The sequence below is a fragment of the Puia sp. P3 genome (assembly GCF_050632245.1).
Taxonomy (GTDB): domain Bacteria; phylum Bacteroidota; class Bacteroidia; order Chitinophagales; family Chitinophagaceae; genus Puia.
Genome location: NZ_CP192583.1, coordinates 7,670,956 through 7,727,933 on the forward strand (window position 1 = coordinate 7,670,956; position 56,978 = coordinate 7,727,933).

The 56,978-nt window shown below is 56.0% G+C and carries 56 protein-coding genes, 1 tRNA gene and 7 pseudogenes (2 of these 64 only partly in view); 42 read left to right on the plus strand and 22 right to left on the minus strand.

The features are described 5' to 3' along the window. From ACQ86N_RS48315 to ACQ86N_RS48330, 4 genes are all read right to left on the minus strand, one after another. On the minus strand, positions 1 to 25 hold the start of the coding sequence (locus ACQ86N_RS48315) for an FAD-binding oxidoreductase (RefSeq protein WP_431213316.1). It extends 263 nt beyond the left edge of the window; 25 of the gene's 288 nt are visible here — the first part of the coding sequence; it begins with the start codon at positions 23 to 25; its stop codon lies beyond the left edge, outside the window. A 95-nt stretch (positions 26 to 120) separates the two neighbouring features. Next, on the minus strand, positions 121 to 2,157 hold the full coding sequence (locus ACQ86N_RS48320) for a GEVED domain-containing protein (protein WP_431213317.1): 2,037 nt from the start codon (positions 2,155 to 2,157) through the stop codon (positions 121 to 123). Between the two features lie 68 nt (positions 2,158 to 2,225). Beyond that, a complete protein-coding gene (locus tag ACQ86N_RS48325) occupies positions 2,226 to 3,500 on the minus strand; it encodes a S8 family serine peptidase (protein WP_431213318.1) in 1,275 nt (424 codons plus the stop codon). Then, complete coding sequence (locus tag ACQ86N_RS48330) at positions 3,469 to 3,909, minus strand: hypothetical protein (RefSeq protein WP_431213319.1); 441 nt, start codon at positions 3,907 to 3,909, stop codon at positions 3,469 to 3,471. Before ACQ86N_RS48330 ends, ACQ86N_RS48325 begins: the two co-directional genes overlap by 32 nt. Positions 3,910 to 4,028: 119 nt before the next feature. Here ACQ86N_RS48330 and ACQ86N_RS48335 point away from each other — a divergent pair, with 119 nt between their 5' ends. Next, positions 4,029 to 4,532 carry a hypothetical protein gene (locus ACQ86N_RS48335; protein WP_431213320.1) on the plus strand — a complete coding sequence of 168 codons (504 nt, stop codon included), beginning with the start codon at positions 4,029 to 4,031 and terminating at the stop codon, positions 4,530 to 4,532. Positions 4,533 to 4,804: 272 nt separating this feature from the next. Here the strand turns inward: ACQ86N_RS48335 and ACQ86N_RS48340 are convergent, their stop codons facing one another. Further along, positions 4,805 to 5,059 carry a hypothetical protein gene (locus ACQ86N_RS48340; protein WP_431213321.1) on the minus strand — a complete coding sequence of 85 codons (255 nt, stop codon included), beginning with the start codon at positions 5,057 to 5,059 and terminating at the stop codon, positions 4,805 to 4,807. Here ACQ86N_RS48340 and ACQ86N_RS48345 point away from each other — a divergent pair. From ACQ86N_RS48345 to ACQ86N_RS48365, 5 genes are all read left to right on the plus strand, one after another. After that, a complete protein-coding gene (locus tag ACQ86N_RS48345; protein WP_431213322.1) occupies positions 5,058 to 5,744 on the plus strand; it encodes a hypothetical protein in 687 nt (228 codons plus the stop codon). The genes ACQ86N_RS48340 and ACQ86N_RS48345 overlap by 2 nt on opposite strands. A gap of 105 nt (positions 5,745 to 5,849) precedes the next feature. Next, positions 5,850 to 6,752 (plus strand): CarD family transcriptional regulator, encoded by a 903-nt coding sequence (locus ACQ86N_RS48350; protein ID WP_431213323.1) that lies wholly within the window; start codon positions 5,850 to 5,852, stop codon positions 6,750 to 6,752. Continuing rightward, positions 6,718 to 7,476 (plus strand): helicase-related protein, encoded by a 759-nt coding sequence (locus ACQ86N_RS48355; RefSeq protein WP_431213324.1) that lies wholly within the window; start codon positions 6,718 to 6,720, stop codon positions 7,474 to 7,476. Before ACQ86N_RS48350 ends, ACQ86N_RS48355 begins: the two co-directional genes overlap by 35 nt. Positions 7,477 to 7,651: 175 nt before the next feature. Beyond that, entirely contained in the window at positions 7,652 to 8,227 is a 576-nt protein-coding gene (locus tag ACQ86N_RS48360; protein ID WP_431217907.1) for a TRCF domain-containing protein, read from the plus strand. Between the two features lie 37 nt (positions 8,228 to 8,264). After that, entirely contained in the window at positions 8,265 to 8,612 is a 348-nt protein-coding gene (locus tag ACQ86N_RS48365) for a DUF4870 domain-containing protein (protein WP_431213325.1), read from the plus strand. A gap of 44 nt (positions 8,613 to 8,656) precedes the next feature. Here ACQ86N_RS48365 and ACQ86N_RS48370 read toward each other — a convergent pair whose 3' ends face one another. Continuing rightward, positions 8,657 to 9,085 carry a GNAT family N-acetyltransferase gene (locus tag ACQ86N_RS48370; protein WP_431213326.1) on the minus strand — a complete coding sequence of 143 codons (429 nt, stop codon included), beginning with the start codon at positions 9,083 to 9,085 and terminating at the stop codon, positions 8,657 to 8,659. A gap of 233 nt (positions 9,086 to 9,318) precedes the next feature. Here ACQ86N_RS48370 and ACQ86N_RS48375 point away from each other — a divergent pair, with 233 nt between their 5' ends. From ACQ86N_RS48375 to ACQ86N_RS48405, 7 genes and pseudogenes are all read left to right on the plus strand, one after another. After that, positions 9,319 to 9,555, plus strand: coding sequence for an acyl carrier protein (locus ACQ86N_RS48375; RefSeq protein WP_038103191.1), 237 nt, complete (start codon positions 9,319 to 9,321; stop codon positions 9,553 to 9,555). Between the two features lie 167 nt (positions 9,556 to 9,722). Next, positions 9,723 to 10,980, plus strand: a pseudogene (gene fabF / locus ACQ86N_RS48380) (beta-ketoacyl-ACP synthase II). 116 nt (positions 10,981 to 11,096) lie between these two features. After that, the gene (gene rnc / locus ACQ86N_RS48385) at positions 11,097 to 11,837 is read left to right on the plus strand and encodes a ribonuclease III (protein WP_431213327.1); all 741 of its coding nucleotides are present in this window, start codon (positions 11,097 to 11,099) and stop codon (positions 11,835 to 11,837) included. Positions 11,838 to 12,231: 394 nt separating this feature from the next. After that, a complete protein-coding gene (locus ACQ86N_RS48390; RefSeq protein WP_431213328.1) occupies positions 12,232 to 13,356 on the plus strand; it encodes a T9SS type A sorting domain-containing protein in 1,125 nt (374 codons plus the stop codon). Between the two features lie 258 nt (positions 13,357 to 13,614). Further along, positions 13,615 to 14,064 carry a hypothetical protein gene (locus tag ACQ86N_RS48395; RefSeq protein WP_431213329.1) on the plus strand — a complete coding sequence of 150 codons (450 nt, stop codon included), beginning with the start codon at positions 13,615 to 13,617 and terminating at the stop codon, positions 14,062 to 14,064. Positions 14,065 to 14,212: 148 nt separating this feature from the next. Beyond that, positions 14,213 to 14,842 (plus strand): T9SS type A sorting domain-containing protein, encoded by a 630-nt coding sequence (locus ACQ86N_RS48400; protein WP_431213330.1) that lies wholly within the window; start codon positions 14,213 to 14,215, stop codon positions 14,840 to 14,842. 221 nt (positions 14,843 to 15,063) lie between these two features. Then, a complete protein-coding gene (locus ACQ86N_RS48405; protein ID WP_431213331.1) occupies positions 15,064 to 16,245 on the plus strand; it encodes a T9SS type A sorting domain-containing protein in 1,182 nt (393 codons plus the stop codon). A gap of 1 nt (position 16,246) precedes the next feature. Here ACQ86N_RS48405 and mce read toward each other — a convergent pair. After that, positions 16,247 to 16,647, minus strand: a pseudogene (mce, locus tag ACQ86N_RS48410) (methylmalonyl-CoA epimerase). 22 nt (positions 16,648 to 16,669) lie between these two features. Between mce and ACQ86N_RS48415 the strand changes: the two are divergent. From ACQ86N_RS48415 to ACQ86N_RS48465, 11 genes and pseudogenes are all read left to right on the plus strand, one after another. Further along, the gene (locus tag ACQ86N_RS48415) at positions 16,670 to 16,840 is read left to right on the plus strand and encodes an aminotransferase class V-fold PLP-dependent enzyme (protein WP_431213332.1); all 171 of its coding nucleotides are present in this window, start codon (positions 16,670 to 16,672) and stop codon (positions 16,838 to 16,840) included. After that, positions 16,798 to 16,932, plus strand: a pseudogene (locus ACQ86N_RS48420) (aminotransferase class V-fold PLP-dependent enzyme); the annotation flags it as partial. The gene ACQ86N_RS48415 and the pseudogene ACQ86N_RS48420, both read left to right, overlap by 43 nt. A 103-nt stretch (positions 16,933 to 17,035) precedes the next feature. Beyond that, a complete protein-coding gene (locus ACQ86N_RS48425) occupies positions 17,036 to 17,803 on the plus strand; it encodes a cysteine desulfurase family protein (protein ID WP_431217908.1) in 768 nt (255 codons plus the stop codon). 641 nt (positions 17,804 to 18,444) lie between these two features. Then, complete coding sequence (gldF, locus tag ACQ86N_RS48430; protein ID WP_431213333.1) at positions 18,445 to 19,419, plus strand: gliding motility-associated ABC transporter permease subunit GldF; 975 nt, start codon at positions 18,445 to 18,447, stop codon at positions 19,417 to 19,419. Positions 19,420 to 19,537: 118 nt separating this feature from the next. Next, on the plus strand, positions 19,538 to 19,822 hold the full coding sequence (locus tag ACQ86N_RS48435; protein WP_431213334.1) for a hypothetical protein: 285 nt from the start codon (positions 19,538 to 19,540) through the stop codon (positions 19,820 to 19,822). A gap of 8 nt (positions 19,823 to 19,830) precedes the next feature. Further along, a complete protein-coding gene (locus ACQ86N_RS48440) occupies positions 19,831 to 20,877 on the plus strand; it encodes a Gldg family protein (RefSeq protein WP_431213335.1) in 1,047 nt (348 codons plus the stop codon). Between the two features lie 27 nt (positions 20,878 to 20,904). After that, positions 20,905 to 21,843 (plus strand): TerC/Alx family metal homeostasis membrane protein, encoded by a 939-nt coding sequence (locus ACQ86N_RS48445; protein ID WP_431213336.1) that lies wholly within the window; start codon positions 20,905 to 20,907, stop codon positions 21,841 to 21,843. Beyond that, positions 21,833 to 22,669, plus strand: a complete 837-nt coding sequence (locus ACQ86N_RS48450; protein ID WP_431213337.1) for a Mur ligase family protein — start codon at positions 21,833 to 21,835, stop codon at positions 22,667 to 22,669. Before ACQ86N_RS48445 ends, ACQ86N_RS48450 begins: the two co-directional genes overlap by 11 nt. A gap of 107 nt (positions 22,670 to 22,776) precedes the next feature. Beyond that, a pseudogene (locus tag ACQ86N_RS48455) lies at positions 22,777 to 23,094 on the plus strand (glutamate ligase domain-containing protein); the annotation flags it as partial. A gap of 199 nt (positions 23,095 to 23,293) precedes the next feature. Further along, on the plus strand, positions 23,294 to 24,298 hold the full coding sequence (gene alr / locus ACQ86N_RS48460; protein ID WP_431213338.1) for an alanine racemase: 1,005 nt from the start codon (positions 23,294 to 23,296) through the stop codon (positions 24,296 to 24,298). 263 nt (positions 24,299 to 24,561) lie between these two features. Next, positions 24,562 to 25,260: a lipoprotein signal peptidase gene (locus tag ACQ86N_RS48465; RefSeq protein WP_431213339.1), complete on the plus strand. Its 699-nt coding sequence runs from the start codon at positions 24,562 to 24,564 to the stop codon at positions 25,258 to 25,260. On the opposite strand, the gene ACQ86N_RS48470 is transcribed toward ACQ86N_RS48465, so the two are convergent. Then, on the minus strand, positions 25,172 to 27,622 hold the full coding sequence (locus ACQ86N_RS48470) for a hypothetical protein (protein ID WP_431213340.1): 2,451 nt from the start codon (positions 27,620 to 27,622) through the stop codon (positions 25,172 to 25,174). The genes ACQ86N_RS48465 and ACQ86N_RS48470 overlap by 89 nt on opposite strands. 372 nt (positions 27,623 to 27,994) lie before the next feature. Between ACQ86N_RS48470 and ACQ86N_RS48475 the strand changes: the two genes are divergently transcribed. The 4 genes and pseudogenes from ACQ86N_RS48475 (at position 27,995) to ACQ86N_RS48490 (ending at position 30,170) form a co-directional block, all read left to right on the plus strand. Next, entirely contained in the window at positions 27,995 to 28,213 is a 219-nt protein-coding gene (locus ACQ86N_RS48475) for a hypothetical protein (protein WP_431213341.1), read from the plus strand. Then, positions 28,176 to 28,499 (plus strand): annotated as a pseudogene (locus ACQ86N_RS48480) (hypothetical protein); the annotation flags it as partial. The gene ACQ86N_RS48475 and the pseudogene ACQ86N_RS48480, both read left to right, overlap by 38 nt. A gap of 91 nt (positions 28,500 to 28,590) precedes the next feature. Next, the gene (locus tag ACQ86N_RS48485) at positions 28,591 to 29,652 is read left to right on the plus strand and encodes a PQQ-dependent sugar dehydrogenase (RefSeq protein WP_431217909.1); all 1,062 of its coding nucleotides are present in this window, start codon (positions 28,591 to 28,593) and stop codon (positions 29,650 to 29,652) included. A 254-nt stretch (positions 29,653 to 29,906) separates the two neighbouring features. Then, positions 29,907 to 30,170: a hypothetical protein gene (locus tag ACQ86N_RS48490; RefSeq protein ID WP_431213342.1), complete on the plus strand. Its 264-nt coding sequence runs from the start codon at positions 29,907 to 29,909 to the stop codon at positions 30,168 to 30,170. Between the two features lie 184 nt (positions 30,171 to 30,354). Here ACQ86N_RS48490 and ACQ86N_RS48495 read toward each other — a convergent pair whose 3' ends face one another. The 6 genes from ACQ86N_RS48495 to ACQ86N_RS48520 form a co-directional block, all read right to left on the minus strand. Next, positions 30,355 to 31,788, minus strand: coding sequence for a SusD/RagB family nutrient-binding outer membrane lipoprotein (locus ACQ86N_RS48495; protein ID WP_431213343.1), 1,434 nt, complete (start codon positions 31,786 to 31,788; stop codon positions 30,355 to 30,357). A gap of 10 nt (positions 31,789 to 31,798) precedes the next feature. Continuing rightward, entirely contained in the window at positions 31,799 to 32,206 is a 408-nt protein-coding gene (locus ACQ86N_RS48500; protein ID WP_431213344.1) for a hypothetical protein, read from the minus strand. Continuing rightward, complete coding sequence (locus ACQ86N_RS48505; protein ID WP_431213345.1) at positions 32,146 to 34,335, minus strand: TonB-dependent receptor domain-containing protein; 2,190 nt, start codon at positions 34,333 to 34,335, stop codon at positions 32,146 to 32,148. Before ACQ86N_RS48505 ends, ACQ86N_RS48500 begins: the two co-directional genes overlap by 61 nt. After that, entirely contained in the window at positions 34,332 to 35,000 is a 669-nt protein-coding gene (locus ACQ86N_RS48510) for a carboxypeptidase-like regulatory domain-containing protein (protein ID WP_431213346.1), read from the minus strand. Before ACQ86N_RS48510 ends, ACQ86N_RS48505 begins: the two co-directional genes overlap by 4 nt. Before the next feature lie 540 nt (positions 35,001 to 35,540). Further along, positions 35,541 to 37,922: an ABC transporter permease gene (locus tag ACQ86N_RS48515; protein ID WP_431213347.1), complete on the minus strand. Its 2,382-nt coding sequence runs from the start codon at positions 37,920 to 37,922 to the stop codon at positions 35,541 to 35,543. Between the two features lie 11 nt (positions 37,923 to 37,933). Next, positions 37,934 to 40,396: an ABC transporter permease gene (locus tag ACQ86N_RS48520; RefSeq protein WP_431213348.1), complete on the minus strand. Its 2,463-nt coding sequence runs from the start codon at positions 40,394 to 40,396 to the stop codon at positions 37,934 to 37,936. A 168-nt stretch (positions 40,397 to 40,564) separates the two neighbouring features. Here ACQ86N_RS48520 and ACQ86N_RS48525 point away from each other — a divergent pair, with 168 nt between their 5' ends. Then, positions 40,565 to 41,827, plus strand: a complete 1,263-nt coding sequence (locus tag ACQ86N_RS48525) for a C10 family peptidase (protein WP_431213349.1) — start codon at positions 40,565 to 40,567, stop codon at positions 41,825 to 41,827. Positions 41,828 to 41,990: 163 nt separating this feature from the next. Then, on the plus strand, positions 41,991 to 42,371 hold the full coding sequence (locus ACQ86N_RS48530) for a SnoaL-like domain-containing protein (RefSeq protein ID WP_431213350.1): 381 nt from the start codon (positions 41,991 to 41,993) through the stop codon (positions 42,369 to 42,371). Positions 42,372 to 42,422: 51 nt separating this feature from the next. Here the strand turns inward: ACQ86N_RS48530 and fumC are convergent, their stop codons facing one another. Next, positions 42,423 to 43,625, minus strand: coding sequence for a class II fumarate hydratase (gene fumC / locus ACQ86N_RS48535; RefSeq protein ID WP_431213351.1), 1,203 nt, complete (start codon positions 43,623 to 43,625; stop codon positions 42,423 to 42,425). A gap of 20 nt (positions 43,626 to 43,645) precedes the next feature. Continuing rightward, positions 43,646 to 43,819, minus strand: a complete 174-nt coding sequence (locus ACQ86N_RS48540) for a hypothetical protein (protein WP_431213352.1) — start codon at positions 43,817 to 43,819, stop codon at positions 43,646 to 43,648. Between the two features lie 133 nt (positions 43,820 to 43,952). Between ACQ86N_RS48540 and ACQ86N_RS48545 the strand changes: the two genes are divergently transcribed. Together ACQ86N_RS48545 and ACQ86N_RS48550 are read left to right on the plus strand one after the other, a co-directional pair. Beyond that, positions 43,953 to 45,728: a M16 family metallopeptidase gene (locus ACQ86N_RS48545; RefSeq protein ID WP_431213353.1), complete on the plus strand. Its 1,776-nt coding sequence runs from the start codon at positions 43,953 to 43,955 to the stop codon at positions 45,726 to 45,728. Further along, entirely contained in the window at positions 45,712 to 46,863 is a 1,152-nt protein-coding gene (locus tag ACQ86N_RS48550) for a M16 family metallopeptidase (RefSeq protein WP_431217910.1), read from the plus strand. Before ACQ86N_RS48545 ends, ACQ86N_RS48550 begins: the two co-directional genes overlap by 17 nt. A gap of 323 nt (positions 46,864 to 47,186) precedes the next feature. Here the strand turns inward: ACQ86N_RS48550 and ACQ86N_RS48555 are convergent, their stop codons facing one another. After that, a complete protein-coding gene (locus ACQ86N_RS48555; RefSeq protein ID WP_431213354.1) occupies positions 47,187 to 47,390 on the minus strand; it encodes a hypothetical protein in 204 nt (67 codons plus the stop codon). A gap of 10 nt (positions 47,391 to 47,400) precedes the next feature. Between ACQ86N_RS48555 and ACQ86N_RS48560 the strand changes: the two genes are divergently transcribed. The 3 genes from ACQ86N_RS48560 (at position 47,401) to ACQ86N_RS48570 (ending at position 49,311) form a co-directional block, all read left to right on the plus strand. Next, positions 47,401 to 47,895 (plus strand): hypothetical protein, encoded by a 495-nt coding sequence (locus ACQ86N_RS48560; protein WP_431213355.1) that lies wholly within the window; start codon positions 47,401 to 47,403, stop codon positions 47,893 to 47,895. Between the two features lie 229 nt (positions 47,896 to 48,124). Next, a complete protein-coding gene (locus tag ACQ86N_RS48565; RefSeq protein ID WP_431213356.1) occupies positions 48,125 to 48,655 on the plus strand; it encodes an RNA polymerase sigma factor in 531 nt (176 codons plus the stop codon). Continuing rightward, positions 48,652 to 49,311: a hypothetical protein gene (locus ACQ86N_RS48570; protein WP_431213357.1), complete on the plus strand. Its 660-nt coding sequence runs from the start codon at positions 48,652 to 48,654 to the stop codon at positions 49,309 to 49,311. The genes ACQ86N_RS48565 and ACQ86N_RS48570 overlap by 4 nt, the downstream gene beginning before the upstream one ends. 73 nt (positions 49,312 to 49,384) lie before the next feature. Here ACQ86N_RS48570 and ACQ86N_RS48575 read toward each other — a convergent pair whose 3' ends face one another. The 5 genes and pseudogenes from ACQ86N_RS48575 to ACQ86N_RS48595 all read right to left on the minus strand — a co-directional run. Beyond that, entirely contained in the window at positions 49,385 to 49,978 is a 594-nt protein-coding gene (locus ACQ86N_RS48575) for an enoyl-CoA hydratase-related protein (protein ID WP_431213358.1), read from the minus strand. Positions 49,979 to 50,081: 103 nt separating this feature from the next. Continuing rightward, positions 50,082 to 50,246: pseudogene (locus tag ACQ86N_RS48580) on the minus strand (enoyl-CoA hydratase/isomerase family protein); the annotation flags it as partial. A 52-nt stretch (positions 50,247 to 50,298) separates the two neighbouring features. Beyond that, positions 50,299 to 50,907: a cobalamin B12-binding domain-containing protein gene (locus ACQ86N_RS48585; RefSeq protein ID WP_431213359.1), complete on the minus strand. Its 609-nt coding sequence runs from the start codon at positions 50,905 to 50,907 to the stop codon at positions 50,299 to 50,301. 105 nt (positions 50,908 to 51,012) lie between these two features. After that, positions 51,013 to 52,605, minus strand: a complete 1,593-nt coding sequence (locus tag ACQ86N_RS48590) for a glutamate--tRNA ligase (RefSeq protein WP_431217911.1) — start codon at positions 52,603 to 52,605, stop codon at positions 51,013 to 51,015. After that, positions 52,601 to 52,708: pseudogene (locus ACQ86N_RS48595) on the minus strand (glutamate--tRNA ligase family protein); the annotation flags it as partial. The pseudogene ACQ86N_RS48595 and the gene ACQ86N_RS48590, both read right to left, overlap by 5 nt. Before the next feature lie 49 nt (positions 52,709 to 52,757). Between ACQ86N_RS48595 and ACQ86N_RS48600 the strand changes: the two are divergent. From ACQ86N_RS48600 to ACQ86N_RS48630, 7 genes are all read left to right on the plus strand, one after another. Continuing rightward, positions 52,758 to 52,940, plus strand: a complete 183-nt coding sequence (locus tag ACQ86N_RS48600) for a hypothetical protein (protein WP_431213360.1) — start codon at positions 52,758 to 52,760, stop codon at positions 52,938 to 52,940. A gap of 23 nt (positions 52,941 to 52,963) precedes the next feature. Continuing rightward, complete coding sequence (locus tag ACQ86N_RS48605) at positions 52,964 to 53,686, plus strand: ARPP-1 family domain-containing protein (protein ID WP_431213361.1); 723 nt, start codon at positions 52,964 to 52,966, stop codon at positions 53,684 to 53,686. Positions 53,687 to 53,730: 44 nt separating this feature from the next. Next, on the plus strand, positions 53,731 to 54,354 hold the full coding sequence (locus ACQ86N_RS48610; RefSeq protein WP_431213362.1) for a polysaccharide deacetylase family protein: 624 nt from the start codon (positions 53,731 to 53,733) through the stop codon (positions 54,352 to 54,354). A 630-nt stretch (positions 54,355 to 54,984) separates the two neighbouring features. Next, complete coding sequence (locus ACQ86N_RS48615; RefSeq protein ID WP_431213363.1) at positions 54,985 to 55,752, plus strand: TatD family hydrolase; 768 nt, start codon at positions 54,985 to 54,987, stop codon at positions 55,750 to 55,752. 101 nt (positions 55,753 to 55,853) lie between these two features. Beyond that, positions 55,854 to 55,940 (plus strand) — tRNA-Ser (locus tag ACQ86N_RS48620). Between the two features lie 246 nt (positions 55,941 to 56,186). Further along, a complete protein-coding gene (locus ACQ86N_RS48625; RefSeq protein ID WP_431213364.1) occupies positions 56,187 to 56,627 on the plus strand; it encodes an Arm DNA-binding domain-containing protein in 441 nt (146 codons plus the stop codon). A gap of 31 nt (positions 56,628 to 56,658) precedes the next feature. Continuing rightward, positions 56,659 to 56,978, plus strand: the 5' portion of a protein-coding gene (locus ACQ86N_RS48630) for a phage integrase SAM-like domain-containing protein (RefSeq protein ID WP_431213365.1). Its footprint extends 187 nt past the window's final position; only the first 320 of its 507 coding nucleotides appear in the window; the start codon lies at positions 56,659 to 56,661; the stop codon falls past the right edge of the window.

Consider the following 56,978-nt stretch of genomic DNA (forward strand, 5'->3'; position numbering starts at 1 on the left):
TACCTGTTTGCCAGGGTTGAAGCATACCGTTAGAATTTAAGATGCGCCCCGGTGGACAATGGCCTCCCAAAGAGGGCGTAGCCTAAACTCCCACAAAGAGCGCATCCTAAATTTACGGAATTATCTCACTACCGATAACTGTTTATGCCAGGTTTGACCACCGTGGATTATCTGCAGGGTATAGATCCCCGAAGAAAGATTGCCGGTGGGTATCTGTTTGGAATAGAGCCCCGAAAAATCCGCATAGTCCTCCTCAAAGACCCGTTGCCCCAGCATATTGGTCAGACTAACGCTGGTATTGGCCGCCGAGGCCATGTAGAAGATCAGGTTTAAATAGTATTTGGCAGGCACCGGCCAGAACTTGAGCCCGATAGCGTCATTGGGATCGCCGCCCGAAGGCGTATAGCTCACTTTATTCGAGGTCAGCTGACAGCCGGTCGCCGGATCCGCAACCACGGTATAATAGAGACCCGGTATGGACGCCGTATCCGTCTGCCCGGTATGACCCTCCAGCAATGAGTCGTTGACATACCACTGGTTGTTCGTCGCGGAGCTGCTCGACAGCAGCTTGCCGTTGAGCGTGACCGCCGGCGACGCTTCCGTCTGGGCCGTGACCGCCGTACGCGGCGTCGGACAGCCCATCAGCCGGATCCCCATATTGTAGAAGGGATAGTAGAACTTGTGCGAATAGGCGATACTGTCGGACTTGCCGTCCCGGAAATCATTCCCCGTCACCGAGAATACACCCGGTATGGTTATCGGATACGGGTCCTTGTTGATATTGACATTGAGGAAGGCATTCGTCGTCGGCGAACAGTCGGTGATCAGGATATAATTACCGGGATTCGGGACGGGTATGTTCAGCAGGTAGGTCGCCCCCGTATCGGTATTGTCCGAGGTCGGGACGTTGATCTGGAACGAACTGTCCGGCACCAGCTTCGTCGCAAAGACGTCGAAGGTCGTGCTGTACAGCGGCTGGAAACTGTAGTTGTTCGAACTCGTCGCCGAATTCCAGGTCAGGTTCAGCAGCGTTGCCAGCGTCACGGTGATCTTCCCCGAATGACCGATATACATTTTTGCACTTTCTATCGTCAGCGGCACATAGGTGGAGATCATCATGAAATTGCCTCCCAGACGGAAATAGGCGCCCTGATTCGTACCCGTCGGCGTAAAGACGGTCTTGTTCGGCGCACCGCCCTTTGCCACAAGGTCATTGACGCCGAGATAATAGGTCTTGTCCGCAGGGATAACGGTCGTCGTCGTATTGTTCCCCGCAGCCAGCGGCGTAGTGGACGTAGCGGTCTCATACCACAGCGGTACGTCGATGCCGCTGGTGTTGGCGTGCAGCAGCACGGAAGCCGAAGTAGTGCCGCAGACCGTGGCCGAACCTGTCCCTGCCGACCCCTGCGAGTTCACGATAATGACCGCCGTATCCTTGTCGTTGGAAGTATTGAGGTCGCCCGACAGAGCCGTTTTGCTGACAATGGTATAGGTAGTGCCGGCCACCGTGGCGAAGGCCGTGTTATAGGTAAAGACAACCTCCCCGCCCGAAGGGATGCTGTCTTTGCAGACGGCCGTCAGCGTAACAGGGCTGGCGCCGCCCGTAATGGTGGTGGTTACAGGGATCCCGGCTGCCTGATTCGCCGAGCCATAGTTGTGAATACGCACCGACACCAGCTGGGAGTCGCTGCTGCAGATCGTCTGCGTGGGATATTCAAGGGCGGACACGCCGACGTCGTTGGCCGAATAGCCGAAGACTACCCGGTAGTCCTGCGTTTCACCAGCTCCATAAGTACCGCAGGGCTGGATGGCGTTGGGATCGGTAGTCTCCTCGACGATGATGCGCATGCGGGCATATGTTTTCGCGACGGCCGTCGTGGGGATGGTCAGGCTGCCGGAGATGGTCCCGTGCTGCGGCGCCGTCGGCGTCTGATAGGCTACCTCCGTTGCGGGATCGAATATCCCGTCGTTGTTAAAGTCAACGAATACCCTTAACATCCGCGAATTGTCGGTCGCGACGTTGCAGTTGTCCGTGATGATGGAGAACGGTATTGTGGACCCCACCGGCAGCGGGATCGCCTGCAGCCCGGTGTAGTCAGTATAGTTACGGCAGCTTGCCCCGGTAGGAGTGGGGTTGCTGAAACTGCCGATGGTCACATGCGTGATGTCCGCCCCGTTGGCGCTGGACCTGGAATCGCAGGCCGCCGTTCCACCTCCGCCGCTGATCAGCAGCGAAAAGCCCGGCCCCCGGCGCCGATAGGTGCATTCTTCGATTTGACAGAGATAGTATACTGTCTGCCGGGGATCAGGCTGTCGGATAGCTCGACCTTTTCCACGTTGTCGCGGATATTGTCACCCTTACCCGCCGGGGCGCCCGGATTGTTCGGGTCCAGTACCCAGGGCAGATAGACCTTGCCGGTAGCATTGTCGGTTATCTTTAGGTCGAGGTCATTGATCAGCTTGATACCCGCGTCGCGGAAATTATGGGAGTTGGCCGGTATCGTGGCAGGGTTGGCCGGAACGTCCGTCCAGCACAGCGTTGCAAAGACAGGCGTCTTTCCGCTGGCCGTGATCACATAGGTCGAAGCCGTAGTGCTGGTCAGCTTGCCTTCGATGATCTGCTGGCTCTTGCTGGCTGCGTTGTCGTCAGTGATGACGGCCGCGGCTTTCTGCATATTGATAAGTCCCCAGCCAAAGGAATAGTCGGGACCCGGCGCATTGCCGGCCTCGTCGGCCGTATGGATCATCAGACCCTTGACCGTACTGCTGAGGAGATAAGAGTTGTGCAGTTTAAAATAATATTCCTGCAGGAGAAAGGACGATCCCGCCGCCGCCGGCGTTGCCATGGAGGTCCCGCTCATATAGTCATATCCGTTGTCCGCCGTGGCCACCGTGGAAAGGACATTTATCCCGTCCGCCACCAGGTCGGGCTTGATCCGCCCGTCGCCCGTCGGCCCGATGCTGCTGAAATCGGCCAGCACCACGTCGGAAGGACTCCTGTATCCACCCGGGATGGGGTTAACCGCCCCGATGGTCAGGATGTTTTTGGCATTCCCATAGGTGGGAATGGACATATACCCGTTGTTGTTGCTGATACCCGCCGGGCGTGCGCCGGCATTGATAAAGGAGCCCTGGGCATTCATCCTGTAGTAGGTCTGACCGACCGCGGCGCCGCTATCGTTGCGGCTGTTCCCACCCGCTTTAGAGATCAGATAGCTGGGCGCGGCATAGGCGATGGTATCCCAGGCGTGCGTGTCCGCGTCATAGAGGCCAAACCGGATGTCGACCGTATCCCCCGGATTGCCCCAGAACTCCCAGCGCTGCAGGTCGTTGTCGAAATACCATCCCGCGATATCGGCATACGAGTGGTTGGAGACCAGCAGGCCACCGGCGGCGGCGGCTATCATTTCCGACTGGTCGCCGTCGAAATCGTAGGCCTGCAGCTGCTGCGCTCCAAAAGACATACCTTTAACCAGCGGATTCACGCCGGCAGCGATCATCGTCCCCGTCACGTGCGTGGAGTGGTCGCTCAGGGTAGCCGGATGGTCCTTCTGTACGACCCGGCCGGTGAGTTCGACGTGGGTAGTCCTGACCCCCCTCGTCCCAGACGGCGATCTTCCCCTTCAGTGCAGCCGTACTGCCGTTCAGCGTGAGACCCGCCGTGCCCCCGGGCCATATCTTATTAGTCCCGATCGTGGCAGCAGATATTATATTGTCGGTGGTGGTAACATATATGGGCAGGCCGCTTGCATTGATACCCCTGAGATAGGCCAGCCGCCCCTTTTTGTTCCGCAGGGTCAGCGGCCAACCCCTTTCCTGCGCTGTTCTTGTGAGGATCTGGCGGAATGCCGCCTCTTTTAATGCACTGGGCCTGACCGGCTTTCTGTAATCCGGCCTTATTGGGTACAACCTGTGCGCTCAGCTGGAGCCCGGAAAGTAAGAGGAGAAAAAAGGACACGGACATCAGCAGGGTAACCCGGCAATTGTTCATAAGAAGTATTTAAAACTTTTCTAAAATTACAGTATTTATGCTTTTACCAATTATTGTACCCATTATCGCGGCCTTTGCCGGTCTGCTCTCCGCCCCGGACGACCCCGCCAGCCCCCGCCTGGTCCCGGCCTCCGGCCAGTCCCCGGACAGCCCCGTCCCGGCCTCCACCTACCCCCTGGACTTCACCGCCGGCCGCCAACCCGGGCACCGGGACACCCACCCCTGCGACACTTCCCAAAAATCCGGCATCACCGGCACCGTCTACTCCCTCAGCGGCAACCAGATGCCGGCCCCCAGCCGCAAAAAATCGCCCGGCCGCGGAATCCGCGCCACAGTATGTATCTTCCAACTCACCTCCGAAAGCCAGGTCGTCCACGCGGACCCTACCCACTACCGGACAATCCTTACCCCCTCGTCCGCCAGGTCACGACGGACGAAAAAGGACATTTTCAGGTGTATTTACCGCCGGGGACTTACTCTGTTTTCACCAAAAAAGGCCAGCTGTTCTATGCTTCCCAAAGGGACGAAAAGAACCATATAGCGCCGGTTGAAGTTTTACCCGGGAAGATGACCCAGGTCACGTGCAGTGTAGAGTCCGATCATAAAGCTGTTTATTAAGTTTACGGCATTTTAACGTCCCCGGTTGCTTTGCCCGGCCGGTTGATTGCCGGCGTCCCCCGGATTTTCGGACCGGCGCCTGGCGGAACAGCGAATCTCCGGCGAGGATTTCGTATCTTTGCGCCGGAAATGAATAGTGAGGTTCTTCTTGGAGCATTTGCGCATTCTCCCCGCCTTTTTCAGCTGGCGGACAGGCTACTTATGTCCAATCCCCAACGGATCGCCTGCAGGAACCTGCAGGGTAGCTCGCCCGCCTTCCTCGTCAGCTCGGTCTTCCGCAACGAAACCACCAGTCAGCTCAACCACCTGGTCGTCTGTGAGGACGCAGAAGCAGCGGCATACCTGCACAATACGGTAGAAAGCCTGACAGGCGCCCTCGACCTCTTCTATTTTCCCTCTTCCTTCAAGAATAAAAAGAACTACCGGCTCCCTGAACAGCAGCCATGTCATGCTCCGCACCGAGGCCCTCACCCGCCTCTCTGCCCAGACAAAAAGCCATCTCACCGCCAAGAAACTGATTATTACTTATCCCGAGGCCCTCTTCGAAAAGGTGGTCCTCCCGGAAGCCCTGTCGGAGAATATCATCTCCCTCAAGGCCGGCGATACCCTCGACCTCAACGGCCTGCTGGGCAAGCTGGTGGACAAAGGCTTCGAGCGCACCGACTTCGTATACGAACCCGGACAGTTCGCCCTCCGCGGCGGCATCCTCGACATCTATTCTTTCGGCAACGAAAAGCCCTACCGCGTCGAGCTATTCGGCAACGACGTCGACTCGATCCGCATCTTCGACCCCGAGACCCAGCTCAGCGAACGCAAGCTGCTCCAGGTGAATATCATCCCGAACGTAGAGAACCGGCAGGACAGCGGCGAAAAGATCTCCCTGCTCGAATTCCTCCCGGAAAATACCGTAATCTGGCTGCAGGACTGGGCCTTTACCCGGGAAAGACTGGCCATCCAGGAAGAAGACCTCGAGCTCTTCCTCGAGGGGGTACAGGCCGAGCGCGATATGCAGGCGGCCCGTCTGGCCGACGAGAGCTCCCGCCCCGCCGGAAAAGCCGGATCCCGCAACCGCCGGGCCCTGCCGCCCGATACTTCGATCGATGGCGACGAGGACAAGCTGGAAAAAGAGAGGTGACAAAGGACGAGTTTGTGACCGCGGAAGACGTAGAGCGCCAGTTGCAGCGCTTCCACGCGGTGGAGTTCGGACCCTCCGCCGCCTCCTCGGCCCGACGCCTTTGTAGTGGACTTCCATACAAAGCCACAGCCCTCCTTCAATCGCCAGTTCGACCTCCTGATAAAGGACCTGAAGTCATGGGAGAATAAGAAATTCGTCCTCTACCTCTTCGCGGAGAACCCCCGCCAGCTCGAGCGGCTGTATACCATCTTCGAAGACCTGAAGGCACAGATCGCTTTTACACCGGTACCGCTGAATATCCACGAAGGGTTTATCGACGAAGACCTGAGGCTGGTATGCTATACCGACCACCAGATATTCCAGCGCTACCATAAGTACAAGGTCAAACAGGCCTACAACAAGAACAAGGCCATCACGCTTCGCACGCTGCGCGAACTGCAGCCTGGCGACTATGTCACGCATATCGACCACGGGGTGGGTGTTTACAGCGGTCTGCAGAAGATCGAGGCCAACGGCCGCCTGCAGGAAGCCGTCCGGATCATCTATAAGGACAGCGATATCCTGTACGTCAATATCAACTCGCTCCACAAGATCTCCAAGTATACCGGAAAGGAAGGCTCGGTTCCCAAGGTCAACAAACTCGGCAGCGACGCCTGGCAACGACTAAAGGAGAAGACAAAGACAAAGGTAAAGGAGATCGCTTTCGACCTCATCAAACTCTACGCGCAGCGCAAGGCCGAGAAAGGCTTTGCCCACACGCCGGACAACTATATGCAGACCGAGCTGGAGGCATCCTTTATCTACGAGGACACGCCCGACCAGAGCAAGGCCACCGGGGACGTAAAGAAGGATATGGAATCGCCTTCTCCCATGGACCGGCTTGTCTGCGGCGACGTCGGATTTGGCAAGACGGAAATAGCCATCCGCGCGGCATTCAAGACCTGCTGCGACTCTCGCCAGAGCCGCGGTACTCGTGCCTACTACTATCCTGGCCTTCCAGCACTATAAGACCTTCAGCGAACGCCTCAGGGACTTTCCCGTCAGGGTCGACTATGTGAACAGATTCAAGTCCTCCAAAGAGAAGAAGGAAACGCTGAAAAAGCTCGAGGCCGGCGAGATCGACATCATCATCGGCACCCACGCGCTGCTGGGCAAAGAGGTAAAATTCAAAAACCTCGGCCTGCTGGTCATCGACGAAGAACAGAAATTCGGCGTGGCGCACAAGGAGAAGATCAAGACCCTTCGGACGCACGTCGACTGTCTGACCCTGACCGCTACACCCATACCCCGTACACTGCAGTTCAGCCTGATGGGCGCGCGCGACCTCAGCATCATCAATACCCCGCCGCCCAACCGGCAGCCGATACAGACCGAACTGCACGGCTACAACGAAGACTTTATCCGCGACGCCATCTACTACGAGACGGAAAGGGGCGGGCAGGTCTTCTTCATTTATAACCGCGTCCAGGGCCTGGCGGAAATGTCGGCGATCATCCAGGGCCTCTGCCCCGACCTCAGCATCGGTTATGCCCACGGCCAGATGGAAGGCAGCGAGCTGGAGGATAAGATCCTCGACTTCATCGACAGGAAATATGACGTCCTCGTGTGTACGAATATCGTGGAGAGCGGCGTGGACATTCCCAACGTCAACACGATCATCGTCAACAACGCCCACCACTTCGGCCTCAGCGACCTTCACCAGCTGCAGGGGCAGGGTAGGGCGGAGCAATAAAAAAGCCTTCTGCTACCTGCTGGCGCCGTCGCTGGCGACCCTTCCCACGGATTCTCGCAAGCGGCTGCAGACTCTCGAACAGCACAGCGACCTCGGCAGCGGCTTCCAGATCGCCATGCGCGACCTCGACATCCGCGGCGCGGGCAATATGCTCGGCGGCGAACAGAGCGGCTTCATGGTGGACATCGGCTTCGAGACCTACCAGAAGATCCTCGAAGAGGCGATAAAGGAGTTGAAGCGGACCGAATTCCGCGAGTTGTTCAAGGAAGAGATCTCCAAACAGGAGGACTATGTCCAGGACTGTACGATCGACACGGACCTCGAGATCCTCATCCCGGACAGCTATGTCGAAAGCATAACGGAAAGGCTGAGCCTGTATACGCGGCTGGACAACTGCGGCACGGAAGAAGAGCTGCAGCAATTCCACAGCGAGATGATCGACCGTTTTGGCCCGATCCCGCCGCAGGTGGACGACCTGTTCGATACCGTCCGCATCCGCAAACTGTCCGTGGGCCTGGGTTTTGAAAAGCTGATCCTCAAGGAGGAGACCCTGCGCTGCTATTTTATCAACCGTCCGGACTCGCCTTATTTTGAATCGGACACGTTCAGGCTGATCCTGGAATACCTGCAAAAGCACACCAATAAGGCCAAACTCAAGCAGGCCGGAAAAGAATTTCCTGCTGGTGGTCGACGACATGAAGTCGATGGGCGACATCCTCGGGTTCCTAAAAAGAATGGCGGCATTCGTTGAAAAATCAGTATATTCAACGACCTAAAATCCTGAATTTATGGCAGAAGAATACCCGCTTAGCGCGCCGACCAGCGACGAGAAGACGATGAGCGCCCTTGCTCACGGACTGCCGATCGTATGTGGCTTTATCGGTCCTTTGATCATTTTTCTCGTCAAAAAAGATGAATCCCAGTTCGTAGCCGAGAACTCGAAGGAATCGCTGAATTTCCAGATCACCCTCTTTATTGCCTATATAGTTTCGGGTATCCTTTGCGCGATACTGATCGGATTGTTCCTGCTGGCTGTCGTCTGGGTCTGCAGCTTTATCTTCTGTATCATGGGTGCGATCAAGGGCAGCGAAGGCAAGATCTACCGCTATCCCTTCAATATCCGGCTGATAAAGTAGTCCTCTCCGGTCCTTTTGGGACCCGGCCCCTGGGACCTGGGGAATTAAAGGGCCTTCTCCATTATATAATGTGGAATGGTGACCTCGACAAATTCGTCACCCGTGATCGAATAGCCGAGCTTCTGGTAGAAGCCGATGGCGGTCTTGCGCGCGTGCATACATAGTTTCCTATAGCCGAGGTCGCGGGCGATGTTCTCCGCAAAGATCATCAGGGCGCGGCCCACGCCCTTCCCCTGCATGCTATTGGGGACCGCCATCTGACGCAGGCGGACAGTTGTCGGATCAACGCGGGTCAGAAGACAGCAGCCAAGGAGCTTCTCGTCCTCAAAGGCGCCCATCAGAATATCTTCCTTTTCCTTGTCCAGATCCTCCTTTGTAAAGGACAGCCCTAGCGGCTTCCGCAATATCTCGTTGCGCAAGGTTACCATCTGCTGGTATTCCTTCGTTCCATGATCTATCATCCTAAGCGCCATGCTGTTACTTGTTTCGGGTCAACCCCTGAGGAGGGGGCTGACAGTCATTAATAGCCGGTTCAAGCCCCGTTGAGGCAGGCAATCCGGGAAGGCCGAAGGTATTTATTTTTACAATTCCAGACAGCAAAAAATTCGAACAATGGGAAAAATGGGTCAAAATTAAAAATTGGCCCATTTGTTCGGATTTGCCGGGAAGTATTATTTTTGCAGCCGTATAACTAAAATTTACAAAAATGTCAGACATCGCTACAAGGGTTAAAAAGATTATCGTTGATAAACTGGGCGTAGAAGAAGCCGAAGTAACCAACGAAGCTTCCTTCACTAATGATCTGGGTGCAGACTCTCTGGACACCGTCGAATTGATCATGGAATTCGAAAAGGAATTTAATATTTCCATCCCGGACGAGCAGGCTGAGACCATCACCACTGTAGGTCAGGCTATCGCTTACCTGGAAGAACACGCTAAATAAGTCAATACAGCCGTTAACTGCGCTTATAGCTTTTTTGGAACAATTTATTGGATCCGCCTTTTCAAGTTCAAGAATTTGGCTTAGAAGGCGGATTTATCCTTCAACTACGTGGGTCATACAACCGGCTGGTTGGAAGAAGCAGACAAAAATCCTGGGAAAAGTCCTCTATGCAATTGAAAAGAGTTGTTGTTACGGGCATCGGCGCCCTCACTCCGATAGGTAATAATGCCCAAGCCTATTGGAATGGGTTGATGAATGGCGTGTCCGGTGCCGATCCTATTACCCTGTTCGATGCTTCGAAATTCAAGACCAAGTTCGCCTGCGAACTGAAAGGTTTCGATCCCCTCCAGTACCTTGACAGGAAAGAAGCCCGTAAGGTTGACCGTTATACGCAGATCGCGCTCGCGGCCAGCGATGAGGCGATCAGCGACGCAGCCATCGACAAGGAAAAGATGAACCCCGACCGCGTCGGCGTAGTTTTTGCCAGCGGCATCGGCGGTCTCATCACGTTCCAGGAAGAAGTGATCAACTTCTCGAAGGGTGACGGCACTCCCAGATTTAATCCGTTCTTTATTCCCAAGATGATCCTGGATATCGCGGCGGGTCATATCTCGATGCGCCACGGTTTTCGCGGGCCCAATTTCGCGGTTACCAGCGCCTGCGCCTCCTCTACGAACGCCATCATGGAAGCCTTCAACCTCATTCGTCTCGGTATGTCCGACATCGTCATCAAGTGGCGGTTCGGAGGCCGTCGTCAGCGAAGCCGGCGTCGGTGGTTTCAACGCAATGAAGGCGCTCAGCGAACGCAACGACGACTACAAGACGGCCAGCCGCCCCTACGACAAGGACAGGGATGGTTTCGTCATGGGCGAAGCCGCCGGAGTCCTCGTGCTGGAAGAGTTGGAGCACGCCCAGGCCCGCGGAGCAAAGATCTACTGCGAGATCGTCGGTTGTGGTGCAACGGCAGACGCCTATCACCTGACGGCCCCCCATCCGGAAGGACTGGGCGCCAAGAACGTGATGCTGGCCGCGCTGAAGGACGCGGGCATGCAGCCTACGGATATCGACTATATCAACACGCACGGTACCTCGACGCCGCTGGGCGACACGGCCGAGATAAAAGCCATCATGGACGTATTCGGGGAGCACGCGTTCAACGTGAATATCAGCTCGACCAAGTCCATGACCGGTCACTGTCTGGGAGCCGCCGGCGTCATCGAAGCCATCGCCAGCATCATGAGCGTAGTCCACGATAAGGTGCCACCCACGATCAACCATATCACGGATGATCCCGAGCTGGACTCCCGGCTCAACTTTACTTTCTGGAAACCACAGCAACGGACCGTGCGGGCAGCTTTAAGTAATACTTTTGGATTTGGGGGGCATAACGCTTGCGTCATTGTCCGGAAGTATGACGGACAATAGCCTCCGAAGGGCGGCTCATCGTCGGATTGGACCCTTGCCGGGTGCCTGCATCCCAATGGGGACAGCAGCCAAACAATAAATTTTTTAGTGGTTTAAAAAAATTGTAGCTTGTTAATGTGGGAATCCTGAAAGGCCTTCTAAAGGGCGACGATAGCGCCGCTTCATTCAAAAAACAGCTTCGTAACGTGCTCGGGTTTGTCCCAAGCAAGGCGGTATTATACAAAATAGCCCTCACCCATCGCTCGGTAAAGGACGGCGCAGACGAGAACAACGAACGTCTCGAATACCTTGGCGACGCCATCCTCAGCGCCATCATCGCCGACTTCCTGTTCAAGAAATATCCCTATAAGGAAGAGGGTTTTCTGACGGAAATGCGCAGCAAGATGGTGAACCGTAACCAGCTGAACGAGATCGCCATCAAGATGGGTCTCAAAAAGATCAGCAACTTCAACAAGTTCGACAGCAGCCTGAAGATGAGCCAGATCTTCGGGAATACCCTCGAGGCCATCGTCGGAGCCATCTACCTCGACAAGGGCTTCGACAAGACGCGCCAGTGGGTCGTGGAAAGGGTCATCCAGCCCTATCTCTTCCTCGACGATCTCGAAAACCTCGAGATCAATCACAAGAACAAACTCTACGGGTGGGCCAACAAGAACGGCAAAAATCTGGAATTTGAAACCCTCGACGAACGCATCGAAGGCGGTCGCAGACTCTTCACCGTCGGCGCCGTAGTTGATGGAGAACTGTTATCCCAGGGTAAGGCCTACAATAAAAAGGATGCCAGCCAAATCGCCGCCCAGCTGGCCCTTGACAAACTGGGTCTCAACAAGATAGCCGACCCCGAAGATGGCGCTTAGTCCCCACTGTTTGAAGCAATTCGTATCATGATTTCGTAAATTTTGCCGGAATGCTTGCATATTCCTGGATTTATTCTAATTTTATTGCCTCAATACGTTGAATCCAAAAAGGACACTCTTCCTTGACGGCGTAAGTACCCAATCATCCTTCCATTTAATGTTAAAACCACCTGTCGGATAATTTTCGAACAGTATAACCGTGCAATATGGCGGACCAAACGAAGTCCGCAAACTGACCCTTAGATCCAATACATCTGCAAAAGCTGTTTATCAATCCATTTATGGCTATGGACCAAAAATCCATTATTGACTATGGTTTACCTCCGCGCGAACCAGGAACATCCCTGTCATGCGACGCGATAACCACATTCAATTACATAACTTTTTTGTGAACATGAAACAGCTTTACTCTTTAACAACTTCAGCGATCATCCTCGCCCTATCCGCCACTACCGCCAACGCACAGGTCACTTATACCGCCGTCAGATCCGGCAACTGGTCGGGTACAGGTCCCAACTCCGTCTGGGCCACGGTAGCCCCTTCTCCCGTCTGCAACAACTGTCAGGTCGTGATCAATGACGGCGTAACCGTACATATGGACGCCAGCCTTCTGCTCAACGGCCCCTCTGTTCTTCAGATCGGCACCGCCGGATCCAGCCAGACCACGCAGCTGATCTTCGACCAGACCGTCACCGACCCCAATAACCCCACTCCTCAGACTGCCCACAATAACATTAATATGTACTATGGAGACGGCGTGAAACTTATTCTCGGATCGGCCAACGCGTCCATCGACGCCACCAATACCGGCGAACAGGACGGACTATTCCTGGCTGTTTCGCAGCCCGACGCGACTCCTCCCTATGCGTACCTGCCCCGCCTCGGCACCGCTGCTGTCCCGTCTTACGGTGCGGGTGCAACGATGCTGACAGGTGCTGTCGAGCTGAATTCCAACGGTACCCTGCCCATCATCCTGTTCGACTTCAGCGCGTCGCTGGACAACGGCTCGGTTAACCTCGACTGGACGACCGTTCTCGAGTCCAACTCCGACCATTTCGACGTCGAACGCAGCAACGACGCAGGCGCACACTGGAGCACCATTGGCACCGTAGCCGCCCACGGCAACTCCTCCCAGCCCCTGAACTATTCCTTTACCGATAGCAAGGTTGTCGCCGGCACCGCCGAATACCGCCTGCAGCTGGTAGACAGGGACGGAAAATATGCCTATTCCCAGGTAAAAGCCGTGCGTAACGGTCTGATCACTTCGGTCAGCGTATATCCCAACCCCGCACATGACTATGTGAATGTAACCGTGGCCAGCAGCGCCATCGGTGGTCAGGGCGCGGTTATCCGCCTGATGAACCAGTCCGGCCAGCTGTTGCTGGAAAGATCCGTAACCAGCGGTGCCGGCTCCACCGTAGCGCTGTCTGTGAGCTCCTATCCCCAGGGCAACTACCTGATCGTAGTCGTCGGAGCCGATGGCTCGAAGCAGGTGTCTAAGTTGCTGATTTCCAAGTAATAGCGAGATTCAAAAATAGTTTTTTGCGGACCGCCCTGAGAGGGGCGGTCTTTTTTTATGCCTGTAACTGCGGTTCACGGGCGGTTCAAACCCACCGCCCCGCGTTTCACACCCACCGCCCCGCGGTTCACACCCCTTCCCCTCTAAACCTTCCTAGGTACTCCCTCGTAAAAACGGGAATTTGCCCTCTTTCACGAGGGTACATAAAATAAATAATGTGAATTTTGGTTTATTATTCATCCAATATCCCACTACTCCATGAAACCGAGCACCGGCACCTGGCCCAGGATCACAGCTGCACGCGTCCGCGCGATAAAGGCGGGTCTTGTCATATGTCTGGCGACCATCTTCCACTACGGCTCGTCCGCCCAGTGTAACAACAATCTCGGCATCCGCAACTACGATACGACATTCTCCGGCAGCAGCTACAACGCCGTCAACGTGCAATTCCCGATGTGGAACCCCGACTCCGGTCTCCTCGTATCTGTAAAACTATCTTCCGAAGTAAGCTCGCAATACTCCTTCACCCTCGGCAACGTAGACGGCCATCCGACCACTTTTCTGCTGCTCATCGGCCAGCAGGAGCAGTTCGCCAGCCCGCAGCTGGGCGCCACCTTTACCGGTAGCTATCCGCCCCAGCCTGATCGGTACCTATCCCCTTGCCCCAGGCCAGTCCATCTCCCAGGCGCCCTTCACCTTTCTCGATAAACACGTCACCAGCGACAGCATTACCGGCGGAGTCGCCCCATTCCTCGGCACGGGCCAGGTCAACATCAGCTATACCTCTTTTACCTATACGACCCTGAGCTCATATCCCAGCTCGTACTACTCTTACGGGGCCGATATCTATAATACGATGAAGTTCTCGCTGCAATACCTCTATTGCAAGGCCGGCGGGACGCTGGCTACCAGCCTGACCCGCTGGACGGCACGGCTGCAGCAACCCCGGACAGTACAACTGGACTGGTCGGCAGTCAATGAGACGGCCGGCCGCGTCTATCATGTCCAGCGCAGCACAGACGGACGATCATTCAGCGATATAGCCATAATACCGGCAAGGAATGACAATAACCCGGACTATAGCCTGTCGGATGTCCTCCCCGGCGGCCCGTCGGGTAGTTCGACCGGCAGCCCGACTGCGGGATCTTCCGGCAGTTTCTACTACCGCCTGCTGATCGACGACCAGGGCTCTATCTCCTACTCGACGATACAACAGGTAAGGATAGACGCTGACGCACAGGGAATAAGGGTCTATCCCAATCCGGCCACCGACTTCATAAGCGTCAGCACCGGTGCGACCGGCAACTGGCGGGTGGATATCCTGGCGGCAGACGGCAGCCTCGTCCAGCGCGAGACCTTCCTCCAGGCAAGCACCATGCGCGTAAACTTCCGGTCCAGAATGTCCGCCGGCACCTATTTCGTACGGGCTTTTGACCTCAGGGGGCAGAGGAATTTTACTTCGTCATTTATCGTGACCGGTCATTAAGAAAAACGCCCAAATTTTAATCTCTTTTAAATATCATCCCTTATACGTTCATTTAAAAGGGCTTACGGTATTTCTCCTATGTAAAAATGGTTGTTTTAGCCCCGGGGCCACGTAATCCTACTTAGTATAGTGTAATAAACCGCGCCAGTTATCAGTTATTATTACGGTTACCCCTATTAACACGTACCTGTATGAAACGGCGCAAAATCCAAGTATCTGGGGTGTCACAAGCCCCATTGCTGATGGCGATCCTATACGTCATCTCTTCTCTTACACCCAAATTTATTCAGGCTCAATGCCCTGGCGGCAGCGTAGCCATGTCTTCCACCTACAGCAATTCGATGAGCAGCGGCGGCACCACCGTCTATACGTTCACGATGCCCCAGTTCAACCCCAGTCCCGGCGGCTATACCTTTTTATCTGCCGTGCTTTCTTCGACTGCTACCACAGGAACCACCATTTCCTATCAGAATACCACCGCATTTTTTCAGGACTTCTTTCCGAGCGTCAGCCGGACAGACAACGTAAAGGTCAACGGCTCGACCGCCGTCAACCGGAATAACGAATACGATTTTGACGAAACGATGCTGACCGCTCAGGGGACGCCGACCGACAATGCAACCAACGGCCCGATGAACACCTTCGACAACAGCAACCTGTTCACCACCACGATCACCAACCCTACCACGCTGACCAATGTGTACCAGGGATCGGGTAACCTGAATATCAGCTATACCTCGACGTTCTTCACCAATAACTTTATCCCAACCGGCGTGACGGTCTCGCCGACGCTCTCCGACAATATCACTTTTTCGGTCACCTATAATTTCTGCAACCCGACGACGCTGTCTTCGAACATCCTCAATTTTACCGCGGAGAAAGAGAGCAACCAGAAGGTCGACCTGAAATGGATCACGGCCAACGAACAACCCGGTCGCAAGTATTATATCGAAGTTGCGCTCCCGGGACAGGAATTTGCCATCACCGGCTCGACTCCCTCCGACGCCAGCATGAACGACGCCAGCTATCTCTACGTCTACTCCGTCCCACCGACGGCTACGGGCAGGATCTATTTCCGGCTTCGTCAGATAGAGACCGACGGTACAGCGACCTGGTCCGAAGTCCGCAGCGTGGACCTCGACGGCAGTGGCGGCGGCGGCGCCTTTTCTATCTATCCCAATCCGCCTTCCGACTTTATCAACCTGGCCATTCCCGGCGACGCCCAGGACTGGCAGATAGATATCTTCGCCGCCGACGGAAGTCTCGTACAGCGCAACTATTACCTCAACCAAAATAGCATACGCGTCAACTTCGTGCGACGCCTTTCCGCCGGCAGTTACTTTGTCCGTGCAACCAATCCGCAATCGGGTAAACACTATACGTCGTCGTTTGTAATACGCTAGTCTAACCCCTATCCATACACAACTCCACCAATACCCCCGCGGTATCCTTCGGATGGAGGAAACAGACCAGCTTGTTATCGGCCCCGGGTTTGGGTTCTGCATTCAGCAGGGTAAAGCCCTCGGCCGCCAGGCGCCGCATCTCGGCGTGAATATCCTCCACCGCAAAAGCGATATGGTGCATCCCTTCCCCCGCTTCGCCACGAACTTCGAAACGACACTATCGGCATCAAGCCCCTGCAGAAGCTCGATCTTGGTCTCGCCGCTCCGGAAAAAGGCGGTCGCCACCCGCTCGCTCTCCACCTCCTCTGTCTTGTAACAGGGACTAGCCAGCAAACGTTCAAAGAGGGGAACCGCAACCGCCAGGTCCCCGACGGCGATACCGATGTGTTCGACTTTTTGCATGGACTTTTGGTAATTTTGTTGAATGGTAAAGTTACCGATATACCTTGACTATAACTCCACCACCCCCTGCGACCCCCGCGTCGTGGACGCCATGCTGCCCTATTTCACACAGAAATTCGGCAACGCGGCCAGCCGCAGCCATATCTTCGGATGGGAGGGGAAGAGGCGGTCAGTCAGGCACGCGAACAAGTAGCCGCTCTCATAGGCGCCGAACCCGAAGAGATCGTCTTCACCTCCGGCGCCACCGAAGGAGACAACCTGGCCCTCAAGGGCGTTTTCGAAGGGTATCGCTCCAAAGGCAATCATATCATTACGGTGGTCACCGAACACAAAGCCGTCCTCGACAGCTGTCACCATATCGAAAAGCTCGGCGGCGAGATCACCCTGGCTGCCCGTCGACGCGGAGGGACTCATCGACCTCCAGCAGCTGGAAGACGCCATCAGACCCACCACCATCCTCATCGCCGTTATGTACGCCAACAACGAGATCGGCGTCCTACAACCCATACCGGCTGTCAGCAATATAGCCCGTAAACACGGCGTACTCTTTTTCACCGACGCCACCCAGGCCGTCGGCAAGGTGCCGGTGGACGTGAATAAGGACGGAATCGACCTGCTGACCCTCAGCGCGCACAAGCTATACGGGCCCAAGGGTATCGGCGCCCTCTACGTCCGCCGGAGAAACCCCCGGGTAAGGCTGACCGCGCAGATGGATGGGGGAGGCCACGAAAAAGGCATGCGCAGCGGCACCCTCAACGTCCCCGCCATCGTCGGCCTGGGCAGGGCCGCCGCCCTCTGCGCAGCAGAAATGCAAAAGGACGCGACCCATACCGCCAGCCTCCGCGACCGGCTCGAATCCGGCATCCTCGCCATCGAAGGCGCCCATATCAACGGCAGCCGCACCCACCGCCTGCCGCAGACGACCAATATATCGTTCAGTCATATCGATGGACAGGCGCTCTGGCGGGACTCGGCAAGGATATCGCCCTTTCCTCCGGCTCCGCCTGCACCTCCGCCTCCATGGAACCCAGCTATGTGCTCAAGGCGCTGGGCCTCGGCGACGACCTGGCCCATAGCAGCCTCCGCCTCGGACTCGGCCGCTGGACCACCGAAGAGGAAATTGACTACGCGATCAAAAGAATCAGCGACGAAGTAGCACGATTACGGGAAAAAAGCATACTCTGGGAGATGTATAAGGAAGGAAAATAGGCAGACCGGCCATCCGGCAACCGATTTCATGGGCTAAATCGAGACCGGAATAAACATATCATTTTTTATAATTCGATAATATGAAAATAATATAATGTGTTTGTAGGCTCGAAAAAACCGGCAGGCGGACCCTATCTGAAGGAAAATTATCCCACCGGAAATCTTCAAATACCCCCTCATCCATTGAAAAATACCCCTCGGATCCAGCCTACATCATTACTACATCACTACCCCCGGGGACCCCGCAGCATCCATCGGATATAAGCCAGCAGCATATGTAGAAAGGAAAAGAAAGAGAAGATGTTATAAAGCAAAAAACCCGCCTTTCAGGGGCGGATTTTTCATGCAGTTGGTTTCGGTTAAATGTCTTTGTGGACCTCACCGTGAAATATATTTTTCGAAGGATGGTTATTCTATAAGAGCATGCGAATATAAGTATATCTTCCATATAAAGCATTTTTCTCCGCATCTTATTTAGCTCAGTTTTCCACATTTTATTTATTATCATATGTAATATTGAGCCAATCCTGTCCTGAGGGCACAATAACTATTCGCATTTGAACGATTAAACAGTTTATTTTTACGTTTATGTGGGCAGTATGTAAAAAGGAACTCCGCCAATTCTTCAGCAGTCTTACCGGATATATCGCGATCGTCGTTTTTTTACTATTGAACGGCCTGCTTTTATTCGTTTTTCCGGATACGGATATCCTTTCCTACGGCTATGCCACCCTCGACAAATTCTTCGAGCTGGCGCCATGGATACTCCTGCTCCTGATACCCGCGATCACCATGCGCAGCCTCTCCGATGAATTCCGGACCGGCACATTCGAGACGCTCCAGACGACCCCACTTACCCGCACCCGCCTCGTGGTGGGCAAATACCTGGCCTCCCTCATCGTAGTCGTGGTCGCCCTCCTCCCGACCCTCGTCTACTTCCTTTGTATTCAACGTCTTTCCGGACAGGGTGGCCTCGACACGGGCGCAACCACCGGCAGCTATATCGGCCTGCTGATGCTCGCCGCCGTCTTCACCGCCATCGGCATCTGGTGCAGCAGCTTCACTTCCAATGCCGTGGTGGCCTTCATCGTAGCCGCATTCTCCTGCTTCCTGCTCTACAGCGGGTTCAGCGCCGTCAGCGCACTCCCCGCGTTTGCCGCCGGCCTGGACTACTATATCGCCATGCTCGGCATCGACTTCCACTACCGCAGCATCAGCCGTGGCGTCATCGACACCCGCGACCTGCTGTACTTCGCAAGCGTGATCTGCCTCTTTTTATACCTGACCAACCGGTTCCTCGCCCGTCGTGTCTCCGGCAAGCTCAGGTGGTTTGCCGGCGGCCCTGTTATTCTAATCGTCGTGCTGGCCGGCGTCAATCTCCTGGCCTCGCATCTCCATACGAAGGCCGACCTCACCCAGGAACACCGCTATACTCTGAGCGCACCCACGAGAGAACTGCTGTCCAAAGTAGACGACGATATCCAGATCGACCTTTATCTGGCCGGCGACCTCAAGGCCGGAATCCGCAAGCTGGCCAAAAGCACCGACGAACTGCTCCAGTGAATTCAACGAATACTGCGACGGCAAGATCCGCGTAAGAGCCTTCGACCCGCTGGCCACCCTCGACGACTCGGCAAAAACGACCTTCCTCGACTCCCTTCGTGGCCTCGGTATCCAACCGATGACCCAGGTAGCCCAGGCGAAAAAAGGCGAAGAACAGAGTCAGCGTCTCGTCATCCCGGCCGCGATCATCCACTATAAGGACCATATCTACCCGGTAAACCTGCTCCGCGGCGTCCAGGTCGGCGGCGAAGGCCAGCCAGAAGAACAGCTATACACCAACGCCGAAACGCTGCTCGAATACAAGTTCGGCAGCGCCATCGACAAGCTGATGGAAAAGGAAGTGCCGCTGGTCGGCTACGTCAGAGGCAACGGCGAACCCTGGACTACAGAGTTTACGAGCTGATCGAAGACATGCGCAGCAACTACCGGCTCGGCATCGTCCCGCTGGACAGCATGGCCGTCATCCCCACCAAATACAAGGCCCTCGTCATCGTCAAACCCACCGGGAAATTTACCGAACGGGAGAAGCTGACCCTCGACCAGTACCTTATGCACGGCGGCCGCATCATCTGGGCCATCGACGAGTTGCACGCGGAAAAGGACAGCCTCAGCCTCAACCAGCAGACCGTCGCCTACGACCGCGGACTCGACCTCGAAGACCTGTTCTTCAAATACGGCGTCCGCGTCAATCAGGACCTGATAGAGGACAAGCAGTGCGCGAGCCTCCGCATCGGCGTGGGCAAACAGGGAGACAAAGAACAGTTCGAAAACCTCGACTGGCCTTATTTCCCCCTGCTCAGCGGCAGCGTGACCCACCCCATATCAAAAAATCTCGACCCTGTATACGCGCAGTTCGCCAACTCCATCGACACCGTGAAGGCTCCGGGTATACAAAAGACCGTGCTGCTCCACAGTTCCGCCAACTCCCGCACGGTCAGTACCCCCGCGCTGATCACGTTCGAAGTACTGAAGTACAAGGAAGACCCCAGATACTTTAACGTTTCCAATATTCCGGTCGCCATGCTGCTGGAAGGGAAATTCCATTCGCTGTTCGCCAACCGCGTACCCGCCGCCGTCGCCGACAGCCTGGCCAATATCTACCACCAGCCCTTTCTCCGGGAGGCCGACAGTGCCTCCCGAGTCATCGTCTGTTCGGACGCGGATATCTTTATGAACGAGATGACACAGCGCGGCCCCCTTCCGCTGGGCTTTAGCCGTGACAACAACTATACTTTCGCCAACCGCGATTTCATAGAGAACAGCCTCGAATATATGGTCAACCCGTCCCGCATACTCGAGACCAGGAGCAAGGACTTTACGCTACGTCTGCTCGATACGGTGAAGGTGGACAGAGACCGCACGACCTGGCAGTTCATCAACATCGCTCTCCCTTTGATACTGGTCATTCTGGGCGGATATATTTATCAGCTGGTACGCCGCAGGAAATACGGCAAGTGATCGTACCTTTAGCCCATAATCAGGCGCATGGATCCTTTGCAGATATCGTATTTGGCATTCGGCATCGTACTCATTCTGGCAGTTATTTTCGACCTGGGCCTGCTAAGTAAGACAGGGACTACGGTCACGATCAAACGGGCGCTGATCCAGACCGCCTTCTGGGTGGGCCTGGCCATGCTCTTCTTCGGCTTCCTCTGGTACGAGGACGGACACAGGATCGCCCTCGAATACGTCAGTGCCTATCTGATGGAGTGGAGCCTCAGCATTGACAATATCTTCGTCTTTATCCTCATCTTTACTTTCTTCAAGGTCAAAGCCGAGTTCTATGGCCGGGTACTCCTCATCGGGATCCTGACGGCGATCGTTCTTCGCATCATCTTTATCACGGTAGGTATTGCGCTGGTGGCGAAATTCCACTGGCTGCTGTATGTCTTTGGCGCGCTGCTGGTCTATACCGGCGTGTCGATGTTCTTCGCCAGGCACGAAGAGCAGATGGACGTGGAGGAGAATGGCGTGTACAGATTTTTAAAACGCTTCCTGCCGCTGACGGGCGGCGACGGCGGTGGAAAGTTTAGGATTCTTTTGGACGGGAAGCGCCGTTATACAACCCTGTTCGTCGTGGTGGTGCTGCTGGCAACGACGGATATCGTTTTTGCGGTGGACTCGATCCCCGCCGTTTTTGGCATCAGCCAGGAGAAGATCGTCATCTATACGTCGAATATCTTTGCGGTGCTGGGGCTGCGGTCGTTGTTCTTTTTGCTGCGCGGTGCGATCGACAGATTTGGTCACCTGCAGCAGGGCATTGCTGTGGTGCTGGTCTTTGTGGGTATAAAGATGCTGGTGGAATTTTTCGATATCGAGATCCCCGTATATATTTCCCTGCTGGTCATACTGGTCTGTATCTCGGGCGGGATCGGCTATTCCATGTGGTCAACACGAAAGAACGGAGGATCGGGTGGCGTATAGCATTGCCAATATAGCGGCCATCGTGGGCGGGACGCTTAGCGGCCCGCGGCACGGGGATAGTATCGAGCATCTGCTGCTGGACAGCCGCCGGCTTATCTTTCCGGGTACTTCACTTTTCTTTGCATTGAAGGGTCCGCGACGCAGCGGGGACAAGTTCATTGCCGAGCTCTACCGCCGCGGGGTTCGCAACTTCGTCGTCTCCGCCCAGCCTGCGGCTGATCTCACCGACGCCAACTTCATAGAGGTCGACGACCCGCTGGCCGCGCTCCAGCGGCTGGCCGCCTTCCACCGCATGCAGTTCTCCCTTCCCGTGATCGGCATCACCGGCAGCAACGGCAAGACCACCGTAAAAGAATGGCTCAACCAGTTGCTGGAAGACCGATACCATATCGTTCGCAGCCCCAAGAGCTATAACTCGCAGACGGGAGTTCCTCTCAGCGTCTGGCAGCTGCAGCCCGTCCACGGGCTGGCCATCTTCGAGGCCGGTATCTCGCGCCGTGGGGAGATGCGCAGACTTCAACCCGTCGTGAGGCCGACCATCGGCCTGTTCACCAACATCGGAGAAGCGCACAGCGAAGGCTTCGGCAGCCGGGCGGAGAAGGCCGCGGAGAAACTGAACCTTTTTAAAGACGCGGAAGTCCTCATCTATTGCAACGACCAGCCCGAGACGGTCAGCGCCATCGCCGGCTGGGACGCCAAAGGCAACACCCGTCTCTTCGCATGGGGCTCAAAGCCCGGCGCCGCCATGCCGATCGGCAGGATAGAAAAAAGGACGGCTGGACAACGGTCGCCGGACCGGCAGTATCCTTCTCCCTTCCCTTTATAGACGACGCCTCCATCGAGAACGCCCTGCACTGTGCCGCCACGCTCTTCTATCTCGGCGTCAGCGCGGAAGCCATTGCTGAGCGGCTCAGCCAGCTGACCCATATCGCCATGCGGCTCGAGCTGAAAAGCGGCATCAACCACTGCTCCATCATCAACGACAGCTATAGCGCCGACCTCAACAGCCTCGTCATCGCGCTCGACTTTCTCTCGCAGCAGCAGCAACACGCACGGCGCACCGTCATCCTCTCCGATATCCTGGAGAGCGGAAGACCCGACGACCAGCTGTATGCAGAGGTAGCCCGGGCCCTCGAACAGAAAAAGGTCGACCGGCTCATCGCCATCGGCGGCCGCATCGGCATGAACCGTCCGGCATTCGAAGAATGGTTCTCCGGCCAGTGCGTCTTTCTCCCCTCGGTGGAAGAATTCAAAACATCCGTTCACCAGCTGCAGTTCAGGGACGAAACGATCCTGATCAAGGGAGCGCGGGTTTTCGAATTCGAGACCATCGACCGCCTGCTGACCGAGAAGATCCACCAGACCATCATGGAAGTCAATCTCGGGGCCATAGCGCAGAACCTCCGCGCCTACCGCCGAGCTGCTGCAACCCGCCACCCGCATGATGGCCATGGTAAAAGCATTTGGATACGGCAGCGGCAGCTGGGAGATCGCCAACCTCCTGCAGTTTCACGGCGTGGACTATCTCGGTGTCGCCTATGCGGACGAAGGCGTCACCCTGCGGAAGGGCGGAATTCGTATGCCCATCATGGTGATGAACACCGAGAACTCCGGCTTTAGCTCGCTGGTGGAATACAACCTCGAGCCGGTGATCTATTCCTTTTCGCTGCTGGAGTCCTTCGACCGCTGGCTGAAGAAAGAAGGCCTGACCGCTTTCCCTGTGCACGTCGAACTCGAGACGGGCATGAACCGCCTCGGATTCCCCGCAGCAGAACTCGACCGTCTTCTCAAAGCCTTACCCACAGCGGCTTTTAAAGTGCAAAGCGCCTTCAGCCATTTTGCCGCCAGCGAAGACGCCGGCCAGGACGCTTTCTCGCTGGCGCAGTGGGAGGCTTATAAAAAAGCCGCCGACCGGCTGGAGGCAACGCTCGGCTATCCCTTCATCCGCCATATCGCCAATTCAGCGGCGATCGTCCGTCTGCCCCAGCTGCAGATGGACATGGTCAGACTGGGGATCGGGCTCTATGGCATCGACAGCGCCGATAGCAACCAGCTCGACCTGCAGGAAGTCTCCACCCTCAAGACAACCATCGCACAGATCAAACACCTCAGTGAAGGAGATACCGTCGGGTACAACCGGAAAGGCGTCGCCGCGGCAGGTACCGTCATCGCCACTGTCCGCATCGGCTATGCAGACGGATATGGGCGCCGCTTTGCCAACGGGGTCGGCAAGATGTGGGTGGCGGGGAGACTGGCTCCCACCATCGGCATCATCAGCATGGACATGACCATGATCGATATCACCGGCATTCCCGACGTCCACGAAGGCGACGAAGTGATCGTTTTCGGTAAGGAGCTATCCGTCAGACAGTTAGCGAAATGGGCGCAGACGATCCCCTACGAGATCCTGACCGGTATATCCCAGCGGGTCAAAAGAATTTACTTCGAGGAGTAGGCGCGGGGCCCGCGGTTCACGCCGGGTTCTGCGGTTCACGCCGGGTTCTGCGGTTCACGCCGGGTTTTGCGGTTCACGCGCGTCGGCTGACCCGACGCTCCGCGGTTCACGATAGGGGAATACCCCCAGTCCCGATGACATTCCGCGGTTCACGTTTCGCGCACGCGACCTCACCGCAGCCTCCCCACAACCCCAAACCAAATGTGAAATCTGTGTCGCCAATGATGACTATTAAGTATATTTGACGACTTAAACATTGTTAAGTGAAGGCCAGAACAATCTTTTTAATAGTGCTGCTGATCATCGTCGCCGATCAGTCTCTGAAAATCTGGGTAAAGACCCACATGCCGCTGAGTCATACCATCGACAGTTACGCAACTCCTGTCTCTCCTTATGATAATGGCATCAAGCTGCTGGGTGACAAAGGCCAGATCTATTTCGTCGAGAACGAAGGCATGGCCTGGGGCTGGAAATTTGGCGGCTCCTGGGGAAAGATGGCGCTGACCCTCTTCCGCCTCGTTGCCGTCGTATTCGGCGTCTACTATATTCAGACGATCATTAAGAAGAAATATCACAGAGGATTCATCATCTGCGCCGGCCTCATCTTCGCCGGTGCGCTGGGCAATCTTATCGATAGCATGTTCTACGGCCTCATCTTCGAGAAAAGCACCTACGAACACGTTGCGAAGATCTTCCCGCCGCACGGCTATACCACATTTCTCCATGGCAGGGTGGTCGACATGCTCTATTTCCCTATTATCAAAACGCACTATCCTTCCTGGATTCCATTTGTAGGCGGTGACGAATTTGAATTCTTCAGCCCGGTTTTCAACCTCGCCGATGCTTCGATCTCCGTCGGCGTCATCGCCATCCTCATCTTCCAGAAACGCTTCTTCCACAAACGGCACGATGAAGAATCTCCCGTACTGGAAGGCAATAAGGTCGATACCGTTCAGGCATAACTACTTCGTCACCTTCACCAGCTTTCTTGCTGATCAGCTGGTCTCCCACCTGTATCTGCATCACATAGTTGCCTGCCGGCAGGACGCCCAGTCCATATACATTCAGGTTATTGAGACCGAGGTTCACCTGTAACTGCTCGCGGCGGACAAACCGGCCGTACATATCGGAAAGGCTCAGGACGGCCCTGCCTTCAGCAGGCGCGGTCATCTCGACGGAGATATGATCGATAAAGGGATTCAGCGCAGAGCGCACTTCCAGATGAATATCGGTGTTACTGAGCAGCACCCAATTGCTCATACGGGTGGCGGAGTTGCCGTTCATGACCAGGCGATAGTAAGTCTGCGTCGTGACCGGATTGGGATCGACGAATGAATAGGTCGCCCCTCGTCCGTCGCCGGCAATGCCCGGCAGGGTGACCAGCGACCGGAAGTTCCTGCCGTCGTCGCTGCGCTGTACCGTCCAGGTCAGGCCGTTCACCTCGCCGGCGGAAGTCCACTGCAGATTGCCCAGGGTATTGTGTACCTGTCCCCGGAAAGAGAGTAGGGTAGTGGGCAGGGCGATCATACAATTCACGCCGACCACCAGCTTGGGCTGGGTAGTAGTATAGAAGCATCCGTTGGTGGTGAGGTTGGCGACGGTACTGGCTATGCTGATGCGGTAGATGATCTTTGTGTCGGTCGCTGCGATCCGGTAGTAGCGGGTCACCGTATCGAGGTAGAGACCGCTCAGCGGGTCCTGGACGGGCACTACGCTTCCGCTGGCCGCGCGTCCGAGCGTATCGATACCGGCGCTGACCCAGGTCGCTCCGTTGTCGAGGCTCTTCTGCATGACCCACTGCGTATAGTTGTCGACGTAAGAAGAGATCTTGAAGCGGACGGTGTCGTCTGCGCCCTGACACAGCGTATCCGGCTTGTTAGGCGTCAGCAGCAGGTCGGGAGGACAGGTCGCCAGCGTGATATCGTCGAGCGCCCAGTCGTTACCCCCGCCGCCTGGCGCGTTGTTACGGATAGAGATAGTAATAGAGGTCTGCGTCGGCCCGGTCAGCAGCACAAAGCCCCTCTGCTGCCAGCCCACGGTATCCAGCTGTCCGGTGGAGATACGGTCGATGCCGTCCACCACGAGGGTCAGATTGGGCAGTACGCCCGGGAGATAGGTGGCATTGCCGTTCATGTCGATACCGCAGTTGGGACAGACATTCTTCACCCAGCAGGAGAACTGATAGTAGGTATTCGGACAAAGACCCGTGATCACCTGGTGGTAGGCCTCGCTGGTTGCCAGATCGGCGTTGACGAGCAGCATATAACCCGCGTCTGTACCTGCCGCAGGCGGAACGTTGCCCGCCGCGGTGCTGGTTCCGGTATGGTCGCCGCCGATGTACCAGAAGCCGCCGAACTCGCGGTTGCTACAGGCGTAGATCCCCGTACTCGGCGAGGCGCTACAGTTGGGTTGGCGGTTGGCGTTGGGGTAGGTGCTGCTGGTCGGACTGGTATTGTTGACGATGGCATAGTATCCATCGTTGATGGAGGTCGTGGTCCCCGAAGGGTTCAGGTAGGTATAGCCCGGTATCAGGAACGAGGGCCCTGCGACGCGGTCGTGCGCTGTTCCGTGGTTAAAAGTACCGCCGGACTCCGCCGCGAAGTTCGTACTGGTGCTGCTCGAACACAGGGTACTGGGCTTCGAGATCTGTATCTGGTATTGGGTGGCATTGAGGATGGTGTCGCTGCCGTTGGTCGTCTTCTTGTATATGATCTTGCCTGCGCCGAGCGTGATGATGTCTCCGTAGTTACCGGTAACGACTACACGAAACGCGGTAGTGATGATGGAACCCGAACTGAACAGGGGCACGCTGTTGCCGCCCTTTAGGTTGGTCGCCCCGGTGAAATCGGTGCTCGCCATGGGATCCGCGCCCGAAGGCACGCCCGGAGGCAGGCCGCCGTAGCCGCCCATATTGATACGGATCTGGTAGTCGGTCGGAAGGGCCGGCGTCTGTACAAAGGAGCCTGCGTCGTCGGTGGTAGCCTGGGTATAGGAATTGACGACGAGCCCTTCGTTGGTGATGAGGTTCAGCGTCGAATTGGGAAGAATGGCGGTATTCGCGGGGAGGTTGTCAAAATAGCGAACCCGGTACATCATACCGGTGCCATTGTAAACTTTATTGACATAAAAGTTGGTGCGTATCTCGAGGGTATCACCGGGTTGTACCGGTCCACCAACGGCTTTCTTGCTTATGTTGACGTAGCTGTTCCCAAACTTAAGCAGCGCGGTGGCCTGCGAAAAGGCAAGCCCGCGGGCTAGTAACAGCACCATCAAAGTCCCGCCTGCTCTGCGAATGGCACGGCCAACGGGTAGGGTTGTTTTCATAAGTACGACTCCATTTTTCTTGGGTTATCGGATCTTGAACGGGTCGGTCTCACCCACCGGGAGCATTCGGCTCGCCGGGAAATGATAATATAAAGATACTCCTTATTTAATCCAAGGCAATCGTAATAGTCCGTTCAGGATTTAAGGGAAATCTACTATTCCATCTTAAGCAAATAAGTACTATTTTGGTAGATATGACGGACCTCGGGTCCGTCGGCTGATCCAATCATCCGATGAGAAACCACCATTCTTCTCAAGTTGTACTACTGTGCCTGTGCCTATCTCTGAATCTTACAGCGCAGCAGACGGTAACCTTTTACACCCAGTCGTTCAGGATCGATACCCTCTACTCCGGCAACGGGGACCACGGGGATGGCCAGTCCATGGGAAGTCCTCTATGGACCCGATGATTCGCTATGGGTGACGGAGTCGCATGGATACAGGATCTGGAAGATCCATCCCGGTGACAAGGGGAATCGTGTGCTCCTGGATATGAACAGCCTGAAAGACTTTACCGCTGCAACCGCAAATCCCCTGGCCCCGGGGAGGGCTCATGGGACTGGCTATCCACCCGCAGTTCTATTCGGGTAAGCCATGGGTTTATATTGCCTATGTCTATCATCTCGTGGGCTGCGCTACGGGCAGCAGCGGCAAATACTGCAGCTACAATACAAAGGTTGCCCGTTATCGTTACCGTTTCAGCGACGGTAGTCTCGTCTATTTGGACGACGTCATTTCGGGTCTCGACGGCAGCAACGACCACAACTCGGGGCGCATCCGCGTTAGTCCGATGCCCGAGCCGGACGGTCAGTACCATCTTTATTATACCATCGGCGATATGGGGGCCGGCAACCTGACCAATATCGACCGGCCCAACTATGCCCAGGACACGACCGTCATTCAGGGCAAGGTGCTCCGGCTAAATACCGAGCCGGATCTCAGCCAGCCTTCCGGGCCGCAGCAAGTGGATACCGGGAGACAATCCCTTTCCGGCCGGGGCCGCCGCGTCCGCCAAAACCGCCGTCTATTCCTTCGGCCACCGCAACCCGCAGGGTCTGGATTTCGGGTCCGTCGACGGCGGGGCTTCCTATATCCTCTATAGCAGCGAGCACGGGGACCAGTCCGACGACGAGGTGAACATCATCCTTCCTCATATCAACTATGGCTGGCCAAAGATCGCCGGTCTCTGCGACGACAACTATACTTCCAGTAATGGCGACTCGATGTATCTGGCGGGCAAGTCCGTGATCAGCGAACACGGTTTTTGCGACACTACCCCCACGACGCTGCAGGAGCCGATGTTCTCTTTTTACAACTGGGGGCGCTCGGCGAATAAGACCTCGGGCGCCATGGGCAATATGCACTGGCCGACGATCGCGCCCGCGGCTATTGCGTACTATGGGCAGGGCGCCATCCCGGGCTGGAACAACTCCCTGCTGATCCCTTCATTGAAGAACGGCCTTTTCCGCCTGCCGTTGAAGGCCGACGGGCTAAGTGTCGACAGTACGGTGAGTGCGGGCGATACCCTCCACTACCTGCCGGGTTACCGGCTCCGGAATGTGACAGTTGCGCCGACGGGCGATACGCTGTTCCTGGCGGTGGACAACTCCTGTTGTACGCTGGGGGCGAGCGGTGTGATCGGCAATTCCGTTGCGTCGCCGGCGCTGGGATATATATTGAGGATGGTTTATCTGACGACTTTGGCGCTTCCGCCCGGGAAGGGTGGTGGCCCCGCCGGTGGCACTGGTTCGGATGCCTACCCGGGCGAGGACGGCTCCAATCGTGCCGGGTCACCCAGAATTTTCCCCAACCCGGCCCATGGCCAGCTGCAGATCGAGGCCGCGGCCAGCGGACGCAGGCCCTGGCAGGCGCGGCTTTATACCGTTACCGGCGGGCTGGTGGTCGTCAAAGAGACCTATGAAAACAAGTTCTCGCTGAATATCAGTGGAGTGCAGCCGGGAGTATACGTCCTTCGGCTTTTCAATGGAACCGAGGTTTCGGTCGTGACCCGGAAGGTCATTATATATTAGGTGTTGCGCCGCCCGGCGGTGGCTTGCCCGCGGCCTCCGCTCCCCGTCCCCACATCCCGCGGTTCACATCCCACGCGTGAACCATCCGGTCCCCGCGCCCAAACTCCCGGTCCCCGCACCCAAACCCCACGTCCCCCACTACCAAATCCCAAAAACAATTCGTAAATTTGCGTATGTTGTACACAATAGATTGATACAGAGATTGCTTGCCGTACCAATAGCATTAATCCGTAGACCCTTTAATACTTTTTCAAATGCAATCTCTACATGAATCGACGGGCAAAGCCCCGTCTGTAACCCCGATGAGCTGCCCAATTTGTGGATCGTCGATGTATGCAACGGATTGGGGCAACTGCGAAATTACCTACCACTGTTCCAGCCCCGAAGCCCGCTTCTGGGATTTTGACCGCGGAACAAAAGCTCAGCACACAGCCAAAGAACACTGGGACCAGTCCAAACGGGAAGTCTTCTTCACCCGCGGTGAAGAGAACGGCCTCCCCGAGACCAAAGTGGCGTAGCCGGTTGGTCTCCCGGTCCAAAATGACGTGAACCGCGACCACATCCCGCGTGAACCGCGACCCAATCCCCGTGAACCGGCCCGCGACCCAACCTGCGTGAACCATCCCCCGGCCCAATCCCCCACAAAAAAAAACCGCCCCAAAGGAGCGGCTTTCCCCACCAGGGGTGCACCGAACGTCCACACTAGTGCACGTCCCAATATAACTTCGTCTCCGGCTTGTCACCGCCAATGGCAGCTGCCGCCTGCGTATAATTCGCCCCATTCAGCGCCTGCTCATTATAGGTACTCGAAGGATAGGGCAGCCTGTTCGGGAAACCGGACTGCGCTGCGATCGGCGGGATCATCGTCGGATAGTCGAACCGACGAAGGTCGGTCCAGGCATCCATACCCCTGTTGTACAGCGCAATCCATTTCTGCAGACCGATCTTCTGCTGCCATGTCCCGGCCGCAGTAGTATATGCTACATTCGGCTGCGCCAGATAAGTTAGCGCCTGCACCTGCGTTCCTCCCCAGTAACGGATCGACATCGCGATAGCGGAATCATAGTGCTGCTCCGCCGTCCCGGCCACATTGAACCCTCTTTCGATGGCCTCCGCACGATAGAACTCCATATCGATATCGTCCATAATAGTGAAAGGCGAGTTAGGCAGGCTCATTCTCGCGCTGGGCTTCGACTCATTGGCGAAGATCACACCATTCGTTTCTCCGAGCCGCGTTCCCTGGTACTGACCCGCCGAATTGGTTGTAAAAAATCCCGGAAGACGCGGATCGCTATACAGCTTCATCGTATCGATCAGCGTAGCGCAGGCGATAAAGTCCTGGCGGCCCGAGGTTACGATCGCGTTATACATCGGATTGTTGCTGGGTACGGCAAAGTAGGGCCATACGGCGTCGGTAGCGGAAGTCTGGAAGGCCTTCGGACTAGCTGCTTCGACCAGCGCTTTGGAGTTGGCGGCGTCGACGTCGGCAAGGGTCATGGCGATCTTTATCATCAGCGAATTCCCGAATGCTACCCAGCTGCTGACCTTCCCGCTGTAGATAAGGTCTTCCGAGGCGGCAAAGCTCGTACTGCCGGGGTCCAGCGCCGCCAGGTCCGCGGTAAGCCGCTTCTCGAGATCCAGCTGGACCGTCTTGGCGTCGTCGTATTTCGGGAAGAGGTTATTGTAGTTAAGCGCCTGGGAATAGGGCACGTTGCCAAAACTATTGACCAGGATATTCCATACATATACCGCCATGATATCCGTGACCGCCCGCTGATTCTTGATGATCACGGGGGAAGTGGTCGAAGGTGAAGCGAGGATGCTGTCGCAGGCATGCAGGTTGGACAGCACGATATACATCCTGTTCCACCAGAGGTCGTTCATCCGCGTAGCATTGAAGTTATAAACTGTAGCGTCCTGGATGATCGTCTGGGACCAGTGCTCGACGATATGCCTTAACGAATTGTTGTTGCTGCAGTCGGTAAGCATGTCCGACAGCGTCCGCGTGGCATAGGTGAAAACAGGACCCGCTGGCACGGTGGTAGGCTGCTTTGTGGCATTGTTGAACCGGTCGATGTTCTTGGTACACGCTCCAAGAAGCACTACCGGCAATATGAAAACGAATATCTTTTTCATGTCGTGGGATTTAGAATTTCAATTTTACGTTTAAGCCGACTTGACGTACTGCGGGATAGGAGCCGCTCTGGTAGCCCTGCAGGTTGCCGGCGGAAGTAGTCTCTTCCGGATCAGCCATCGGCAGATTCTTGTGGATGATCCAGAGATTGCGGCCGAATACCGAAAAGTCAACTCCTTTTAGTGCCTTTTGATTGCGCAGCAGACGGTCGGGCAGGTGGTAGTTGACGGTCGTCTCACGCAGCTTCACATAGCTGGCGTCGTAGATGAACTGCGACTCCGGCAGGTAAAGGCTGTTGTTGCTGTATATCCGGACGCGCTGCGTATTGGGCTTGCCGTCGGGAGTCACACCGGGCAGGATCAGGCCGCCGCCCTGTGCGAGCGGAAGACGGAAATCGACTCCCTTGTCGTTGATACCCATCTGTGTATTGGTGATACCCGACTGGAAGGAGTAGTACTGATCCAGCGAGAATAGCTTGCCCCCTGGCGGACGTCGATGAGGAAGGACACGCTCCAGTTCTTGTACTTGAAGGTATTGGTCACGCCGCCGATCCAGTCCGGATTGGCATTGCCCAGCACCTTGTTGGTAGCGGGAATGACGTACACGGCATTGGTGGCGCTTTGCGCAACGACCCGCTGGCCGTTGATGTACTGAAAGTCCGTACCCCAGATCGTTCCATAGGGCTGTCCGACTGTAGCATTGATCGTGATGGGCCCCTGCAGACTACCCAGCACGAGATTGGTCGAACCTTCGTTGAGCGAAAGCACCTTGTTCCGGTTGCGTGTCCAGTTGACATTGATCTCCCAGGAGAAATTGCGCGTTTGAACAGGCGTGCCGAACAGCGAGACCTCGAAACCCTGGTTTTGGATATTTCCGGCGTTGATATATTTCTGATTGTATCCGACGGCCGAAGAGGTCTGGGTCGGTAAGATCTGGTTGATCGAATTGGTATGGTAGTACGTTACGTCCAGGCCTACCCTGTTCTTGAGGAAGGCAACCTCGAGGCCAATTTCCTTGCTGTTGGTTCTTTCCGGCTTAAGATTCGGGTTATTCTTCGTTGTTGGCAGATTGAACTGGTAGCTGCCATTTCCATAAAGCGCCCCCACCGTGTAGACGTCCTGGATAGCTCCCCATGGTGCGTCGTTACCCACGGTGGCGTAGTTGGCGCGCAACTTACCGGAGGATAGCCAGGGCACATTCTTCAAATGCTGGAAGAAGATCCAGCTTCCGGATATGGCGTAGTAGTTGTAAGCATTAGCGTTGACAGGCAGTGTCGAAGACCGGTCGCGGCGGAAGGTTCCATCCAGCGAAAGGAAGTCCCGGTATGTCAGCGTGGCGCCCGCGAAATATCCGTCAACCGCCTTGGGAGCGTAGACTTCTACCGGATTGGCAGGCGTGGCCTTGGAATTGGAGATAGCATATACTTTGGGAATGATCAGCCCGCCCTGCGTGACCTGTGAGGTAGACTGCTGCTTGTTGCGCCGCATATTCACACCCAGAAGGCCGTTGAACTTGAAGTCGGCGGAGAGGTCTTTGTTCATCGTCGCCAAAAGGTCATAGTTCAATTCCTGGTAGGAAATATTCGTTCTGGAATAGCGGCCGGTGGTCTGTATCTGACCTACGCTGCCGACGGCGACCCTTTCTTCGATGAACTGGTTCCAGTTGTCGACCGAGATACGACCCATGATATTGAGCCAGTCGGTGACCTGGTAGTTGAGGGCCGTGTTGCCGAAGATACGGTTGCGGCTGTCAGTCTCGTAGTTCTGGTAGGCGTTCCAGTAAGGGTTATTATAAAAGGCGGGATAGACGCCGCTAAAATCTTTCTTCGTCAGGTCGAACCAGCTCCAGGTAATATTCTGCTGGTTACGGAAATAGGCTTCCTTCTGCTCTTTATAGTCTACGTTGGTCTGGCCATACTGGCGGAACTGGACGTTCACGTTGCGGTCCGCGTCATACCCCGTAGCATAACGACCGATCGCATTGTCATTCGAATAGTTGGCAGATGCCGACGCGGTCAGCCGGGGCACGATTTTGTACGTCCCGGCAAAGTTTATTTGATTGCGCGATACATTGCTGTTGGGGAGATTTCCCTTGTCATTCGTGCGGTTGAAACCCAGCTTGAAGCTGCCCTTGTCGGAGGCGCCGTCGAGATAGACGCTGTTGTTATTGCTGATGGACGTCCCATAAAAATATTCCGGACCATGTTTGGCAGCGACCCATGGCGTCCCCTTGTGAAAATTGGGGCTGCTCGGATCGAAGGCGTCCCACTGCCATACGAGAATATTGGGATCAAAAGCCGGTCCCCAGCTGCGCGGCGCATTGGCGTTTACCAGGTATTCTCCCTGACCGTCATTCAGCAGATCGGCCCACTGAAAATCCGTGCGCTTGCCGGCAGGGTTGGGCGGGCTGGTGATCGAGTAGTCGTCGCTGCGACCGGCGCCGTACTTATTCTGTAGCTTCACAAATGTGGACTTATCGATCCGGCCAACGGTGAGGCCGCTGTTGACCTGGATGTTGAATCCGGAACGTCCTCTCTTCGTCGTGATCATGATGACCCCGTTGGCGGCGCGGCTGCCATAGAGAGCCGTTGCAGCTGCCCCTTGAGGACGTTGATGCTGGCGATGTCGTCGGGGTTGATATCGCTGGCCGCATTGCCGTAGTCATAGCCTCCGGTGCCCGATGCCGTACCGTTGGGGGCGGTTGCCGAGCTAAAGGTACTGGAGTTGATAACCGTATTGTCGAAAGGCACACCGTCGACCACGAAAAGCGCCTGGTTGCTGCCCGTCAGCGATTTGGCGCCGCGTATGATGACATTTACCGAGCCGCCGACAGAGTTGTTCTGCCGGATCTCAAGGCCGGAGACCTTGCCGGACAGCCCCTGGGCGACGTTGGTGAGGCGAACCTTATTGGCTTCATCGCCGCTGATCGTCTGGGCGGCGTAAGGAAGGGTATTCTTGGCGCGGCGGATACCATAGGCGGTAACGACGACCTCGTTCAGGTTCTTGTCATTCCTCACCAGGTTGACCCTGACCTGGGAAAGACCGGCAACGTCCACCTCCTGCTCTACAAATCCGAGAGCGGAAATGACCAGCCTGCCACGACCTGTAGGTGAAGAAATGCTGAAACTCCCGTCGTCCAGCGTGATAGTACCTCCTTTTTGATTTTTGAAGCGGACAGTGGCCCCCACGATCGGGTTGCCGGCTTCATCGAACACTTTTCCCGGGATTCTGGCTGACTGGGCAAATCCTGACAAACAGGATAAGCCGAATGCAAACACCAGAGCTAGCACAATGCTACATCTCATGAGCTTAGTTTTTGGTTTGAATAAAAAAATGCGGTGATCGGAGTTAAACCCAAATTTGCCTGATTTACGACAATTTTCCTTTATAATTTTTACCCCGAAGTTTACGTAAATTAACCATGGGGAAAAGATTACCGCAGCGTGACAATCCAGAGCCAGAGCGGGTTTTAACGGATACGCATATTCATCCGCGTTAGAAAATAAGGGGTATTACAGAGCAGGGTCGCCGCCTACCCGGGGGCTGCTAATTTTTTCCTTAGTTACTTCTCCTTGTGGCGGCGCTCCCTGAGCCGGCTGACGGCAGCTGCCTGAGCCATACAACAAAGGGCCCGCCAAAGGCAGACCCTCAAAATTTTGAAATATGTGAACGGGTCCACTCCCCTGAACCGCGTGAACCGCGACGACAGACCCGTGAACCGCGACAACACCCCCCGCGAACCGGGGCGGATTCCTCTACTCACTCCTCAAACTCTTCACCGGACTCTCCATTGCCGCCTTCACCGCCTGCCAGCTCACCGTCAGCAGCGTGATCACCACCGCCCCAGTCCCCGCCACCGCAAAGATCCACCACGACAGACTCGTATGATATGTATATCCGGCCAGCCATCCCTGCATGATCCACCAGGCCAGCGGCCCCCCGATGAGCAACGACAAAACCACCAGCTTCACGAACTCCTGCGACAGCAACGCCCACAGACTGCCCAGCGACGCCCCCAACACCTTCCGGACCCCGATCTCCCGCGTCCGCTGCTCCGCAACAAAGGTCGCCAGCCCGAACAACCCCAGACAGGAGATAAAGATCGCCAGCCCCGTAAAGAACCCCGCCAGCCTGCCGATCCGTACCTCCGTGGCAAACTTGCGCCCATATTCCTCGTCGACAAACCGATACTCGAAAGGATTATCGGTATCGTATTTTTTATACACCCCCGCGATCTTGCCAATGGCCGCGGCGGCACTGACGCCGGGCCTGATCCGGACGTCGACCAGCGGCGTCCGTGCCGTATCGAGGAAAAAGATCATCGCCGTCGCCGGCTCGAAAGGCGACTGCATGATCATGTCTTTTACCACTCCAATGATCGTATAGACCCCATTATCCCCCCACTGGACCCTCTCGCCGACCGGATTGCTAAACCCCATATAACGGGCCGCGCTCTCATTGATGACGAACCCGAGCGAATCCGTGGCAAAAGCACGCGAGAAATCCCGCCCCTGCACCACCTGCCAGCGGGCAACCCGGCCATATTCCGGACTCACCCGCACCGTATGGAACTGCTCGGTCATATTCGGATCTTTTCCCCTCCACTTATATCCGCTGTTGGTCACATAGGCTGCCGTCAGCGGACTCTCGGAAAAAGCAGCTTCCTCCACGACCCCGGTAGAAAGCAGGTCGGCACGAAACGCATCCTTGTGCTGGCTGATGGCCGCCCCGCCCACGGGCACCGTAACCAATCCTTCCCGCGTATAACCCACCGGCCGCTCCCGGACATACCCGATCTGCCGGAAGACACCCAGCGTTCCGATGATCAGGATCACGCTGACCGAGAACTGTACTACGACAAGCACCTTTCTCGGCACCGCCGCAAGTCTCCCCACCCTAAATGTCCCCTTGAGTACTTTCACCGGCTGGAAAGACGAAAGATACAGCGCCGGATAGCTGCCCGCTACCAACCCGGTGAACAGCGCAAACCCAATACCCGCCAGCCAGAACAACGGCTGTCCCCAGGGGATCGACACCTTCTTGCCCGCGACTTCGTTGAAGAAGGGCAGCAGGACCAAAACCAGTCCAACGGCAAGCACATAGGCTAACACCGCCACCAGCACCGACTCGCTGAAGAACTGGCCGATCAGCTGGCCGCGCAAAGACCCGATCGCCTTGCGGATACCCACCTCCCTCGCCCGCCGCTCGCTGCGCGCCGTCGAAAGGTTCATAAAATTTATACAGGCCAGCAGCAGCACAAAGGCGCCGATGATCATAAAGAGCCGGACATAGACGATCGCCCCGCCATTGTTCTTCCCCTCCTTCCATTCGCCATAAAGATGCCAGCGGTCCATCGGGTGGAGTACCAGCTGCGGCTTGAATTTGGCGTCGCCGGGACTAGCCTTCAGCTTCACATCCCTGATCGCCCGCGAGGCCTTCGCCAGATCGACCCCTTCATTCAGCTGCACCAGACACTGGAACCAGCTGTTGCCCCAGCCGAGCTTTTTCTCATAACCTTCATTCGCCAGCAGCAGGCGCCACGGCACGATGAATTTCGTTGCGCCATAGTCGGAATTATCCGGCAGATCCTCATAAACCCCTGTCACTTTCACCGGGATCTTCGTGTCCAGCACAACGACCTGACCCATCGCCGCCGCTGCGTTACCGAACAACGACCGTGCCGCCGACAAGGACAGAACGACCGACCCCGGCTCGCGCAGTCCGGAATAATTCCCCGCCACCATCTTTGGAGTCAGCATCTCCAGAACCCCCGAATCCATATAGTTGCCACCCGTCTTGATCTTTCGGTAACCAACGCCGAGCAGGTGATCACCATTCCACCCGGACATTACGACGTGCTTAAAAAGATCGGCATACCCGGATCGAAGCGCGGGCCCGAGCTGCAGCGCCTCTCCCCACCAGGTGTCTATCTCGCCGTTGAAATCCTGAATCTGAAGGACGGCGGCGATACGCCGGTGATTGGCGACGCGATGATTAAACCCCGTCTCATCGGAGACCCAGAGCCCGATCAAAATAGCGACTGACATCCCGATGGCAAGACCGCCGATATTGATCACGGAAGAAAGCCGGTTCCTGGTCAGGTTGCGCCAGGCGATGGTGAAGTAGTTGCGGAACATAGAAAAAGGTTTTATTCTGAACGGAGACTTTTTACGGGGTTGGCCAGCGCGGCCCTCAGGGTCGTGACGCTGATGGTCAGCAGGGCGATGCACAACGCCGAGACGCCCGCTACCGGGAAGATCCCCCAGCTGATGGACGATCGGTACGCAAAGTCCTGCAGCCAGCGGTGCATACCCCACCACGTGATGGGGGCCGCGATCAGAAAGGCCAGCGCCACCAGCCAGAGAAATTCCTGCGCCACCAGCAGCAGCACGGAGCCTACCGAAGCGCCAAGCACCTTGCGGATGCCGATCTCCCTCGTCCGCTGTTCGACGATATACGCCGCGAGACCAAAAAGCCCCAGCCCCGCGATCACGATCGCGATCAGCGTAAAGGCGCCAAACAGACTCCCCGTCCGCCGCTCAGTCTCATACATCCGCGCAAAATGGTCGTCGAGAAAATACCAGGCGAAAGGCCCCGAAGGACTAAAAGCCTCCCATTTCCGGTGCGCGTCGGCCATGAAACCCTTTATATCTTTTGTGGTGACTTTGACCAGCATCCCGCCATAGTTGTTGCCCATGAGGATCATCAGCGGCGCGATCTTCTCTTTGGCCGACATATAGTGGAAGTCGGCAACAACGCCGATGACCTTATATTCTTTACGGCCGCTGCGGACAATGGTCTTGCCGATCGGGTCCGTATTGCTCCAGCCCAGGTCCCGCACCGCGGTCTCGTTGATGACGACGGCGCCCGCGCGGCTGGTGTCGCCGTTCGCATTGGCAAGCCTCGCCGGCATGGAGTCTGTCGGAAAACCCCTCGAGAAATTGCGCCCCTTCACTACCTTCAGCCCCAGCGTCGGAACATAGTCGTAGTCGACCTGGTAGATATTGGTATGGATCTCCTTCCCCGAACCTCCTCCGTCCAGCTTCGGATAGATCTCGGTACCACCCATGTCCCCGCTGCCGGGCGCACACCAGCTGATCGAAACATTGCTCACGCGCGGGTCCTGCAGCAGCTGCGACTTGAACGCGTCCTGATTCTGCCCGAGCAGCCGCGTATCCTGGATATAGACCAGCTGATCCTTGTCATAGCCCAGCCGCAGATCCTGCATATAGTGCAGCTGGCGGTAGACGACCAGCGTGGCGACGATCAGCCCGATGGAGATAAAGAACTGGAAGACAACAAGCCCGCTGCGCAGCAGACTCTTGCGACTACCGCCCGCGGCCGCTGCGCCTTTAAGGACTTTTATGGTATTGAACGAAGAAAGGAAGAAGGCGGGATATACGCCGGCGAGGACGCCCACCAGCAAAGTCAGGCCCAGCGCCACCAGCACCGACACCGGCCGCACAAAGACTAAATATGAAATATGTTTTCCCGACACCTGATTAAAGAACCCCAGCAGCGCCGCCGAGAGTCCGTAGGCGACCAGCAGCGCGCCGAAAGTCAGCAGGACCGACTCGACGAGGAACTGAGAGACGAGCTGCCCCTTCAGCGATCCCATGACCTTGCGGATCCCCACCTCCTTGCTGCGGCCGGCCGAGCTCGCCGTAGAGAGATTGGTAAAATTGGCGCAGGCCAGCAGCAGGATAAACAGCGCGAGTGCGCCGAAGATATAGATGTAGTTGATGTCGCCGTTGGCTTCCAGTTCATACTTGGTATTGGAATGGAGGTGTACGTCGCGGAGAGGGGTGAGGCTGAAGATAAAAGTATTGACCGCCTTTTGCGCCTCGTTCAGGGGCACGCCCATATCGCGGGCTATCTCGGGAACGGCGTATTTGGCGACCAGCTGGGGAAACCTCGATTCCAGCCGTTTCGGGTCGGCCCCCGGGTTCAGTAACAACCACGTATAAACGCCGACATTGCTCCAGGTAAGTTCTTTGTAGTGGAGCGTGGACAGACTGATAAAAGCGTCGAAATGAAAACTCGCGTTGGCCGGTATCCGGTCGATGACCCCCGAGATCCTGCAGGGCCCAAAATCGCCGACGGTGATAGACTTGCCTACCACCAGTCCGCTCCCAAAATATTTGTCGGCAAAATCTCTGGTCACGACTACCGAATTGGGCCGCGTCAGCGCCTCCTGCGGGCTGCCCTCGAGGAAGGGTAGGGTAAAGACCCCGAAGAAATTGGAGTCGACAAAGGACAAATGCTGCTCCTTCATCTTCCGCTCGCCGCTGGGGTCGGAGACAAATGTGCCGCCCAGCCGCTGGAGGCGCGTATAGGCCCTTATCTCCGGAAAAGCCTGCTTCATACCCGGTCCGACGGCGATATCCACGGAGGGATAGGACTCCATCGCATGACCGATGACCCCGAGATTGACCCGGTAGATGTTGCCGGACTCGGCGGGATAGCTGTCATAGCTGGTCTCGTCCGATATATAGGCGGCGATCAGCAGACAGCAGGTCAGCCCGATGGCCAAACCGAAGATATTGACCAGGGAGAAAATCTTGTTCTTCCGCAGGTTGCGCAGCGCGATGGTGAAGTAGTTTTTTAGCATAACTAAAAGGGACAACTTTTTTTAGGGGATGTTGCACGCCCGCGTCGCGCGCACACGCGCCGCGCACGCTTTCGCGGAGCCTTCCGCCGATATTACCGGGCTTTCTACCGATACTGCATAACCCCCGCAGCCGACCCATCTATATTCAAACCGATCAAACTCATTCTTATGAAACGGAGCTACCTCTTATCCGGCATGCTATGTGCCGCCATTGCCACTATTTTGTTTTCCTGTAAAAAAACGCCTGCTTCCCTGCAGGCCGACCCCAACAACATTTCGGTTGTCAACGCCGGCGCGGCGAGGTTCTCGCTGGTGCCCCTAAATCTGGCCAGGCAGATCGCGGCCCAGCGGCCAAAGGACAGCGTCGACGTGCGGCTGACGGAGAACCTGGCCGCCCTGAAACCCAGGGCCATCGAGAACGAATTCACCTACAATGGGAAAGACGGCTATCCCGACTACTACGCCTTCAACTATTCCGACGGCGGCTTCATCCTTATCTCGGCCGACCTGAAGACCATGCCCATCCTCGCCCACGCGGAGACCGGCGCCCGGGGCCGAACGGCTTTTCCCGACGGGGTCCAGATCTGGATGAGAAGTATGAAGGGGTATATCGACCATATCCGCAGGCAGCCGGATTCCGTGGGCAAAGACCTGCTTCCCCTCTGGAACCATCTGCTGCCGGGCCAGCCGCTGACCAGCCCGCCAACCATGCCCGCCAGCAACAAGACCACCGCCAACGTCCCGCCCGACCAGTGTACCCCCAACACCTCCTATTTTTATTATGGGACACAGATCAGCACCGCCTGGGGACAGGGTTGCGGATATAATTCCAACTGCCCCGGAGATTTCTACGGCCCCTGCGGGCATGACCTGACGGGCTGTGTCGCCACGGCGATCGCACAGGTAGCCTATTATTTCAGGAGCCCGGCCCGGTACGACTACGGATCGATGCCGCTGACCGCGGTGTCGGGTTCGACCAGCGCCTCGCTGCAAAGCCTTATGGCCGATGCCGGTACATATGTAAACATGCAGTATGGACCGACCAATTCCGGCGCTCTGGCCACCGCCATCCCCACGGCCTTTATCAACAGCCTCGGATATTCAACAGCCAATCTGGTCAATTACGACGACAACGCTATCCCGACGATCGAGAACGATATCCGCTTCAACAACGAGCCCGTCATCTTTACCGGCTTCGACAACAACGGCAAAGGCGGCCATGCCTGGGTAGGGGACGGATACGCCATCGCGGGCATGCTCAGCGGCCAGTGTACCATCAGCTATCAGCTGCAATACTATCATATGAACTGGGGCTGGGGAGAAGAAGGGACAACCAACAACTATATCGGCTGGTACAACTACTACGCCTGGAACCCGGATGGATACGACTTTATGACGAGCCCCCAGGTGATCCTGGATATCCATCCCTGACCCGCGGGGGCCGCGCAACCGCGACGGCCCGCGAAATCACGACGGCCCGCGAAATCACGACGGCCCGCGAAATCACGGCCGCCCCCGCAACCCGCGGGGGCTTCACGCAAACTTAATTTCAGGAAGGCATAAAATTTTCATAGCTTACAGGAAACACTTTTTTATGTCAACAGCAACAACCGTCATGTCGACGCAAGAGATCGCCAACCGCCTGGTGGAACTCTGCCAGAAGGGTGATTTTGAGGGTGCACAGAACGAGCTTTTCGCAGAAGACTGCGTGAGCATCGAGCCTTATGCTACTCCCGAATTCCAGCAGGAAACACATGGGCTGGAAGCTATCAAGGAAAAATCAGCGAAATGGGCTTCCATGGTTGAGGCATACCACGAGCTGAAAGTAGGCCAGCCGGTGGTGGGCACCAACTCGTTTGCAGTGACAATGTTTTTGGACGTGACCATGAAAGGAAAAGGTCGCATGGCCATGACCGAGCTTTGCGTTTATCAGACGAAGGATGGCAAGGTCATTGCCGAGCAATTCTTCATGTGATACGCGTACGGGCGTAACGAAAAAGGACCGGGGCTAACCGGTCCTTTTCTTTTATATCTTCCCTACCATATCTTCGGGCTTCACCCACTCGTCGAACTCTTCCGGTTTCAGATACCCCAGCCTGACGGCCATCTCCTTCAAAGTCGTTCCCTCCTTATGCGCCTTCTGCGCGATCTCGGCCGCCTTGTAATAACCGATCTTAGTGTTAAGCGCCGTCACCAGCATCAGCGAATTGTCGACGTGCTTCCTGATATTCGCCTCTATTGGCTCGATGCCCTTCGCACACCGATCGTTAAAACTTACGCAGCCATCGCCGATCAGCCTCGCGCTATGCAAAAAATTATAGATCATCACCGGCTTGAACACATTCAGCTCGAAATGCCCCGTCGCTCCGCCGATATTGATGGCAACGTCATTGCCCAGCACCTGCGCGGCGATCATCGTCAGCGCCTCGCACTGCGTGGGATTCACCTTGCCCGGCATGATGGACGATCCGGGTTCGTTGTCGGGAATGAACAACTCGCCGATGCCGCTGCGGGGACCGCTGGAAAGCATGCGGATATCGTTGGCGATCTTCATCAGACTAACGGCAACAGTTTTTAACGCGCCGTGAGCTTCGACGATCGCGTCGTGCGCGGCAAGCGCCTCGAACTTGTTGGCCGCAGTCACAAAAGGAAGACCGGTCAGGTCCGCAATATGTTTGGCGACATTTTCGGAATAGCCGGCAGGCGTGTTGATCCCCGTGCCCACAGCGGTTCCGCCCAGTGCGAGCTCGGAGAGATGCGCGAGCGTATTCTTTATAGCCCGGAGGCCGTGGTCGAGCTGGCTGACATAGCCGCTGAACTCCTGTCCGACGGTCAGTGGAGTGGCGTCCATAAAATGCGTACGGCCGATCTTGACCACCTTCATGAATTTTTTGCTCTTCTCCGCCAGCGTATCACGCAGCGCCTCGATCCCGGGGATGGTTTTTTCCATCAGCATCTTGTAGGCGGCGATATGCATAGCCGTGGGGAAGGTATCATTGGAAGACTGGGACTTGTTGACGTCGTCGTTGGGGTGGAGGAACTTTTCCTTGTCGGTCAGCTTGCCGCCTTTTAATACGTGTCCGCGGTACGCAATGACCTCGTTGACATTCATATTGCTCTGGGTGCCGCTGCCCGTCTGCCAGACAACGAGCGGGAAAAAGTCGTCCAGCTGACCTTTCAGGATCTCGTCGCAAACCGTTCCGATAAGATCGGATTTTTCTTTTGGCAATGTTCCGGCCTCCAGATTGGTCAGAGCCGCGGCTTTTTCAGATAGGCAAAGGCGCGAATGATCTCCTTCGGCATCTTATTGATGTCCTGTGCGATTTGAAAATTCTCTACACTGCGTTGAGTCTGAGCGCCATAATACGCGTCAACGGGGACCTTTACTTCCCCCATCGTGTCTTTTTCTATCCTATATTCCATGTGATCAAAAATTTTCCAAATTTAGTCCACCGCGGCGATTAGTCCATCGGTTTTCTTGGGGAATGTTTTGACCAGCGGCCGATGAACAATCGGGAAAATTGCCTTCTTTTGTCGGATAACAAAAAAGATCATCATGACATTAACCAGGTTCTTTCTATTTCTTCTGGTCGTCAGCGCGGCGCCCGTAGCCCTCCGGGCGCAGGACCAGAGCTACCAGGACAAATACGTCTGGAAGACAGCCAGCTCGGGCGGATACAGCTACCGCTACGTGACCAATGACCCCATGCAGACCCGGGTGTATACCCTGCCCAACGGTCTTACCGTCCTGCTCAGCGCCAATCACAAGGAACCCCGCGTGGCCGTTCGCATAGCGGTCCGCGCAGGCAGCAACACCGACCCCCGTAACCATACCGGCCTTGCACACTACCTCGAGCACCTGCTCTTCAAGGGTACCGACAAGTTTGGCTCGCTCGACTGGGCAAAGGAAAAGCCTTATCTCGACCAGATAGACGCCCTATACGAACAATACAATATCGCAAAGGACCCCGAGCAGCGCAAGCGCATCTATCACCGCATCGACAGCGTTTCCGGTCTCGCCTCGAAATATTCCATCGCCAACGAATACGACAAGATGATGACGGACATCGGCTCGCAGGGGACGAATGCCCATACGTCGGTGGAGGAGACGGTCTATGAAGAGGACATACCCGCCAACGCCATGGACAAATTTCTCCTCGTACAGGCCGAACGATTCCGCAACCCGATCTTCCGTCTCTTCCACACTGAGCTCGAGGCCGTATACGAAGAGAAGAACAGGACCCTCGACAGCGACCCGAATAAGGTCAACGAGGCGATGCTCAACAGCCTCTTCCCGACCCACAACTACGGACAGCAGACGACCATCGGAACAGTCGAGCATCTGAAGAGCCCCTCGCTGAACGCGATCCGCGACTACTATCACAAATATTATGTGCCCAACAATATGGCCGTGATCATGGCCGGAGACTTCGACCCCGACCAGCTGATCGCAAAGATCGCCCACGCCTTCTCCTATATGCAGACGCGCCCCGTCGCGCTCTACAACCCGGCGCCGGAAAAGAATCTTACTGCTCCCGTAACAAAAGAAGTCTTTGGCCCCAGCGCGGAGAACATGCGCTTTGCCTACCGCACTCCGGCCGTCAATACGCGCGACGCCGTCGCCCTGGACCTCCTGTCCAGCATCCTCTCCAACGGCAAGGCCGGTCTGCTCGACCTCAACCTGAACAAGCAACAAAAAGTCCAGGGCTCTCAGGCCGGTGTCCAGCAGTTCAAGGACTATGGGGTATTTATAGTTTTGGGCACGCCCAAGCAGGGCCAGACGCTCGAGCAGGTCGACGAACTCCTGATGCAGCAGGTGGACAAACTGAAAAAAGGAGATTTTGACGAGAGCCTGGTCAAGGCCATTGTTGCGAACGGCAAGCTGTCTTTACTGGAAGGTCTGGAAAAGAACGACGCCCGCGTCGGCTCCCTCATGACCAGCTTTATCCAGCACCGCGCCGCGCAGCTCGACAAGGACGTCGCCGAGCTCGACGAGCAGGCTACCATCAGCAAGAAAGAGCTGGTCGCTGTCGCCAACAAATACCTGGGCAACAACTACGTCCTCATCTACAAACGCAAGGGCGAAGACAAGAATATCGTAAAGGTCGACAAGCCCGCCATCACACCCGTCGAGACCAACGCAGGCAAACAGTCTCCTTTTTGTACAGAAGATCGCCGCGATGAGCGTCGCTCCTGTCAGCCCCCAGTGGCTGGACTTCAAGTCGGGCATCGCACATGCGAAGGCGGGCATTGCCGAAGTGCTCTATGTCCCCAACAAGGACAACGAACTGTTCCACCTCTACTACCGGCTCGATATGGGCAGCTGGAATAACAAGCTGCTGCCCCTGGCCGCACAGTACCTCCAGTTCCTCGGCACGGCCCAGCATTCCACCGACGAGATCAGCAAGGCATTCTACAATATCGCCTGCAACTTCAACGTGAACGCCACCAACGAGGTGACCACCGTCTCGATCACGGGTCTCCAGGAGAATTTCGACCGCGCCGTTACGATGTTCGAGGACGTACTCCACAACTGTCTTCCCGATACGGCGGCGCTGGCCGGCCTCAAGGACAGGCTGATGAAATCCCGCGCGAACAGCAAGCTCAACAAGCAGGCGATCATGCAGGGCCTGATCAGCTATGCGCGGTACGGTTCGAAGAACCCCTTCAACTCGGGCCTGACCAACGAAGAGATCGCCAGCCTGAAGGCCGAAGACCTCGTCAAGATCCTCCATTCTCTGCTGGACTACTCGCATACGATCATCTACTACGGTCCTCTTTCGCAGGACGCTTTTACGACGGATATCACAAAGCTGCACCCGCTGCCTGCTGCATTTGCTTCCTATCCGGAGAAGAGCCGCTTCCCCTTCACCCAGCAGACGGCCAACCAGGTGCTGTTCGCCAACTACGATATGGTGCAGAGCGAGATCTGCTGGATTCGCAACGCGGCGCCCTATGACGTAACAAAAGAGCCGATCGTAGACGTGTTCGACAACTACTTCGGCGGTGGTATGGGTTCTATCGTATTTCAGACGCTGCGCGAGTCGAAGGCCCTGGCCTATTCTACCTTCGCGACCTACGGCACGCCGGCGAAGAAGGAAGACCCCTTCTATATATTGGCGTATATAGGTTGTCAGGCCGACAAGATGAACGATGCCATCGGCGGGATGAACGAGTTGCTCACCACCCTGCCCGAATCCCAGCAGGCATTCACGCTGGCCCGGACCAGCCAGAAGAAAGATATCGAGACCGAGCGCTATACGCAGGACGGTATCATCTTCGCCTATCTCGCGGCCAAACAAAAAGGGCTGGACTACGACGACCGCAAGGACGAATACGAGGCCCTCGACAAATTGACGATGGCCGACGTAAAAGGCTTCCACCAGCAGCAGGTCTCCGGCAAGGCCTACACCTACTGCGTAGTCGCTTCCGAGAAAAAGATCAAACAGGACGACCTCAAAAAGTAGGCGACGTCAAATCGCTGAGCCTGGAAGATATATTTGGATACTAGACGCTGTTGCGTTGTTCAGAGGGGCCGGCCATGCGCCGGCCCCTTTTTATTTTGCCCGCGGCCGTACCTCCTTTCGGACCGTCGTGTTCGACGTTGGCAACATAACAGGCATGATCATAGGATTTGGGGTCTTTGGGTAATATACAAAAAACCCTAAAACTGTGCCGGTGCCGCGCCCGATGAATGAAATTTCCTCCTACCTTTGGCGGGCTAAACTTAACACCTATGCGCAAGACCTTCTCCGTCCTCTTCGCAGCCGCATTGCTGCTGCAGTTGCCCCTATTCACCCTTTGCACAGAACGCCATCGACAAGACGAGCGACAACGTCGACAAGGCGACCAATACGATCAATAAAGTCGGCAGCCTGTTCAAAAAGAAGAACAAGAACAAGCCCGACACGGCCACGGCGAAACCTGCTGCTGCACCTGACGGTAATACCAATATCACGATCAATTCGGTATACGATTTCACGCCGGGCAGCACGGTCCTTTTTATGGATCAGTTCGACTCCACGGTCGGCGGTAAGTTCCCCGCCAAATGGCTCACCGACGCCAGCGGACAGGTGGTCACCCTGCAGCAGTATCCCGGCAATTGGTTCTCCATCACCAACAACGGTATGTATATTCCAAAGCTGAAGGGTGGATTGCCAAAAGACTTTACGGTAGAGTTCGACCTCATTCTGGCGAACATCAACAACAGCCATACGCTTTTTATCGACTTCGAAGACGCGCTCAACGGCAACTTCAGTGTATTCCCCAACAATCCCTATCTGCAGTTCCGCCTCTACAACCACGGCAGCGCCTATGTCGAGAGCAAGGGCAAGAACCTGAACACCAATGTCAGCAGCAGGGCCTATAATGAGGGTGGTAAGGTCAACCATTTTGCCTTCCGCAAGCAGGGCGAGCGGTTGCTGGTCTATATCAACCAGGAAAAGACCTCTCGACATCAATCACGCGTTCGAGGGCGACCGCACTTACAGCACGTTTAAGATGGGGGCCGATTTCTTCGATCCTTCCCATTTTTTGGTGTCGAATGTGAAGATAGCGGCGCTGTAGGCGCGGCATAGGGCGCCGTGGCCCCGGGGACGCGGGACCAACCTGTGAGCCAACCCTGGCCCCGCCCCGTGAGCGGCACCGGGGACCCCGGGCCATCGATTTTCCCCATTTTTTCTTCAAATTTTGTGATTTTTGGGCTGTTCGTGCGAATAATGATACTAGATGAGCAGCCCAAACGACAGACAGACAGCCTTCCTGCAACTGATCAGGGACAACAAGGGGATCTTGTACAAGATCTGTCATTCTTATTGCCGCAATAAGGAAGACCATGAGGACCTGATGCAGGAAATGATCTATCAGCTATGGCGTTCGGGTGAACAGTTTGATCCAAATTTTAAATTGTCAACCTGGATGTACCGCATTGCACTGAACGTCGCCATTTCATTTTACCGCAAACAGACAAAGTCAGGTGTCCGCTACGCCCTGGGAGGCGAGATCCAGCTGATGGAACTGGAGGACCCCGGCACCGGGCCGGCCGAAGAACTGGAGCAAAAGATCGATCTGCTTCAGCAGTTCATTGCCGGTCTGGGCGAACTGGACAAGGCCCTCATGATCCTCTATCTCGAAGAGCGGCCGTATCGCGAGATCGCCGAGATCCTGGGCATCACCGAGACCAACGTGGCGACAAAGCTCAGTCGTATCAAGGGGCGGCTAAAACAACAATTTGAACGTTCCAAAAACTTATTTTTATGAGCTCTGACGAATTCCAGCAATTATGGAAACAATACGATGAAAAATTACAGCGCTCGCTGCGCGTCAATCAGCAACTGCTCGAATCCATCCAGCACCGGAAAGTGCGCGTATCGTTTGGATGGCAGATCGCTTTCAAGCTGATGGTCGTAGGTCTCGGTATCGGCTGCAACGTCGTTCTCGGATCGCTGTTATGGCATTTTCACGACAACCCCGTCTTTGTGGTGGCGGCGGGCCTGATCATCGGCTTTATGTCGTTTGCGGTCGCCGGATATTTCATGCAGTTCCTGCTGATGGTGAGCATCAATATGAGCAAGAATATCCTCGACACCCAGAAGCAGCTGGCCGGTCTGGAGGCGATCATCGTCCGCACGCTGCGGGTGTCCTTTCTCCAGGCGCCGGTTTGGCCCTTTCTCTTTGTCCCCCGCGTGCTGCCGGCCGCCACGGCCACCCGTTATTGGGTGATCGAAGCCGTTGTGACGATCCTGCTCGCCGCTGTCGCGATATGGCTCTACCGCCGGATCACCGTCAGGAATGCCGCGGGTGGGTGGGTTAAGAAGATGGTGGATAATGAAGGCGGCAAGTCGATCGCCCGAGCGCGTGCCTTTATAAAGGAGGTAGAGGAGTATCGCAGGGACGAAACCCCCGCGCGACCCTGAGATCATTCCCCGCCGCTGGGCAATCCCCACGGCTGCGCAATCCCCACTGCCGGGCAATCCCCCTCGCTGAACTTTATTTACCCGTGAATTTGGGCTTACGCTTGGCGAGGAACGCCGAGGATCCTTCTTTCATGTCGTCGGTGGCGAAACATTCGCCGAAGGCTTCCTGTTCGCGGGCAAAGCCGTTACCCAGGGTGCCGCCGTCGGGTCCCTCGCCGCCGAAGGGATCGACTTCCCGGTTGTCGTCGTTGCTTATGCCGTTGGCTCCCTGGCCGTCACCGGCGGCGATATTGGCCAGCTCGATGATACGGGCGATAGCGATGGGAGCTTTTTCGTTGATGATGGACAGCAGCTCGCGGGTCTTTGTGAGCAATTCGTTGGGTTCTTCGACGATATAGTTGACGAGACCCATGAGATGGGCTTCGGTCGCTTCGACCATTCGTGCGCTGAGCATGATCTCGATGGCGCGGCCGCGGCCGACCAGCTGGGTGAGGCGCTGGGTCCCGCCGTAGCCGGGGATGAGTCCGAGGTTGACTTCGGGCTGACCGAATTTGGCGTCCGGGCTGCAGAGGCGGAAATGGCAGGCCATGGCGAGTTCGCAGCCGCCGCCGAGCGCGAAGCCGTGGATGGCCGCCGCGATGGGTTTGGGGCAGGAGGCGATGCGCATAAAGATGTTGTGGCCTTTGGCGGAGAGGGCCTGCCCCTCTTCCCTGGTCAGTCCCCTGGAATTCGGAGATATCGGCGCCCGCGACGAAGGCACGCTGACCCGCGCCGGTGATGATGGCGCTGCGGATCTCTTTGTTGGAATACACCTCGTCGACGGCCAGGCCGAGCTCGTGCATGACGTCCTTGTTGATGGCGTTCAGCTTGTCCGGGCGGTTGATGGTGATCGTGAAGATATTGTCGCTGAGATCGGTGAGTAAGGTTTTAAACATAATAAGATATTTTAAAAATCTTTGTTCGTGTGCCTGCCCCGGCCGGCGCGATCTAAAAATCTCTGTTTGTGGCCACCCACTGGCGGATATAGTTGGCGATGTCGGCAGTGGAGGTGCCGGGCGGAAAGAGTTCGCCGACACCGAGTTCCTGCAGCTGCCGGCGGTCTTCGTCGGGGATGATGCCGCCGCCGGTGAGAAGTACGTCGTCCATATTCCTTTCCTTCATCAGCTGGATGATGCGCGGAAAAACGGTCATATGCGCTCCGCTGAGGATACTGATCCCGATGGCGTCTACGTCTTCCTGCAGGGCCGCGCCGACGACCATTTCCGGCGTTTGGCGGAGACCGGTATAGATGACTTCCATACCCGAGTCCCGAAGGGCGGTGGCGATGACCCTGGCGCCGCGGTCATGGCCGTCGAGTCCAACCTTGGCTACCAGCACCCGGATGGGGCGGTTCACGCCGCCGGCCGAATGGTTTGGGTTGCCTGCGGACCCGGTCTGGACCGCTGGGTGGTTTGGGTTACCCGCGGATCCGGTCTGGCCGGCGGAATGGTTCCGGTCCGCCGTGTTGCCCGACGAGTGGCTCCGGTCCTCGGTGTTGCCCGACGAATGGCTCCGGTCCCCTGAGTTGCCGCCTCCCGATGAGTTGTCTATGTGCATGCAATCTGTTTGAGGTTCAAAAATACGAAAACTCCCCTGGTGGTTCACGTTCGGTTCACGCTATCCGTCCCCTGTTCCGCGGTTCACGTCCCCGGGTTCCCCGGTTCACACAGTCCCCAGCAGGCCCAGAGCGTGCTCAATCCTCCTCTGCGTTTCCTCTCTTCCGAGAAGAACCATAATATCAAACACTCCCGGCCCAAACTTCGCCCCGACGAGCATTACCCGCAGCGGCATCAGCAGGTCGCCGGGCTTGATCGTGGCAGCGGCGGCCATTTCCTTAAAATTAGTTTCCAGCGCGTGGGCCTCCCAGTCCTTCGCCAGGTGCAACTGCCGGATCAGCTCGACAAAGAACTGCTGTTTGGCCGCGTTCCACTTCGGCCTGACGGCGTCCACGTCAATGGTCACGGGCGCCTGGAAGAAGAATCCCGCCTGATGGACGAAGTCGGGCAGCACCGTACACCGCTCCTTCACAAGATCGAGGATTTGCTCAAATCGATTTCTCGCCGGCGGCTCGAGGCTCAGGTCCGGCGGGATCACGTCCAGCCCGGGGATCCCCGTGGGATCGATTGCCGAACTAACGGCCAGTACGGGGTTGATGCTGGGGCCTTCCTCAACCGGGATCAGGTCCGCAGGCGGGACGGCAATCCCGGCTTTCTCAAAAAGTTCCAGTACCTGACTGCTATAGGCCGTAGCCGGGAGGCGTTTGATCCATTCGTGGTTGAACCATTTGGCTTTTTCGTAGTCGAATTTGGCTCCGCCCTTGTGGACCCGGTCCATCGAGAAGCGGCGGATCAGGTCTTCGAGCGAGAAGATCTCCTCGCCCGTCCCGTCATTCCAGCCCAGCATCGCGAGCAGGTTGACAAAAGCGTCGGGAAGAAATCCGGTCTCGCGGAACCCCGTCGCCGGCTCCCCCGTACGCGGGTCCGTCCAGTTCATCGCAAAAACGGGGAATCCCAGCCGGTCTCCATCCCGCTTGCTCAGCTTGCCATTGCCGTCCGGTTTGAGGATCAGCGGAAGGTGCGCCCAGTGCGGCATTTTGTTCTCGCCGAAGAGGTAGCGCCACAGCAGGATGTGGACGGGCGCACTCGGCAGCCATTCTTCGCCGCGGAAGGCGTGGCTGATCTCCATCAGGTGATCGTCGACCACAACGGCGAGGTGATAGGTGGGCATACCGTCCGCCTTGAGCAGGACCTTGTCGTCGACGCCGTCGGTGCTGAAGGTCACTTCGCCGCGGATCATATCCGTGAATTGTATGGTCTGTCCCGGGTCTATTTTGATACGAATGACATAGGGCGTGCCGGTTTCCAGCAGGCGCCTGGTCTCGTCCTGGTCCAGGTGCAGGCTGTTGCGCATCCGGTGGCGGAGCGTATGGTTGTACTGGGGAGAGGGGTTCTCGGCGGTCTTGAACTTTTCGCGCATCGTCTCCAGTTCTTCCGGCGTGTCAAAAGCGTAGTATGCGTGGCCGGCATCTACCAGCTGCTGCGCGTATTTGGCATAGATCCCGAGCGCTTTCCGCTGGCTCTGGCGGTAGGGGCCGTATTTCCCCTCCTTGTGCGGGCCTTCGTCGGGCTCCAGACCGGCCCATTTCAGCGAGTCGATGATATATTCTTCTGCGCCGGCGACATAGCGTCCCCTGGTCGGTGTCTTCGATACGGAGGACGAAATCGCCGCCGTGCTGGCGCGCGAACAGGTAGTTATAGAGGACTGTGCGTACGCCTCCCAGGTGGAGGCCCCCGGTGGGGCTCGGCGCAAACCGGACTCGGACTTTACTCATGCTGACAAAGGTAAGATTTCCACCCATACACTAATCCCCTGATCCTGACGTTACTCACTGAATCAACTTCCCCATCGTGAAGAAATTTTGGCTCGCCTCGGTACTGCTGTGCTCCTTTGCAGGCGCCTCGGCCCAGTTGACGTATGAGACCCTTCTCGTCGACTACGACAGCGCGTGGACCTACAAGAACCTTAAGATCATCCCGATCCGGCGGAAGGCGGGGGAGGGGTACCCGGCGGCATCGAAGCGGTCCCCCTGAACCAGGCGCTGGCGCGGGGGCTGGTGACGGTTAGCGAGCGGGGCTCGACATCTTTTGAGAATGTGCACTGGCTGCGGTTCAATACGAAGTCGGACAAACCCGTCTATATCGCGGGAGGGGAGATCATCGCCGGGGGGCGGCAGGACCGCATGATCGTGTCGGATACGATACTGAATCCCTCCGCGAAGGACCAGTACGTTCCCGTGATGTGTGTGGAGGAGGGGCGGTGGAGCGACAAGGAGAAGAAGTTTGGCTACGGAAGTTTTGCAAACCCAGACCTGCGCAGGACGCTGGACTCGGCGCACAATCAGGCGGTGTTGTGGCTGGAGGTCGACCGGCAGCTGCAGGCCGGCCATATTAAGAATAACAGTCTTGCCTATATGTCGAGGTTCCAGGATAAGAAATACGTGGCGGCGGGGGACGACTATTTCAACTATTTCAAACAACGGCTCGCGCGGACGGACAGCAATGTCGTGGGGTTTGTGGCGATATCGGGCGAGAAGATCATCGGCAGCGATATTTTCGACGGCACCAATCTTTTTTACGGACAGGCTGAGCCGCTGCTGCGTGGATATATCGACCAGGCGATGCAGTCGGGCGCGCCGGTGGCGATGAAAGATGAACCCATCCATCGTTATATGGACCGGCTGCTGACCAACGAGCCCGGCCAGGAGGCCTTTGTCAAGGACAAGGGGATGATCTTCCGTCAGGGCGGGCGGGTGATGCACGTGAACACTTATAAGTAGAGAGCGCCCGCCGTTGGACTGGCGCAAGTTCTGTAAATTGTGCCATGTTCTACCTTGTAAAAACGCCCTGGTGGCTGAAGCGGCTGTATCCCGGTCTTGTCTGGCAGATGCCGTGGGAGGAGAAGAAGGTCTACCTCAGTTTTGACGACGGGCCACATCCCGAAATTACTCCATTTATACTCGGGCAGTTGAAAAAATACGGGGCACGCGCTACATTTTTTTGTATCGGTAAGAACGTCAACGAGTATCCGCAGACATACCGGCAGATCCTGATGGAGGGACATCGAGTGGGTAATCACACGCAGAATCATCTCAATGGATGGAAGGTTGCGGATGACCGTTATATGGCGAATGTCCGCGAGGCCGCGCAGTATATCGACTCTGACCTTTTTCGTCCGCCGTATGGCCGCATTGGTGCGCTGCAGTCGCGGTTGCTGCGCGGCGCGCCGTTCAATTACAGGATAGTGATGTGGGACGTGCTCAGCGGAGACTTCGACCTGTCGCTGAATGCAGAGCAGTGCGCGCGCAATGTGACGCGTCACGCTGGGCCGGGATCGATCGTTGTGTTTCATGATAGTGAGAAGGCGTACGACAGATTGAAAGGCGCGCTGCCGCTGGTGCTGGAGTATTTTGCGGGGAAGGGATTCAGGTTTGATGCGATACATTAAAGTGTTCACGCGGTTCACGCGCGGTTCACACTACTACCGCGGTTCACGCGGTTCACACCACTCTCATACTCCTCCGCATCCCTCGGTTCACACAGGCACTTACTTCAAACAAAGTCTACAACTCCACACAATTTTTTGTAAACGATGCATCTGAAAGTAAAAAATTCGATTTTCGGAATCATGCCCAATTTGGGACAAATGGAGTGAGGGTTCACGTTAACCGATCGGGTAGTTGGAAGGAAAATTTGGGGTCCGGAATCTCGTATCTCCTCAAAATAAAATTGGGCCTGGGTAGACACCCTGGCCCGTTTTTAATCCGTACCCTATGAAAACTGGTTTAAAGGTAAATCTTTTTTTCATTTATGCAAAGTAATTTAGTCAGTCCGGACTGACGATTCTTCTGAAAATGCCGCGCCTGACGGCTTTTAGGCCCCCGGCCCCATGGTTTCAAACCCCCGCGGTCTCATTAAGCTATTTGTTCATATATCAGGTCTGTTAAGGGTTTGCTTGAATTTTCGCCGCAAAATCATCACCCCCCGTGCCACTTAACCCCACCCATCTTATGGGCAAATCATGGCCAAATCAGGGGTTTTGGGGATATTTGCGTCCAAAATAAGACTGAGATCCTCTATGGAATTGATCGACACGCATACACATCTATATAGCAAATCCTTCTCCCAGGACATCGAAAACGTGATTGCACGCGCTGAAAATGAAGGAGTTGTGAAGTTTTATCTGCCTGCCATCGACAGCGAATGTCACCAAGCGCTGCTCGCCCTCGAGGCCCGCTACCCCGGGAAATGCATCGGCATGACCGGACTCCATCCCTGTAACGTGAAGGAAAACTTCGCCGACGAGCTCAAATTCGTGGAGAACGAGCTTTCCCGCCGTCCCTGGGTCGCCGTTGGGGAGATCGGTCTGGATTTCTACTGGGACCGCAGCTTCGAGGCCCAGCAATACGAGGCCTTCCACCGTCAGACCGAATGGGCTCTTCATTATAATATACCCATCGTCATCCACTCCCGCGAATCAATGGACCAGAGCATCGGCGTGGTCCGCGAACACCAAAAGGGCCAGCTGCGCGGCATATTCCACTGCTTCAGCGGCGACGCCGCGGCGGCACGCCAGATAGTCGACCTCGGCTTCTACCTCGGTATCGGCGGCGTCCTCACCTACAAGAACTCGGGCCTTCCCGAAGCCATCCGCGATATTCCCCTCGAGTGGCTGGTCCTCGAGACCGACGCCCCCTATCTCAGCCCCGTCCCCTTCCGCGGCAAGCGCAACGAATCCAGCTACCTCAAATACATAGCCCACAAACTCGCCGAGGTCAAGGGCGTAACCGTCGAAGAGATCGCCTCCGCCACCACCAAAAATGCCCAAAAAATATTCGGATCATAAGCCCACATTTTGTAGCTTTGCAGCCCCTGTAAGGGAGGGTTCAGCCCACGCCGCGCCCCCGAACAGCGAGGCCCCGCCCCAAGCGGGATCTGATTTTAACCGGAGAGTTGTCCGAGTGGTTGAAGGAGCACGCCTGGAAAGTGTGTATACTCGAAAGGGTATCAAGAGTTCGAATCTCTTACTCTCCGCAAGCAAGGTCATCAAGACTGATCAAAGCGCTATAAATGCTGATTTATAGCGCTTATTTTTTTGACCGGATTAGTCAAATCGTTCATTTCTGCTCAAGGTTGTAATGACCTATTGATGACCTGGCGTCCATCTTCAAATAGGTCATCGAAATTCCCACAAAGAACTGATAACCAGTCATGTGTCCAAATTACGAGCACATGAGTCTGGATTGCTCGAATTACATTTAATCATCAAATTGATTGATCATGAAAACGAGAATCAGTCTATTATTTCAATTGCGAAAAAGCAAAATTCAATCAGGCAAGGCTCCCATCTATTTGAAGGTAAGCGTTGGTAGCGACCAATTTGAGCTTTCGACGAAACAATCCATCGATCCTACTAGCTGGAATGCCGACGGGCAAAAAGTGTCTGGAACGTCAGAGGAGGTACGGGCCATAAATGCGTATCTCAAGAATATGGCGAAGGAAGTTCATGAGGCGCACGATGTGCTTTTACGAGAGGAAAAGGAAATAACTGCAGCAAGTCTTAAAAATCGGCTGTTGGGGATTGACAGCGGACAGCGTTTTATTCTTAAGATATTTCAGGAGCATAACGACAAGATGAAGGCGCTTGTGGGGAAGGAATTTGCTTTGGGTACTCTTTGGCGATATGAAACATCCCTTAGGCATACCAGGTCATTCCTGTAAGTGGAAGTATAATGTTCCGGATATGGACATTATGAAGATAAATTATGAGTTTATTGAGAACTATGAGTTCTGGCTAAAGACCGTCCGACACTGTGACCACAACGCTACGATGAAATATCTGGCTAATTTTAAAAAGATAGTAAGGCGTTGCGTTCGAAATGGCTGGATTTCGAAAGATCCTTTTGACGGTTTTAAATTGGCAGTACGTGAAGTGAAAAGAACAGCGCTCACCGAGGAAGAATTAGAACGGATAAGGAGCAAAAATTTTCAAAGCGAACGCGTGCAAAAGGTGCGGGATATATTCCTGTTTAGCTGCTACACTGGGCTTGCCTATGCCGACTTAAAAAAGTT

Coding starts and splice junctions, on each gene's coding strand:
- ACQ86N_RS48395 (WP_431213329.1), top strand. CDS start 13,615: ATGAAACCGAGCACCGGCACCTGGCCCAGGATCACAGCTGCACGCGTC.
- ACQ86N_RS48475 (WP_431213341.1), top strand. CDS start 27,995: ATGGCCAGTCCATGGGAAGTCCTCTATGGACCCGATGATTCGCTATGG.
- ACQ86N_RS48575 (WP_431213358.1), bottom strand. CDS start 49,978: ATGCGCATCGCCTCCTGCCCCAAACCCATCGCGGCGGCCATCCACGGC.
- ACQ86N_RS48570 (WP_431213357.1), top strand. CDS start 48,652: ATGAGCTCTGACGAATTCCAGCAATTATGGAAACAATACGATGAAAAA.
- ACQ86N_RS48525 (WP_431213349.1), top strand. CDS start 40,565: ATGAAACGGAGCTACCTCTTATCCGGCATGCTATGTGCCGCCATTGCC.
- alr (WP_431213338.1), top strand. CDS start 23,294: ATGGTAAAAGCATTTGGATACGGCAGCGGCAGCTGGGAGATCGCCAAC.
- ACQ86N_RS48440 (WP_431213335.1), top strand. CDS start 19,831: ATGCGCAGCAACTACCGGCTCGGCATCGTCCCGCTGGACAGCATGGCC.
- ACQ86N_RS48520 (WP_431213348.1), bottom strand. CDS start 40,396: ATGCTAAAAAACTACTTCACCATCGCGCTGCGCAACCTGCGGAAGAAC.
- ACQ86N_RS48370 (WP_431213326.1), bottom strand. CDS start 9,085: ATGGCGCTTAGGATGATAGATCATGGAACGAAGGAATACCAGCAGATG.
- ACQ86N_RS48505 (WP_431213345.1), bottom strand. CDS start 34,335: ATGATCACGACGAAGAGAGGACGTTCCGGATTCAACATCCAGGTCAAC.
- ACQ86N_RS48435 (WP_431213334.1), top strand. CDS start 19,538: ATGACCCAGGTAGCCCAGGCGAAAAAAGGCGAAGAACAGAGTCAGCGT.
- ACQ86N_RS48565 (WP_431213356.1), top strand. CDS start 48,125: ATGAGCAGCCCAAACGACAGACAGACAGCCTTCCTGCAACTGATCAGG.
- ACQ86N_RS48500 (WP_431213344.1), bottom strand. CDS start 32,206: ATGGGTATCAACGACAAGGGAGTCGATTTCCGTCTTCCGCTCGCACAG.
- ACQ86N_RS48490 (WP_431213342.1), top strand. CDS start 29,907: ATGCAATCTCTACATGAATCGACGGGCAAAGCCCCGTCTGTAACCCCG.
- ACQ86N_RS48470 (WP_431213340.1), bottom strand. CDS start 27,622: ATGAAAACAACCCTACCCGTTGGCCGTGCCATTCGCAGAGCAGGCGGG.
- ACQ86N_RS48550 (WP_431217910.1), top strand. CDS start 45,712: ATGGGCAGCTGGAATAACAAGCTGCTGCCCCTGGCCGCACAGTACCTC.
- ACQ86N_RS48515 (WP_431213347.1), bottom strand. CDS start 37,922: ATGTTCCGCAACTACTTCACCATCGCCTGGCGCAACCTGACCAGGAAC.
- gldF (WP_431213333.1), top strand. CDS start 18,445: ATGTGGGCAGTATGTAAAAAGGAACTCCGCCAATTCTTCAGCAGTCTT.
- ACQ86N_RS48340 (WP_431213321.1), bottom strand. CDS start 5,059: ATGACATGGCTGCTGTTCAGGGAGCCGGTAGTTCTTTTTATTCTTGAA.
- ACQ86N_RS48560 (WP_431213355.1), top strand. CDS start 47,401: ATGGATCAGTTCGACTCCACGGTCGGCGGTAAGTTCCCCGCCAAATGG.
- ACQ86N_RS48390 (WP_431213328.1), top strand. CDS start 12,232: ATGAAACAGCTTTACTCTTTAACAACTTCAGCGATCATCCTCGCCCTA.
- ACQ86N_RS48375 (WP_038103191.1), top strand. CDS start 9,319: ATGTCAGACATCGCTACAAGGGTTAAAAAGATTATCGTTGATAAACTG.
- ACQ86N_RS48610 (WP_431213362.1), top strand. CDS start 53,731: ATGTTCTACCTTGTAAAAACGCCCTGGTGGCTGAAGCGGCTGTATCCC.
- ACQ86N_RS48365 (WP_431213325.1), top strand. CDS start 8,265: ATGGCAGAAGAATACCCGCTTAGCGCGCCGACCAGCGACGAGAAGACG.
- ACQ86N_RS48360 (WP_431217907.1), top strand. CDS start 7,652: ATGGTGGACATCGGCTTCGAGACCTACCAGAAGATCCTCGAAGAGGCG.
- ACQ86N_RS48585 (WP_431213359.1), bottom strand. CDS start 50,907: ATGCACATAGACAACTCATCGGGAGGCGGCAACTCAGGGGACCGGAGC.
- ACQ86N_RS48415 (WP_431213332.1), top strand. CDS start 16,670: ATGGTAAAGTTACCGATATACCTTGACTATAACTCCACCACCCCCTGC.
- ACQ86N_RS48545 (WP_431213353.1), top strand. CDS start 43,953: ATGACATTAACCAGGTTCTTTCTATTTCTTCTGGTCGTCAGCGCGGCG.
- ACQ86N_RS48325 (WP_431213318.1), bottom strand. CDS start 3,500: ATGATCGCTGCCGGCGTGAATCCGCTGGTTAAAGGTATGTCTTTTGGA.
- ACQ86N_RS48335 (WP_431213320.1), top strand. CDS start 4,029: ATGCTTTTACCAATTATTGTACCCATTATCGCGGCCTTTGCCGGTCTG.
- ACQ86N_RS48345 (WP_431213322.1), top strand. CDS start 5,058: ATGCTCCGCACCGAGGCCCTCACCCGCCTCTCTGCCCAGACAAAAAGC.
- ACQ86N_RS48615 (WP_431213363.1), top strand. CDS start 54,985: ATGGAATTGATCGACACGCATACACATCTATATAGCAAATCCTTCTCC.
- ACQ86N_RS48540 (WP_431213352.1), bottom strand. CDS start 43,819: ATGGAATATAGGATAGAAAAAGACACGATGGGGGAAGTAAAGGTCCCC.
- ACQ86N_RS48530 (WP_431213350.1), top strand. CDS start 41,991: ATGTCAACAGCAACAACCGTCATGTCGACGCAAGAGATCGCCAACCGC.
- ACQ86N_RS48625 (WP_431213364.1), top strand. CDS start 56,187: ATGAAAACGAGAATCAGTCTATTATTTCAATTGCGAAAAAGCAAAATT.
- ACQ86N_RS48445 (WP_431213336.1), top strand. CDS start 20,905: ATGGATCCTTTGCAGATATCGTATTTGGCATTCGGCATCGTACTCATT.
- ACQ86N_RS48400 (WP_431213330.1), top strand. CDS start 14,213: ATGAAGTTCTCGCTGCAATACCTCTATTGCAAGGCCGGCGGGACGCTG.
- ACQ86N_RS48495 (WP_431213343.1), bottom strand. CDS start 31,788: ATGAAAAAGATATTCGTTTTCATATTGCCGGTAGTGCTTCTTGGAGCG.